The following is a 56,556-nucleotide window of genomic DNA, read 5'->3' as shown; positions in this document are numbered from 1 at the left end:
CCGTGGACGCCGCGGCCCTGTGCCTCAAGAGCGGCAACGCCGCCCTGCTCCGCGGCTCCTCCTCCGCCTACAACTCCAACACCGCGATCGTCGCGGTGCTGCGCGAGGCCCTGGAGGGCACCGGCGTGCCGACCGACGCCATCCAGATGGTCCCCGGCCGCACCCGGGAGTCCTCCACCGCGCTGATGCGGGCCCGCGGGCTCGTGGACGTGCTCATCCCGCGCGGCGGCGGCTCGCTCATCCAGGCCGTGGTGCGCGACTCCACGGTCCCCGTCATCGAGACCGGTGAGGGCCTGTGCCACGTGTACGTGGACGCCGACGCCGACCTCGACAAGGCGGTGGCCATCGCGGTCAACTCCAAGGCCCAGCGCTGCTCGGTGTGCAACTCCGCCGAGACCCTCCTGGTGCACCAGTCCGTGGCCGAGGACTTCCTGCCGCGCGTGCTCGCGTCCCTGGCCGAGGCCGGGGTGACCGTGCACGGCGACGAGCGCGTGCTCTCCGTCGCCGCGGCCCACCCGACCGGCGCCACCGTGGTCGAGGCCACCGAGGAGGACTGGGCCACCGAGTACCTGTCCATGGACCTGGCCGTGCGGGTGGTCCCTGACGTGGACGCCGCGATCGCGCACATCCGGCGGTACTCCACCCAGCACACCGAGGCGATCGTCACCGACTCGCTCAGCACCTCCCGGTACTTCGTCGCCCGGGTCGACTCGGCGGCGGTGATGGTGAACGCGTCCACGCGCTTCACGGACGGCGGCGAGTTCGGATTCGGCGCCGAGATCGGCATTTCCACCCAGAAACTGCACGCCAGGGGCCCGATGGGGCTCACCGAAATGACCTCGACCAAGTACGTGGTCACCGGGGACGGTCACCTGAAGTAGCCGGGGGGAACCGTCGGCACGCACCAGAATGGTCGCTCGAAGGTCCGGGCGACCATTCTGGTGCCCGCGCTGACCGTGCACATCCGCACCAGGCGCTATCCGCTGCCCCCGGAGTAACACACGTCACCAGGTGAGTTCTTCTGCTGGAAACCTGGGCAGAAGCGAATCTTCTCCTGCAAGTATTCCCAAAGCGCTTTGGGGTCGGTACTTTCACTGTGGTGTCCACAAGGCGCTCTTCCCGCACCCTCATCAGGAGCGTCGGACCCCACCGGTCACGACGAAAGGAATTCCCCCGCATGAAGTTCGGGAGCAAGATCGCCGCGTCCACCGCCACCGCGGCCCTGGCCATCGGCGGCGTCACCCTCATGGCAGCCCCCGCCCAGGCGGACCTGATCACTCTCTGCTCGGGTCACGGTGGCGCGGTCACCCTGCCCACTGACCTCAAGGTTCCGGCGGGTGCGAGCTGCTTCCTTGACGGCACCGTCATCCAGGGCAAGGTCACCGTCGAGGGCGACGCCAACCTGCACGTGCTCGGTGGTCAGATCGACGGCGGCGTGACCGTCTCCAACGGTGGCTACTTCGACGCCTCCGACACCAAGGTCGCCGGGGACGTCGTCAACACCGGCTCCTACGGCACCTACCTGGAGGAGGGCACCTCGGTCGCCGGTCTGAGCGCCGCGCCCGCCGAGGGCGCCGACAACGACGGCTTCGTCTTCGTGGTCGGTTCCTCCGCCTCCTCCGTCGACGCCAGCGTCGGCGAGATCTACGTCACCGACTCCCGTCTGGGTGGCGTGACGGCCGAGGGTGTGGAGTACGTGGACATCTTCGACAGCGTGGTGCGCGGTGACCTCTCCGTCACGGACGCGGCCTCCGGCGGCATCCTCGCCGACAGCGAGGTCATCGGAGACGCGACCTACAGCGGAGGCAACGGCCCGGTGGCGGTCGGTGCGGGCGCCGAGGAGGGCTTCGCCAGCTCGCTCAACTACATCGACGGCAACCTGACGGTCACCGGCGTCTCCGGTGGTGTGTACATCGACAACAACATCGTGGGTGGCGACCTGACCACCTCCGACAACAGCCCGACCGCCCAGGTCGGCGACAACAACCGCGTGCGCGGTGGCATCGTCACCCAGGAGGTCGCGCTGCGGGCGCTGGCCGCCGAGGTGACCGCCGAGTTCGAGGCGCACGAGGCGGACCTGGAGGAGACGGTCGAGGAGCTTCGCGCCCAGACCATCGAGGACGCCCTGGAGGCCGGTCCCGCCTTCTAGTCCGGTCCCGCCGCCACAGGCGGCGCAACACGGCACACCCGGAGGAGGGCCCACCCCCGCCCTCCGCCTCCAGCAGCGCCGACGGCCCCGTGCCGTCGGCGCTGTTCTCGTGGGGGCCAGCCCGCTTTCAAGGCCACTTCGATCCCATCTGTCCCACAAACACCACTGTTATGTCGTAGCAGTGACGATGGTCATGGCCCGGTGATACATTCCGGGGCATGGCTGACTCCGAACGGCGTGTCGTGGTCTCCGGTGGTTCCGGCGGAATCGGGCGGGCCATCGTGTTCGCCCTGGCGAGTGAGGGGGACGAGGTGGTCGCCCTCGGGCGGGACTCCGGGCGGCTGGCCGCCATGGAGCGCAGGGCCCGCGCACACGGCCTCAACGTCACCACCCGGATCTGCGACATCACCGACGAACAGGCGGTGGAGTCCCTGGCGGACGGCCTCGGAGAAGTGTCCGTGCTGGTCAACAACGCGGGCACCGCGCAGAGCGCACCGCTGCGGGGCACCAATCTCGACCTGTGGGACACCCACCTGCGCACCAACACCACCTCGGCCTTCCTGCTCACCCGGGCGCTCCTGCCAGGCATGCTCGCCCGCGACCGGGGGCGGATCGTCTTCATCGCCTCCACCGCCGCGCACACCGGATCCCGCTACACCGCCGCCTACACCGCCTCCAAACACGCGATGCTCGGCCTCGCCCGGGCCGTCGCCGCCGAGGTGGTGGGCACCGGCGTCACCAGCAACGCCGTGTGCCCGTCCTTCGTTCGCACCCCCATGACCGAGCGCTCCGTGGCCCGCATCGCCGAACGAACCGGGCGCGGGCTCGAACAGGCCGAGGCGGCTCTGGCCACGGCCAGCCCCCTGGGCCGACTCATCGAACCCGACGAGGTGGCCGCCGCCGTCGTCTACCTGGCCAGCCCCCTGGCCGGGGCGGTCAACGGCCAGTCACTGACCATCGACGGTGGGGGAACCCACCGATGAGCGCCTTCCGGGCGTCCGCGCCCCTGACCTAACACTGGCGGCACTTCGAACTCCACCGGGACTTCCGCTTGGCCTTCATCGGCCGTCGGGAGCCCGAGTGGAACGGGCACTGGTGGAACGGGAGCACGTGGAACCGGCGAGTCGGCCCCCGACCCTGCCCGCGCTGGTCAACCCGCCCGAACTCGGCCCCGCCTCCGGCTTCTCGCACGCGGTGGGCCCGCACCCGGGCGCGCCGTCCATCTGCCGGGCAGATCGCCTGCGGGCCGGACGGGACACCGGCGCCCGAACCCTGCCGGACCAGTTCGGGGTGGCCCTCGGCAATGTCGTCACCGCCCTCCGGGCCTACGGGGGGGGAGCCCCCGAACACCTCGTGAGCCTCACCATCCACACCACCGACGTCCCCGGATACCGGACAGCGACCCGCGACGTCGGCCGCGCCTACCGTGCCCACCTGGGCCCCACGACCCCGAGATGGCCCTACTGGGGGTGGCCCGAGTTGTTCGAGCCGGACGCCCTTGTCGAACTCGTCGGCGTCGCCGTGATCCCCGGGCCGGTCGCCTGGGAGCCATCGGTGCGACGAGGTGATGGGACGGACTCCTACGAGGTCGTGGGGTCGAGGGTCGCCGCGGCGCGGACGTGCTCCAGACCCGGTCCGCGCAGCAGGGCGTGCAGTTCGAAGAAGACCCGAGCCGCCCGGCTGCCCGCCCAGCGGTCGGGGAGCAGTTCCGGGGGCAGGCCCGGGTCGAGGAAGGGCATCCGCCGCCACGCGTCCACCGCCCGCAGGTGGTCGGCGAAGGCCGCCGCGCGCAGTCCCGGTTCCTGGTGCGCGCGGGCGCCCCGGCGGCGCCATGCTGTCGCCACGGGTTCGTGCTCGTCGAGGAACCCCTGGTACATCGCCTGGAGTGCGGGCAGGTCCCACCAGCGCGACACGGACGCGGTGAGATCGCGAAAGTCCAGGTAGGAGGCGTGGAACAGCTCCGCGTGCTCCTCCAGCCCGAGATCGCGCAGCGCGGTGCGGGCCTGTTCCGCCAGGTGGGCGGGGGCGATCCACACTCCGGAGGCGGTGGTGCCGAAGCCGAGCCGGGTGAGCTGCGCGCGCAGGGCGTGGCGGCGGCGCCGCTCGGACTCGGGCACCGAGAAGACCACGAGCACCCAGCCGTCCTGCACGCGGGCGACCCGGTGGCCGAAGATGCGCTGTTCGCCCTCGGCGAGGATGCGTCGCCCCTGGTCGGACAGACGGTACCCGGCCACCCCGCCCAGGCGTTCGGGTGTCAACAAGCCCCGGCGCTTGAGCCGCGACACCGCCGAGCGGACGGCTGGGCCGTCCACGTCGAGGCCGGCCATGAGCGCGATGAGGTCGGCCACCCCGATCCACCCGCCCACGTCACGGGCGTAGGAGCCGAAGAGGGAGACGATCAGGGACCGCGGCCGCCGCCGCTCGATGTCCGTCGAGGAACCCTCGGGGGTGTCCGGCAGGGGATCGGCGTCGGTCCCGGCTGTCCGGTCACTGTTGGGCGTCACGCGGACACGATAGCGGCCCTCGCCCACGTGCCCGGTCTGGTCCCCGCCTTAGCCGGTGGTTGGGCGCACTGTGGAAAACTCTCCATGCAGGTCTCTTGACGGTCGTCACCAATACTGCGCGCCGACGCCGGATCCCCGAAGCCACCTCGGGCCGCAGACCGCCCACGGGCCGGACCGGCGGACCACGCCCCCGGCTTGACCTGCTACGTTCCTCCGAGACACCGGCCACCCGGCACCGGAGGTGGCGCCCTCGGGCGCCTCTGAGCCGGAACGGGACTGGCCACGAGCAAGGGAGGACCACGGTGACGACGTCCTACGATGAGCATCCCAGCCAGATCGTCCACCGTTGGGACCCCGAGGGCGCCGAGGGCCCCGCGCCCGTGGCGGTCCTCCTGCACGGCGGCTGGTGGCGCGACCTGCACGACGCCCACCTCATGGACCCGATCGCCCGCGACCTCGCCGCCTCCGGGTGGGCCGTGTGGAACGTCGAGTACCGGCGCACCGGCGAGGACGGCGGCGGTTGGCCGCGGACCAGGGACGACGTCGCCCGCGCCCTCGATCTCCTCGCCGCCACCGCCGATCGCGACCCGGACCTGGACTCCTCACGCGTGGTCTCGATCGGCCACTCGGCCGGGGGACACCTTGCCCTGATGACGGCCGCGGACTCCCTGGTGACCTCAGTGGTCGCCATCGCCCCCATCACCGACCTGCGCCGCTGCGCGGAGGCCGAACTGGGGGAGGGAGCCGTCGCACCCTTCCTGGGCCCCGACCCCGCACCCGCCCTCTACACCGAGTCCTCCCCGCTGCACCAGTTGCCCTTCGGCCTTCCGCAGCTTGTGGTCCACGGGGACGTCGACCAGCGAGTACCGGTCCAGCACAGCCGCGACTACGTGGCGGCTGCCGAAGCGGCCGGGGACCCGGTCGACTACCGGGAGGTCCCCGGCATCGACCACTTCGCCGTCATCGACCCCGAACGCGCCGCCTGGCGCGAGGTGCGCGACACGCTCGCCAGCGGCTGGGGCTGACCGCGCCCCCACGGGGCCCCGGACACACCACGGGGGCGGTACCCGGCCGGACCGAGCACCGCCCCCGTAGGACGAGGTGAGGCTAGTTGCTGTTGCCGTTGCCGTTCTGGTCGCCGCCGCCCTCGGCGCCGCCGTTCTGGCCGCCCCGCCAGCGGTCGGCCACCGTGTCGAAGATCTGGCCACCGGCGCGCCCGGCGCCGCCCGCCACGTCCCGGATGGTCTTCACCAGCGGGTCGGAGGAACGGCTCCAGCCCTCGCGGTAGGAGTTGGCCGCGTTGCTCGCCTCCTCCGAGACGCTGGCGTCACGGTCGGTGGAGCGGCGCGCGTACTCACCGTCCAGGACCCGCTGGTAGTCGCCGCTCTCGATCCACCGGTGCAGCTCGGCCACCCGAACCACCGCGAACGGGTGGCTCTGCGGGATGGTGGTCATCAGCTTGAGGACGCTGTCCACGGCGTCGCCGCCGCCCTCGTACTCGCGGGCCTGCTCCATGAACGCGTCCGGGTTCATCTGGGACAGGTTCGAGCCGCCGGCCAGCTTCATCAGGGCGCGCTTGGCGGCCTCGGGATTCTGGCAGGCGAGCAGGCCGGCGCGGTCGCTGGAGAGCTCGGACTTGCGCTGCCACTCCCGCAGACCCGCCAGGATCGCCTGAATCGCGATCGCGCCCAGCGGAATCCACATGATCTTGGTGGAGAGCCACACCAACAGCAGGAGCATGGTGCGGTACACGGAGTGCCCGCTCAGCACGTGACCGACCTCGTGGCCGATGACGAACCGCTTCTCCTCGTCGTTGAAGAGGTCGAACAGACCGGTCGTCATGACGATGAACGGCTTCTTGCGGCCGATCGCCATGGCGTTGGGCTGGGGGTCCATCTTCACGTAGAGCTCGGGCACCTCGTCCAGGTCGAGGACGTAGGCGGCGTCGCGGAGGTAGTCGTGCAGCTCCGGGAACTGCGTGGGGCTGACCCGCACGGCACTGGAGAGGAACATCAGGCGGAGCGAGCGCTCGTTGACCCGACCGAACAGGGACTTGACGAGGGTGTCGAAGCCCGACAGCGATCGCAGCGCGACCAGGGCGCCACGGTCGGCGGGGTGCTCGTAGGCACGTGGGGAGATGTCTGTGAGCCGGACGCGTACGCGGTCTGGTGAGTTGGCCATAACGGCATGCTATGCGGCACGATGCCCGTTGGCCACGGTTCCGGGCCATCGAGATATGACTTGACTCCCCGGAGTTTCACGAACCCCACGGGAAGTACTGCGTCCCGGCCCTTGTTTCAGCTGATCCGGGAGTAACGCGCCCGGGAGAGGGCCGACACCCGCCAGGGTCGGCTAACCTCGGTTGGCCGAAACCGGCAAGACGGCAGCGCCACGGCGAAACGGAGCGCACAGTGACACACCAGGCCACCGGCGGCTCCCACGGAGGGAGCTCACCCGTGAGACGGGACGGCTCCGCGCCGACCCGTGTCGGAATCATGGGCGGAACCTTCGACCCCATCCACCACGGGCACCTCGTCGCCGCGAGTGAGGTCGCCCACCTCTTCGGACTCGACGAGGTGGTCTTCGTTCCCACCGGCCAACCCTGGCAGAAGGACCTCGACAAGGTCACCCCCTCCGAGGACCGCTACCTCATGACGGTCATCGCGACCGCCGAGAACCCCCAGTTCAGGGTCGACCGCGTCGAGATCGACCGTTCCGGTCCCACCTACACCCTCGACACCCTCCGCCAGATGCGCGCCGCCTACGGCCCAGACGTGGAGCTCTTCTTCATCACCGGGGCCGACGCTTTGGGCGCCATTCTGAGCTGGCACAACGTTGACGAACTCTTCGACCTCGCACATTTCGTAGGCTGTAACCGGCCGGGACACCACCTGAGTGACACCGGCCTGCCCGAGGGCAAGGTCTCCCTGGTGGAGGTCCCCGCGCTCGCCATCTCCTCCACCGAGTGCCGCGAACGCGTCCGCAAGGGCGAACCCATCTGGTACCTCGTACCCGACGGCATCGTCCGCTACATCCACAAGACCGGGCTCTACCTGGAGTCCTGACCGCGCCACGCGGACCCGCATCCCGACCAAGTAAGGCAGCAGGCACAACGTGACAGCCACCGACAGGGCCCTGGAACTCGTCAAGGTCGCCGCAGAGGCGGCCTCCGACAAGCTCGCCCAGGAGATCATCGCCTACGACGTGAGCGACCAGCTCGTCATCACCGAGGCCTTCGTCCTGTGCTCGGCGCCCAACGACCGCCAGGTCCGCGCCATCGTCGACGAGATCGAGGACCAGCTCCGCATCCACTCCGGCGCCAAGCCCCTGCGTCGCGAGGGCGAGCGCGACGGCCGCTGGGTCCTCCTGGACTACGCCGACATCGTCGTCCACATCCAGCACGAGGAGGAGCGCGGCTACTACGGCCTCGAACGCCTCTGGAAGGACTGCCCGGAGATCGAACTCCCCGAGACCGCCCGGGGCGCCGAGCGCACCCCCCTGGACGAGCCGTAACCTCCGCGGCCGTCCGGTCGCCGAACAAGAAGGACACAACACGTGACTGACGCGCCCCGTGTGCTGTTCTGGCGGCACGGACGCACCGCCTGGAACGTCGAGAAACGATTCCAGGGACAGACCGACATCGACCTCGACCCGGTCGGCCACGCCCAGGCCGAACGGGCCGGTCGGCTGCTCGCCACCCTGGCCCCCGACGTCATCGTCGCGTCCGACCTCAAAAGGGCCGCGGACACCGCCGGGTACCTCTCGCGGTCCTCGGGACTCCCGATGGAGTACGACAAGGGCCTCCGAGAACGCTTCGGCGGCTCCTGGGAGGGGCACACCGCCACCGAACTCGCCGAACGCTGGCCCGTCGAACACCCCCGCATGGACATCCCCGACGGCGAACACATCTCCGACGTCGGGGACCGCATGTACGCCGCCATCCACCGGGGGATCGACAGGACCCCGCCCGGCGGTCTCCTGGTCGTCGTCAGCCACGGGGCGGCCCTGCGGATCGGCATCACCCGCATGCTCGGCATCCCCGACGAACAACGGGAGATCCTCGGCCCGCTCAGCAACGCGTGCTGGTCCGTGCTCCAGACCCGGGCAGACACCTGGCGCCTCATGGAACACAACGCCGCCAGCCTCCCCGAGCCCGTGGTGCTCAGCGACGACGCCTGAACCCGTTTCGACGAACCGCCCATCTTCCGCTAAGGTTCAGGGAGTCGGAAGGGCACACGCCCCAACGACTCCCACAAGGGGCTATGGCGCAGTTGGTAGCGCGCCTCCATGGCATGGAGGAGGTCTGGGGTTCGAATCCCCATAGCTCCACGAGAAACGGGCTGCTGCTCGGGGGACTTCGTCCTCCTCGCCGCAGTCCGTTCCTGTTTTCGGGGGGACGACCCCCCGAGCCCCCCGGTTGTGCGCTCGCTGGGGCTCGCGCACCTCGCCGCCCCCGCTCGCGCGTGAACGCGCTCGCCTGGTCGTTTCGTCGTTTCTCTGGGGGGACGCCCCCGAGCCCCCGGTTGTGCGCTCGCTGGGGCTCGCGCATCTCGCTGCCCCCGCTCGCGCGTGAACGCGCTCGCCTGGTCGTTTCGTCGTTTCTTTGGGGGGACGACCCCCCGAGCCCTCCGGTGTGCGCTTGCTGGGGCTCGCGCGCCTCGCCGCTCCTGCTCGCGCGTGGCCGCGCTCACCGAGGCGCTCGTCCATGGCCGGTGTGATCGTCCGGCTTTCCGTTCGGCCCGCGCGTGGTTGGGCACACAGGCCTGTTGGTTGCCGTGCTCTGGTTGGGGCACGTGGACGGCTTCCGTTCGACCGTGCTTGGCCGACGCCTTTGCTCGGGCTCGCTGCGGCGTCTCGCACTGCCGTACGTGTGCGGTTCCTGTTCGGCGAGTGGGCTGGGCGTCGATCTGCTCGTGGTCCTGCTCATCGGTTGTCCTGTCTGTGGCTCGGGTACGGCCTTTGCTCACGCTGGTGCGTGTGTGCGGTTCCCCGTTCGGCGCGTGGGTTGGGCGTCAATCTGTTGGCCGCGCTCATTGAGGCGCCTGGCTTGCTCGCGTTCTCCGAGGCCCATGGTGGGTGCGGGTGATGGGTTTCCCCTTCGGCCCGCGCTGTCGCTTCCCTCTTGATTTCTCGCGAATGGACGTGCATTCTCTGGTCTACTCGTGAGTGGTCGTCGATCCGAGAAGAGGATGAATTCGTGGGCAGCTTTCAGCGTACGTCTCTCGTGGTTATTCTGTCCGGATTTCTCGCTTTCGCCGCTGTTGGTCCGGTTGCTGCTCGAATCCAGAATGTCGGTGGTGGAAAGTGGGACGAGGGAATGACGTCGTCCCACGTCTACTCGAACTACCTCCACGAGACCGTGTGCCACACCTCCACCGCCGTGGGCACCTACAGGTCCGTGGGCAAGGCGCCCGCGGGCCGGTGGTCGTACGCGAGCGCCCCGCGTGCGAAGAAGAACAACGCCACCTACTGGAACAACGAAGTCGGCACGTGCTGACCTGAGGGGCGTCGGGTCCCCGCCCCTTTGTCCCCCTACCCCTCGGAGTGTTCGGTGCTGCACCGAAGTGTCACCTTCACGCATTTCGTTCTCCTTCTGGTCGCGGCCTTTCTCGCCTTTGTCACGGTTCGCACCTATGAGGAAATGGCGATCACGGTTCCCTCCGGCGTGGTCTGGGTGAACAGCAACAGCGGAAACGCCGATCTCGCGCGGATCGTCGACACGGTCGAGGGGTTCGCGGAGGAGACCGGGGTCTCCGTCGCACTGCACACGCCCGACCTCCGCGATCCCGGCAACGCCCGCCACCTGTACCTGGCGGCGGGTGCGCCCGGGGCGCCCGCCGCGGACTGGCTGGAGGACGGTTACCCCTCCTTCGGGCACACGATGCGCACGGACGTCCGTCCCTTCGCCGACCTCGAACAACCCGATCCGCGCGGGTTCTACCTGGTCTTCGGGTCGGAGGCGGACACCCAGCGGTTCGAGGAGGAGCTCGCCGGGATCGGTCTCCGCGAGGTCTCCAGCGTCGGCGCGCAGGAACTGAACTGGACCGACCTCTACCGGTACGGCGGCGACCTCGACACCGCGTTGGTCATCCTCCTGCTGTTCGCCGTCACGGTCACGGCCTCAGGGGTCCTCCTCAACGCCCGTTCCTATGGTGTGCTGCGTCTTCAGGGACACTCCTACGCGGGCATCCTCGGGCGCGACCTGGCCCAGCTGGCCCGGTTCCACCTCGGGTTCGGCCTCAGCGCCGTCGCCCTGGTCCTTCTGGCCCTGTACCTCCACAACCGCTGGTCCCAGCTCGGCCTGTTCGCCGCGATCTCGGGACAGCTCCTTGCCCTGCTTGTCGGCGCGGCCCTGGTCGCCCATGCCTTCGCACTGGCCATGGTGCACGCCACCGACATCCTGGGCGCCCTCAAGGGGAGGCTGCCCGCCCGTCTCGCCGGTGCCGGGGCCTACCTCGTGCGGGTTCCGGCACTGGTCTTCGTGCTCGTGGTGATCGGGCACGTCGTTGTCTCCGCCCAGAACGTGCGCGCCCAGGAGCAGAGCCTCGACAGCTACGAGCAGGCGGGGCAGGCATCGCGGGTCACCCTGTCCGGAAGCGTCGACCTGACGGACGAGCGCGAGGACATGGAGGGTCTCGTCGCGGGCTGGCTCCGCCAGGCCGACACGGAGGGCCAGCTGGTCCTGACCGCGCGGGAGAGGGGCGAGAACCTCGTGCCGCCCGGCAGACCGCGCCCCGACTTCGACGTCCTGGTGGTCAACGACACCTACCTGGAGCAGCAGGTGGTGACCGCCGCCGACGGGCGACGCCTCGGCAGGGAACCCGGGGTGCGCCTCCTCATCCCCGAGGACCGGGCCAAGGAGGCCGGCGCCCTCCTGGAGGGGTTCGGCTCCTGGCTGCGGTTCGTCGGTGGGGAACCGGCCCAGGGGTTCCGGACCGCGACCATCGCGACCGGACAGCGGATCTTCACCTACGGCTCGGACCTGCCCGGGGACTTCCACAGCCGGTCCCACCTGGAGGACCCGGTGATCGTGGTCCTGCCCGACGGCGACGTCCTGGACGACCACACCTACGTCTCCTACGCGACCAGCGGGGGACTGGTCTTCCCCGATCCCGGTTTCGCCGAGGCGTCGATCGCGCGACCGCCCTTCTCGACCTACGTCAACGGCCTCCAGATGGTCGTCACCAGCGCGGCGGACATCCAGACCCAGCTCGTCCACGACCTGCGGCTCCAGACCTTCAACCTGTCGGCGGCCACGGTCGTGCTGCTGATGACCGCCGTCTCCGTCTGCGTCATCCACGTCCGCGCCCGGGCCCAGAAGATCTTCGCGCGCCACCTGGCCGGGTGGGGGTTCCTCGCCATCCACCGGAGGCTCCTCGTGATGGAGGGCGCCCTGGCCGCGCTGTTCGTCGGCTGGGCCCTCTGGCGCACCCGGTCCGAGCTCGCCTGGCACGCCGACCCGGCCAACCCGGTGACCGGCGAACCAGCGGCGGCCCTCGCACTCCAGCCCTTCCTCGCGGCGGCCATCGCCGTGTCCGGCCTCCTGCTCGTCACCGCCACCCTCGTGGGCTTCCACCGCCGCGTGGTGCGTGAGGGCGCCTCCCAGGCATGATCCGGCCGACCATCCCAAGGAGCACAGCGTGATCAACACACTCAACCTAGGCAAGGCCTTCGGGCGTCGCGTCCTGTGGGAGGGCGTGAACCTCGACATCCGTCCCGGCGAGACGCTCGCGCTGGTCGGGCCGTCCGGCAGCGGCAAGACCACGCTCCTCAACTGCCTCGGACTCCTGGAGGCCCCCGACTCCGGGGAGATCCTCTTCTACGGCCGGTCCGTCACCAGGTTGGGACCCGGGCGCCGACGGCGCTTCCGGAGGGACCACCTCGGCTACCTGTTCCAGAACTACGCCCTGATCGAGAACGCCACCGTGCGCCAGAACCTCGACGTGGTCCGCCGTGACCGGGCGCGGCAGGCGGAGGCGCTCGACCGTGTCGGTCTGGCCGGGCGGGACCGGGAGCCGGTGCACCACCTGTCCGGTGGTGAGCAGCAGCGCGTGGCGCTGGCCCGGCTCCTGGTCAAGCGGCCCCGCCTGGTCCTGGCCGACGAGCCCACCGGGGCCCTGGACCAGGACAACGGCGCCATGGTCATCGACACCCTGGCGGAGATGGCCGAGGAGGGTTGCTCGGTGGTGATCGCCACCCACGACTCCTCGGTACGGGACTCCTGCGACGCGGTGTTCGACGTGGGGGAGGCCTCCGAATGTCGCCCGGTCGCCGCCGAACCCGGCCGCTGACCCGCTCTTCGCCGCCACTCGCGGGTACGGGGCCCCGAGCCCGTACTCGCCACCGGAACGCCGATCACACGGACGGCGCCCCCGAGGCCAACTCCTCGTCGCGGTCCTCGGTCTCGGCGATGTGCAGGGCGGAGACCAGGTTCCGGTACAGGTCGTCCTGCTCCAGAAGCTGCCCGTGGGTCCCCTGCGCGCGGATGTTCCCGTCCTCCAGCAGCAGGATGCGGTCGGCGTGGATCACCGTGGACAGCCGGTGCGCGATGGTGACCACGGCCGCCCGGTCCGCGTGCCTGCGGACGCTGCGGGTGATGGCGGCCTCGGTGATCGCGTCCACCTGTGAGGTGGCCTCGTCGAGGAGCAGCACGTCCGGGGAGCCGAGCAGGGCCCGGGCCAGGGCGATGCGCTGGCGCTGGCCCCCGGAGACCGAGCTGGCGTCCAGCGGAGTGTCCAGGCCCTCCTCCAGGGCCGCGACCTTCTCGGCCAGCAGGACGTCGTCCAGGACCCGCCGGACGTCGTCCTCCGTCGCCTCCGGGTTGGTGAACAGCAGGTTCTCGCGAATGGTGCCGGGCACCACAGGGGTGTCCTGCTCGACGTAGGCGAAGTGACCGCGCACCTGCTGCGGGGACAGTTCGCGGTAGGGCGTGCCGTTGACCGTGATCCGGCCCTCCTCCGGTTCCAGGAACCGTAGAAGCAGCGACAGGACCGTGGTCTTTCCGGCTCCGGAGGGACCGACGATCGCGGTGTGCCCGCGTCTGGGAATGGCCATGTCGACCCCCTCCAACGCGGGGGTCGCCCCGGGCGCGTACCGGGCGGTGACCCCGCGCAGCTCCAACAGCGGCCCCCCGTGACCGTCGCCGGTCCCCGGAACGGAACCGCTCGGGCCCTCGGCGGTCGGTTCGAGCGGGATGGCCTCCACCTCGCGGATGCGCTTGGCGGCGGCGATCCCCGACTGGAGGGTGGTCACGCTCTGGGAGAGCTCCATGACCGGGTTCATCAGGGTGAAGGCGTAGAGCAGGAACGCGACCAGAGTGGAGACCGCGATCTCACCCGAGGCCACCCGCATCGCTCCCACACCGAGGATGGCGATGATTGCCAGCTGGACGCCGCCGAAGGCGATGGTCCAGGCGAGGGCCTCGCGCCGGACCGAGCGGATGCCGTGCCGGGTGGCGTCCTCGGCGTGTTCGAGGATCTGCGAGCCCAGACGCTCCTCGGCCCGGCTCACCTTCACCGTGCGGATCGCGCGCAGGGAGCCGTCGAGCACCCCGCCCATGAGCCCGAGGGAGTTCTGGGCTCTCTCCTGGGCCCTGGCGATGGCGGGCATCAGAGTGAGGAACAGGACCGTGACGACGACCACCGCGACGACGGTGACGCTCAGCAGGACCAGGTCGAGGACGCCCATCATGACCAGGGTCCCGATCATCAGGACACCGCCGTTGACCAGGCTGATGATGCTGCTGGAGGCGGCCTCCTTCAGCAGGACGGTGTCCGAGGTGGCCCTCGTGACGAGTTCGCCGGAGGAGCGCTTGGACATCGGGAACAGGGCTGCCCGGAAGTAGCGCCGGACGAGGGAGGTGCGGGCCTCCAGGACGACCTTCTCGGCGACGGTCCCGAGCACGATCCAGTGCCACAGGCCGGTGACGAGACCGACACAGAACAGGCTGAGCAGGATCGCGATGGGCATCGCGAGGCTGCCCGCGTCGGAGATGGTGTCCAGGACGAGCTTGACCACCATCGGGTTGGCCAGCTCCAGGGCCGAGCCGAACAGGGCGAGGACCAGGCCCAGCAGGAGCTTGCTCCGGTACGGGCGGACGAAGGACCAGAGCACCCTCAACTGGGCGAAGCGCGGCTCCTGCGTGGTTCTGTCCGAAGGGTCGGGTGGGGCATGTTCTACCGGTGGATGAGCAGTCATGGATGAAATTAGGTCATAGGTGCCCGATTATTGTCAACAGATTACCGACGCCCCTACTATGAGGGCATGGTGAAGAGCGCTCCCTCTGAGGAAGAGACCAGAACCCGCGCCCGAACCCGCCGGGCGATCCTCGACGCCGCCGTCGACGTGCTGGGCGAGAACCGAGCCGCGCCACTGTCCCAGGTGGCCACACGCGCCGGGGTGGCGCGGAGTACGCTCCAGCGCTACTTCCCCGAACGCGCCGACCTCGTGACCGCCCTCGTCGACTACACCGACGAACTGGCCAACGAGGCCACCGAACGCGCACGCACCACCGAGGGCACCGCCATCGAGGCCTTCTCGCGACTCGTGTCCGAGTACTTCGCGCTCCGCCAGACCGCCATGCTCTCCTTCGCCGGAGACGAGACCGTGCAGGCACAGGATGAGGAGGAGTGCGGGCCCAGCGACCTCGCCCTCTACGAGATCGTCGAGCGCGGGCACGAGGACGGCACCATCGACCCCCGGATCACGCCGCTGTGGGCACAGCAGCTCATGTGGTCCACCCTCTACGCGGGCTGGCTCCACGTGACCACGGCCAGGGTCCCCGCCTTCGAGGCACACAACATGTGCCTGATGTCACTGGTCAAGGCCGTCTCGCGGTGAAGGGCGGACTGACCGCTCGGGGCCGGTCGACCCTCACAAGTACAGACCGGTGCCCCGATCGGGCGCCTCGTTCGCGATCGCGTGGACGTCCCGCTCCCGCAGGATCACGTAACGCTCACCGTTCAACTCGACCTCACCCTGCTCCTCGGGATCGAAGAGCACACGGTCACCCGTCTTCACGTGACGCGCGCCCGTTCCGGCGCCGCGCACCTCACCCCAGGCCAACCGGGTCGCCAGCTTCACCGTGTCCGGGATGACCAGACCCGCGCTGCTGCGCCGCTCACTCTTGTCCGGGACCGTCTTCACCAACAGGCGGTCATGCAGCATCTGGATTTCAAGCTTTGATTCGGCCACGCCACCAGAGTATTCGGCCCGACCGAGACCAGCCCCCACGCCGGGGAACACCAGAAGGCCATCCAAGGTTTCATCCTGGTCCGACCCACCCTTGACTTCCTGTAGAGTTGAAGTGTGCCGAGCGGGGAAACCGCCCGGCCTACCAGGGGCTATGGCGCAGTTGGTAGCGCGCCTCCATGGCATGGAGGAGGTCTGGGGTTCGAATCCCCATAGCTCCACGAGAAACGGGCTGCTGCTCGGGGGACTTCGTCCTCCTCGCCGCAGTCCGTTCCTGTTTTCGGGGGGACGACCCCCCGAGCCCCCCGGTGTGCGCTCGCTGGAGCTCGCGCACCTCGCCGCCCCTGCTCGCGCGTGGCCGCGCTCACCGAGGCGGCTCGTCCACGGCTGATGTGATCGCCCGGATCCCCGTTCAACCCACGCTTCCTTCTGTTTCTGTGACGCGTCTGGTCTGTGGCCGCGTGGGTGCTTCCGCTCACCTCGCTCGTGCCTGGCTGGCGCTGGTGGATTCTGTCCGTCCATCCGGAGTCCGGCGCCGCCGTCCTCATGTGGCGTCTCGTCTGTGGCTGGATCGAGTGTTCGACCCCTGGTTGCATGGACGCACGTGCGTTCCGGGGGAGTTCGCGTTGAACAAGCTGTGGCTGTGGGGGCCTTCGATCAGGGCTCGGCGGTTGGTGAGGCGTCGCCGGAGGAGGCCTGGTACCCGGTGCACGAGCGGGACATCGCGGATGCGGCGGTGGCCTCGCTGGTGGGGGAGGGCCACGCCGGGATGGCGTACACGCTGAACGGGCCGGAGCTGGTGAGCCGCCGGGAACAGGTGGCCGCGATCGGGGAACCGGTGCGCTTCGAGGTGGTCGATCCCCTCACGGAGAGGGAGACCATCTGGCCAAGGGGGGATTCGCTGCGGAGAACGCCGACTTCCTGTGGGGGTTCGAGCACTACTCCGGAGGTGAGTCGGACCCGGAGGGCTCGGAGGTCCTCCAATCGGAGTCAGCGCCGACCCTGCGGGAGGCCGTCGGGCGGCCCGCGCGTGATCACGCGGCGGACTTCAGGTAGCCGCCCAGGCGAACAGGCAGCCGAGCCAGACCAGGCTGACGGTGATCGCGGCTCGCTGCACCAGGCCCACCCTGGGCGAGTCCTGCTCCCACAGGTGGCCAAACGCGCCGGCCGCCACAGCGGACGCCGCGGCGACGATCCCCGATCCCACCTTCCAGGCCGGGTCCGCGAGTTCGAGGACCGCGATGAGCGCGACCCCGGGCAGCAGCAGGAACACCACCGTGCCCGCCCAGTCGTGCGCCTGGTGCCGAGTGGAGTACTCCTGCGGGGTGGAGTCCGGGGTGCCGGGCGGGTAACCGCGCATCGGGTCCATGCGGAAGATTCCCGAGGCCACCAGGGCGAGTCCGAGCACTCCCGCGCCCAGGGCCAGCGCATAGCCGTCGGTGGCGGTGGGCAGGGTGGTGGCCCCGGCCGCGATCAGCAGACCGCAGAGGACGAAGTTGGTCGTCTGGATCCAGCCGCGCGGTCCGAGCGCGAGGGCGCTGACGGGTTGCCTGACCGGGTGGTACCCGGGTCGGGTGAGGCCGTCCAGCAGGAAGACGGCGACGAACAGCCAGGAGCCGACGGCTCCGGACCACAGGAGTGGGGTCATGGGGGGCTCCGAACGAGTTAGGCCGTATGGACGGATTTTAGTCCGGATGGACTGATCGGCACAAGGATGATGCAATGTATTGGTTGCAGTTTGGCTGGCTCATGTGCAATCCTGGGGTTGCACAAGGGGGGTTGGTATGGACAGGATCGAACGACAGGTGGACATCGACGCCACCGCGGAGCGGGTCTGGGGGCTCGTCTCGCGGCCGGGATGGTTCATCAACGACGGCCGGGTGGTCGACCACCGAATCGAGGAGGTCGAGGAGGGTGTGCACCTCGTGCACGACCCCACGCACGGGGTGTTCCGGGTGCGGACGGAGAAGCTCGATCCGCCACACCACGCCGTGTTCAGCTGGGTCGGCAGGGTGGACGACGATCAGTCCACGCAGGTGGAGATCCGGATTCGTGAGCGGCCGGGCGGTGTGACGCTGACGGTCGTGGAGAGCGGGTTCGAGGGGCTGGGTCTGGCCGAGGCCGAACCGCGCCGCCACGTCGCCGGACAGGTCGAGGGGTGGGAGATCGAGCTCGCCGCCGCACGCGGTCTGCTCGATCCGTTGACGGTCGAACGCACCGTGCACGTGGAGGCCAGCCCGGAGCGGCTCTGGGAGGTCCTGACGACGCCGGAGCACTTCGCGGCCTGGTACGCCTTCGACGGCGCCGATTTCGAACCCCGCGCGGGAGCACCGATGGAGCTGCGCTGGGCCGAGCACGGAACCTTCCGGGGCGGGGTCGTCGAGGTGGACGCGCCGCGCAGGTTCGCCTACCGGATCGCCATGGAGCCCGGGACCGATCCCGGGGCGGACGACAGCACCCTGGTGACCTTCGAGGTCAGGGCCTCGGGTACGGGGAGTCTGCTCACCGTCACCCAGGTGGGGTTCGACGCCCTGGCGGCGCGGTTCGGTGACGCGGCGGACAACGCCGCCGTGGAACTCGAGGGCTGGAACGGCGGACTCACCACCCTCACCGAGCACCTCTCCGCCACGCGGGGGAGATGAGGCCGTGGACACCGCACTGCCCCCGGTCTTCGCCGCCCTGGGGGACGACACCCGGTGGAGCATCCTGGTCCGGCTGGGCAGGGAGCCCGCCTCCGCCTCGGAGCTGGCCCGGGAGCTGCCCGTCTCCAGGCAGGCGATCGTGAAGCACCTGGAGGTCCTGCGCGCGGTCGGGCTGGTGCGCACGAGGCGCAGCGGGCGCTCGGTCCTTCACGAGGTGGAGGGCGCCCGCCTCGACGAGGTCGGACGGGACCTGCGCGGCATCGCCGCCGCCTGGGACCGCAGGTTGGAGGGGATCAGGTCGATCGCCGAGGATCGGGGCTGAACGGCTCTTCGGAGCTGGTTCGCTGACCGAGGAAGGAGAGGAGTTCGGGGTCGTCCGAGGTGACGCGGTCCACCTCGGTACCGCCGTCGCAGGTGAGCATCGACACGGTCACCGTGCCGCCGGTGCGTGCCACCACCCGCCACAGAGCGCCGTGCTCCTCCCAACGGAGCAGGGCGGCGACGTGCGGGTTCCCTTCGTCGCTCACCGGACTCTCCTCCCCCAGAGCGTCTTGGCACCGTCGTCCCAAGGTACCGGGAGTCCCGCCCGCCCTCACGGATGCCGGAAGGGAGGGGCCGCGCCCCTCCCCGGACCGGCGAGGGGCGCAGCGTCTATGAGGTGAGCGAGTAGAAGGTCAGCACCGCGGCGTGGTCCGTGGTCCACTCGTTGTCGGCGTGCTCCGGGGCCGGTGTGGGGTCCCCGACGACCAGGTCGTGAGACTCCCGGACCGTGAGGTCACCCGCGTGGTAGACGAAATCGATCCGGTCCTGCGGTTCCACGGGGCCGGTGGAGCCTTCGTGGAACGGGAAGAGCGGTGACCAGGTGAGACCCGGAGAGCTCACCGGGTCCGGGTTGGCCGCGCGGTAGGAGTCCGTGAACCCGGCCTCCGTCGGCAGAACCGAGGTCGGCCAGGGCACGTCCGCGTACCCGCAGTTCTTCTCCCTCAGCTCATCGGTCCAGTCCAGGTGCGAGGGCGCGTTGAAATCACCCACGAGCAGCACGGGTACCTCGTCGGCGGCGTCGACCTGGTCGGACATCGCGGCCAGGGTGTCGGTGATCTGCGGGGTGCGACCCGACTCCGCCTCACGCTCCAGGACCCGGTCCACGTCCATGCCGTCGAAGCAGAAGTCGTAGGGACCGTAGGGGGTGTATCCCAGGTGCACGTTCCACAGGTTGACCTGGGACTCCTCGCCGTCCAAGGCGATCCGCACGCCGCCGGAGGCGTTGACCTCGCCGTACTCCTCGACGATCGGGTACCGGCTGATCACCCCGAGGCTGCCCGACCCCTGCCAGTGGTGCCAGCCAAGGGCCTGCGCCAGTCGGGCCGCGTGCGTGCCCTGCGTCTCCTGGAGCCCGACGACGTCGGCGCCGCTCTCCAGCAGGAAGCGCACCTGCTTCTCGTGGTAGCCGTTGACCTGCGTGCCACCGTGCCAGGTGTTGAGACTCATGACGCCCAACTCGTCGACCAGCGGCTCGTTGTGGCGGCGCACGGGGATGGTGGCGTCCAGGCGCGCGGAGGAGCCGTCCTCGCCGGTGGCCTCCACCGTCACCGTCGCCGAGGAGCGGTCGGGGCGGGAGACACCCGGCTCACGTCGAGCCGAGGCGCGCGGGGTGCCTGAGAGGGTTCCGTCCGCGGCGACCTCGACCCAGGCGTCCCCGCTCACCTTCGTGAACTCGGCACCCGCACCCGAGACCAGTCCGCCCAAGTGCGCCTCGTAGGCCTGACCCTGGCGGGCGTTGTGCAGCGTGGCCTCCTCCACGGGGAAGGAGATCGGACCTCCGGCCGACAGCCGCACCTCGATCGGTTCTGCCAGCCACGCGTAGCCGTCACGTGCCAAAAGGAAGGCGGTGTAGGAGCCGGGTTCCAGGGAGTCGGCGGACAGCCGCACGGTCCCTTCGGACTCGGGCGCGTACTCCCAGACGAGGGAGGGAGCCACGTACTCCTCGTCCACGGGCCCGCCGCCGGACGAGCGGTAGAGCCCGATCCAGTTGGTGGCGTGCGGTTCGGAGGTGGAGTAGGCGAAGGTGAAGTCCTCGCCCTCGGTCAGGGACAGGGTGCCCTGAGGTGCGGCGGACACGGGGAACGCCCCCAGCGCCAAGAGGAGCGCTGTGAGCACCGTCGGGATCAGGAAACGGACACGCATCCGGGGGAAGCCTCTCATTCGGGGGATTTCCAGACTCAAGCCACCATCCGGTACCCCGGAAACGGGCATGTCCAACATGGGGGTGTCCCGGCTGAAGGCCCGGTGAACTCGGAACGGCGTCGAACACCCGCGGTGTGACTCGAAATATGTTCACGGCACCGCCGTACATCCGATAGAATCGGACCGTCGCCGCAAGGCACACGGGGCTATGGCGCAGTTGGTAGCGCGCCTCCATGGCATGGAGGAGGTCTGGGGTTCGAATCCCCATAGCTCCACGAGAAACGGGCTGCTGCTCGGGGGACTTCGTCCTCCTCGCCGCGGTCCGTTCCTGTTTTCGAGGGCTCGGGGGGAGCGACCCCCGAGCCCTTGTTGTGCGCCCTCTGGGGCGCCTACTCACTTCGCCGCCCCGCCGGGTCGTCGCGTCGCATCTTCGGGGGCGACCCCCTTGTCGCCCGGTGTGCGCTCGCGGGAGCTCACGCACCCGGCCGCCCCTGCTTCCGCGTGAAGGCGCTCGCCGGGTCGTTTCTTCGTTTCCGGGTCACCCTGCCTGTTGGGCGGGCCACCACCCGCGTGGCCGGGGACAGTGCGCGCTCCCGCCTTCCTAGACTGGGCGGATGGACCACGAATCCGCCGACGAGACCAGCCCCGTCAGCCAGGTGCTGGACAAGATCCGCGAGGAGGTCGCCGGGCTCACCGGTGGTCGGTTGGCGGACTACATCCCCGAACTGGCGGGTGTCGATCCCGGACTGTTCGGGATCGCCGCGGTCAGCGCGCACGGCCGCTCCTACTGCGTGGGGGAGTCCGAGCTCCCGTTCACCATCCAGTCGATCTCCAAGCCCTTCGTGTACGCGATCGCCGTGGAGCAGCTCGGGCTGGACACGGTGCACGAACACGTCGGCGCCGAACCCAGCGGTGAGCCCTTCAACGCGATCAGCCTCGACGAGCACGGTCGTCCCGAGAACCCCATGATCAACGCCGGGGCCATCGTGACCACCTCCCTTGTGGAGAGCGCGGAGCCCGACAGGCGCTTCGACCGCATCCGGTCGGTCCTGTCGTCCTTCGCCGGTCGCGAGCTGGAAGTGGACGAGGACGTGTTCCGCTCCGAGGCCGAGACCGGACACCGCAACCGTGCCCTCGGGTACCTGAGCCTGGCCGGAGGAGTGCTGGTGGGGCAGGTCGAGGACGCCGTCCAGGACTACTTCCGCCAGTGCTCCCTCAGCGTCACCGTGCGCGACCTGGCGGTCATGGCCGCCACGCTGGCGGTCGGCGGGGTCAACCCGGTGACGGAGGAGCGGGTGGTCTCCCAGCGCACCGCGCGGCACACCCTCTCGATCATGTCCAGCTGCGGCATGTACGACCACGCGGGGGAGTGGGGGCTACGGGTCGGCATCCCGGCCAAGAGCGGGGTGAGCGGCGGCATCCTCGCGGCCGCTCCGGGCGCGTTCGGTGTGGGGGTGTTCAGCCCGCCGCTGGACGACGCGGGCAACAGCGTGCGCGGGGTGGCCGCCCTGGAGCGGCTCTCCGACGACTACGACCTGCACATGCTCCAGACTCCCTCGGAACCGCCCTCCCCGATGCACAGCGTGACCAGGGACGGGAGCCGGCTCGACGTGCGGCTGCGGGGCGAGATCGACTTCCTCGCCGCGGAGCAGGTGGTCTCCCGGTTGGAGGAGGCGATCGACGACGCACGGGTGACCTCGGTGAGTGTGGCCCTGGAACGGGTGTCCGGGCTGAGCGACGCCGCAAGGTCGTTGCTGGCCGCCGAACTCTCCGAGCTGGCCGACGCCGGTGTCGAAGCCACGGTGAGCGACCCGAGGGGTGTGCGGCACGCCTGACGGCGGGCCGTCGCCCCCGCGTGCCCTTGACCCGGGGATACTGCGGGCGCATAATCAACATGTTGGTTGATTAACAGAAAGGTTGAATGCGCAGATGGCGGACGACCCGCTCAGCCTCACCTTCGCCGCACTGGCGGACCCGACCCGTCGGGCGATCCTCGCCCGGCTCGCGGAGGGCGAGGCCACCGTCAACACCCTGGCGGAACCGTTCGACATCAGCCTCCAGGCGGTCTCCCGGCACCTGAAGGTCCTGGAACGGGCCGGACTCATCACCCGGGGGCGGGAGGCCCAGCGGCGCCCCTGCCGTTTGGACTCAGCACCGTTGGAGCAGGTCAACGAGTGGGTGGACCGCTACCGGGACCACTGGGAGGGGCGCTTCGCCCGCCTGGACGAGGAACTACGCAGGCTGCAGAGCAGTACCGGAGGAGAACAGAGCCATGAGTGACCTCAGCATCGTCGCCGAGCCGGGCCGTCAGGACATCGTGATGACCCGCACCTTCGACGCACCCCGTGACGTCGTCTTCCGTGCCATGACCGACCCCGGACTGCTGCCGAAGTGGTGGGGCCTCAAGGACACCGAGACCGTCATCGACCGGTACGACTTCCGCTCCCAGGGGAACTGGCGGATCGTCGAGCGCGACACGGACGGGCAGGAGTACGCCTTCCACGGCGTCATCCACGACGTGAGCGCGCCCGGGAGCTTCACCCAGACCTTCGAGTTCGAGGGCATGCCCGGGCACGTCCTGATGGAGACCCACCGCCTGGAGGAGGCCGACGGAGGCACGCGTTACACCTCCACCGCCGTCTTCCAGAGCGTGGAGGACCGCGACGGCATGCTCGCCTCCGGCATGGAGACCGGCGCGGGAGAGTCCATGGACCAGCTGGAGGCGCTGGTCCGCACCCTGGTCTGACCCGGAGTCCGCCGCCCGGCCACCGGGCCGGGCCGCGAACCGTGCCTGTGGACGACGCCGAACCTGTCGTCACCGGCGGGTACTGTCGATCCGTGGCAGATCTCCCCGACGTTCCCACTCTGCTCGGCGCGGCCGTCAAGGCCCTGGGCGGCAGCAGCCGAGAGGGTCAGCAGACCATGGCAGGCGCCGTCGCCGAGGCGGTCGAAGAACGCGAACACCTGGTGGTCCAGGCCGGTACCGGCACCGGCAAGTCCCTGGCGTACCTGGTGCCAGCGATCAGACACGCGATGGCGACGAGGACCCCCGTGGTCGTCTCCACCGCGACCATCGCGCTCCAGAACCAGCTGATCGACCGCGACCTGCCGCGCCTGGCCCGAGCGCTGTCCCCGCTGCTGCACCGCGAACCCACGTTCGCGGTGCTCAAGGGGCGCCGCAACTATCTCTGCCGCAACCGCATGCAGACCGCCTCGGACGAGGAGGCCGAGGGCAGCGAGCTCTTCGACGCCCGTCAGCTCTCCTCACTGGGTCGCCAGGTCGCCCGAGTGCACGAGTGGGCGGAGGAGACCCTCACCGGGGACCGCGACGAACTCGTGCCAGGCGTGAGCGACCTGGCCTGGCGCCAGGTCTCCGTGGGCGGGAACGAGTGCATGGGCGCCCGCGTGTGCTCCTTCGGCCAGGAGTGCTTCGCCGAGTTCGCCCGCGAGGCCACCACCGGCGTGGACGTGGTGGTCACCAACCACGCCATGCTCTCCATCGACATGTCGCAGGGCTACCACATCCTGCCCGAGCACAACACGATCATGATCGACGAGGCGCACGAACTCGTCGACCGGGCCACCTCCGTGGCCACCGGAAGCCTCACCGAACGCAGCGTCACCACCGCCGCCAAGCGCGCCGCCCGCCTGGTCGAACCGGGCATCAGCGAACGGCTCAGCGAGTGCGCGGACGGGCTGGCCCTGATGTTCACCGAGGTGCCCGAGGGGCGCCTGGACCACATCGACGAGGGCCTCGCGGGGGCTGTGGCGGCGGCGCGTGACGCCTCCGCCGCCTGCGTCGCCGCGATCGGCCCCTCCCCGGGCGAGCTCGACCCGGACACCGCCTCCGACCGCCGTCTGGCCCTGGCCGCTCTCGCCGAGGTCCGTGAGGCGGCCGAACGGATCCTGGAGTCCTTCGAGCCGCCGCTGCGCGACCGCACCGAGATCGTCTGGCTCACCAAGGTCCCCGCGCGTCCGCCGACACTCAACGTCGCTCCGCTCGCCGTGGGCGGTCTGCTCCGGGAGAAGCTCTTCGGCGACCGCCCCGTGGTGCTCACCTCCGCCACCCTCACCCTGGGCGGCGACTTCGGCGCTCTGGCCCGGCAGTGGGGGCTGGGCCGAGAGGTCACCCAGGAGGCCGCCGAACGGGCCGCCCGCGAAGCAACCGCGGCCGAGTCCGCCCCGACCCCGGGCACCCCGGAGGTCGAGACGACGCAGGACGCCGACGAGGACGGTCCGCACCGGGCAGCCGGGGAGCCCCGTTGGCGCGGACTGGACGTGGGGTCGCCCTTCGACCACGGCCGCAGCGGCATTCTCTACGTCGCCCGACACCTGCCCAAACCGGGCCGGGACGGGCTCTCGGACGCCTACCTCGACGAGATCGCCGAGCTCATCGAGGCCTCCGACGGCCGCGCCCTCGGCCTGTTCTCCTCGATGCGCGCCGCGCAGCAGGCCGCCGACGAGCTGCGCGAGCGCCTGGACCAGCCCATCCTGTGCCAGGGCGAGGACTCCACCGGGCAGCTGGTCCGCCGCTTCTCCGAGGAGGAACGCTCCTGCCTGTTCGGAACCCTGTCCCTGTGGCAGGGCGTGGACGTGCCGGGGCCCTCGCTCCAACTGGTGATCGTCGACCGCATCCCCTTCCCTCGCCCCGACGACCCGCTGGCCTCGGCACGCCAGCGCTCCGTCTCCGCGCACGGGGGCAACGGTTTCCTGTCGGTGTCGGCCACCCACGCCGCGCTGCTGCTGGCACAGGGCACCGGTCGCCTCCTGCGCTCCACCGACGACCGGGGGGTGATCGCGGTCCTGGATCCAAGACTGGCCACCGCCGGGTACGGGGGTTTCCTGCGGGCCTCACTGCCGCCCTACTGGGGCACGGCCGACCCCGAGGTCGCCCGTTCGGCCCTGCGCCGTCTGGCCGAGAAGGCCGCGGCGGGACGGGACGAGTCCGCGGCCTGATCGCACCGACCTCGCCCGGCGCCGCCGTGGACGGTCCTGCGGCCGTAGGACCGGTGCGGGGGCCACATGACGGAGGCCGGGCCCCAGGGGTGCCCGGCCGCTGCCGTCGCCGAGATCGAGCCGGGGCCTCGTGCCCCGCGCCCGTTCGATGCCCGTGTTGTTCCGGCGTCGTGCCGGTTCAGCCGCGTGTGCGGTAGCCGAAGAGCCGGACCGCGTATCCGGGGGAGTCGTTCTCCGGCTCCTGGATCTGCCACCGGTCGTCGTGATCGCCCACCAGAAGCTCGTTCCACATCATGTCGATGAGCTTGAGCCGGGACACCACCGACGCCTCGGGGTCGAGCACGATCGAGTAGGCGTGGTCGGTGAGCCGCTGGGTCACCATGCCGACGGACTGGCCGTCCCAGATCGCCGGCACGGGGGCGTGACCGATCTCCACGCCGCACAGCCGGAGCTGCTCGACCTCCTCGTCGAGGGCCTCGGCGGCCAGTGCGCCGTCGAGCCGCAGGGCATCCTCCAGCTCGTCGCGTTCCTCGTCGGTTCGCAGGTAGGCGTGGTAGGTGCGGTAGCCGCATGGGCGGCACTTGCGCCAGACCACACAGCGGGCCAGCCCGTACGCGGACTGCGCCTCGCCGACACTCTGGTGGTCGCTCACCTCGCGAACCATGCCGCATTCGCAACACAAGGCAGTGAGATCCTGCTTCATCAGAGTCCCCCCTCCCAGGCGAGTATGCGACGGATGGAGGTCGTTAGGGAACCCGTTCGGCGAGGAAGTCGCGGCAAGGACTCGTCATCAATGCCCAAAATGACCGGGTGACGGGTTTCGGACGTGCTCAGAGGGGGTGTGGACGTGGCCGGTCTCACCTTGGGGAGGTATGCTCCGCCCGCACCGGTCGGGGATCAGTCGTCCATGGACAGGCCGCGCTTGTTCCGCTCGGTCCAGTCGCGCATGCGCTGGGGATAGCCCACGATCTGTACGTCGTACGCCGGCTTGGCCAGGTTGCTCGCCACCTTGCGGAGTACCTCGGGGGACCCGCAGCGCCGTCGGATCCACTCCCCGTCCGTGGCCACGGCGACCGCTGTGGCCCGTGTGGCGAAGGTTTCGGGCTCCACGAAGAACTCCACCCCCACCCGGCTCTTGGCGAACTCGATCAGCGCCTTGATGTCCGAATCCTCGGAGGCGCGGTCGAAACGGGCCTTTCCCTTGCGATTGGCCTTGCGGAGTCCGAACCGGTCTCGCCATCCCATCGGCGCTCATGTCTCCCTCGTGCCGCCTCAGCCAGCCGCTCGCTGGCCGTCTCCGAGTCTATCCGCCGTGATCCAGCCGCAGAGGGGCCAGAGCGCCCGAGCAGTAGCGGGTTTGCGCGTTCTCCAGACAGCTCTGTCACCACGCTGCTACGTTCTGTCGCACATGGCACAGGGGGGAGACACCATGACGATGTGGACATGGGTGGGGGAGACCGGACGCCAACTCCGCGCCGCCGGGCAGGACGAACTCGCCGAAGCCGTCACAGAGCTGCCCGTACTCAGCGAGGCGGGCGACGCGGTCAAGGTGGAGGCGCTGGCCAGGTCGGCGATGCGTACCGCCCGCCGCCTCGTCGCCGAGGCCGCGAAGTCCGACAACCCCGCACCCACGGCCGTTCCGGCCTCGGTCCCGGGGGTGTTCGGTCCACCGACCCTGTTCTTCCTGGCGCACTGGCCGCTCGCCGTGCGCGTGGGGGCGTTGGCGGAGGGGCGTCGCGCCCTGGACCAGGCCAAAGCCGTGGTCGAGGACGAGCCCGCGCCGAACCAGTACGGGCCGCTGCCGGTCTCCGCCCTGGAGACGCTGGTCCGCTGCCACGCCAACATCGACGCCAGGGGAACCACCGACCAGCGCCGCGAACTCCTCTCCGCCCGGCGCCTGTCCGGTTGGGAGGGCACCCCGGCCTGGCCCGGCTTCACCCTGGCCCGCGTCCACCTGCTCATCGACGAGGGGCAGGCCGACCGCGCCGAGGCGGAGCTGCGTCGCTACGACCACACCGCCACCGGTCCGGCCGTGCTCGGCGCTGAAGGTGTCTTCACCCTGGTCAGGGCTCTTCGTCACCAGGACAAGCACACCGACGCCCTGGACGCCCTGGACCGGATGGAGGCCGAGCTCGACCTGGGCGGCAGAGGCGGGGACGGTTCCGCTGTCAACCCGCGTCGCGCCGCGCTGCTGCGGATGATCCGCTTCGAGCGCGCCCGTCTGCTGTCCTGGCTGGCCCGCCTGGGGCTGTGCGACGCCCGCCAGGCCATCGGACTCCTGCCCACCGTGGAGGAGGCCGAGACCTACCCCAAGCTGCGTTCGGCGTGGGTGGAGGCGGTGGAGAACCTGGTCTGCCAGGGGAGTGTCCGCAACGACTGGCGCCTGGGCGTACGCGTGACCACCTGGTCCCGATACTTCGAGCGGGTCGGGGCGCCCCGACGTGGTGCCGAACTCGCCCTGTCCGCGTCCCGGTTGGCCAGCGGCCGCGGCGCGCGGTGGGTCGCCGAGTGCTCCGCGCAGCGGGCCGAACGCCTCATCCGGGAACTCGGCGGCGCCGAGGAGATCACCGGCGACCTGATGGAGGTGAGGTCGATGGTGCGGGGGATGGAGGCCATCCTTCCCCTGGCACCCTCCGGGGGCATCCTGGACTTCCTCCGCGCGCAGAAGGCCGAGGAGGTCAACCCCGAGCAGCAGGCGGAGCAGGTGAACGTGGCGCTCATGGAGCGGCCGCACGACTCCGCGCTGCTGAGCGCGCTGGGGCAGGTGGGCCGCACCCTGATGCTGTCCGACGTGGCCACCGAACCCCAGTGGCGCCACGTCCGCGAGCAGCCGGGCGACCAGCGCGCCGCCCTGTCACTGCTGGAGACGCTGCTGCACGACAACGACACCGCCGGGGTGCGCGACCTCGTCCGCACTCTGGCCGCGGGCGCGTTGGTCCCGGATCGCGGGTCGCTTCCGGAACAGTCGCTGGTGAGTGGCCGCCGGTCGGTTCCGGACCACCCGGGGGTCGGCGACCCGCGGCTGTTCCCGGACCACGCGGCGGTGCGGGAGGAGCGTGCGGCTCCGAGCCGCCCTCAGGCGGTCGAGGGCCCGTCGGTCCCGGAGTACCCGCCGGTGCGTGAACACCGGCCCGCTCCCGCGCACCCGCAGGTCGACGACCACCCGCAGGTTCCGGACCATCCACCCGCCCGGGAGCCCCAGGAGGCCGCGGGGGCGGTGAGGTACGGGGTCGGAGGCTGAGCCCTCCACCCCGGCGCCGATGTTGGTGCCGGGGTCAGCGGGGCAGGAGTGAGCGGCCGGCCGGGTAGGTCAGGGCCGCCGGGGGGAGCTGTGCGGGTCGACCGCTTGCCAGGACGGTGACTCGCCCCGGCCGGTCCGCGGAGGCGGCCTCCGACGTCCCCTCCTCGGCCTCGTCGGTCACACCCATCCTGCGCAGTGTCTGGGCGGCCACGGCGCGGTCCGCGGTGAACAGCTCGGCCCTGCCGGACAGCGCCTTGGAGATCTCCTCGCCCACCAGGTCGTAGTGCGTGCAGCCCAGCACCACACCCCTGACCTCCGGTGGCGTCAGGGAGGCCGCGTACGCGATCGCGTCACCGACCAGGGAGGGGTCGGCGGACTCCACGGCCTCCGCCAGGCCCTTGCAGGCGACCTGGGTCACGGCCACGTCCCGGGCGAAGGTCTCCACGAGCCGCTTCTGATAGGCGCTGCTGGTGGTGGCCTCGGTGGACCACACCGCGATGGGCGTGCCGGCGGCGGCCGCCGGTTTGATGGCCGGGACGGTCCCGATCACCGGAATGTCCGGCTCAAGCTCCGTGCGCAGCCGGTTCAGCCCGTGCACCGACGCCGTGTTGCACGGCACCACCACGGCGTCCAGGGAGCCCGCCGCATCCAGGGCGGCGCGGGCACCGGCCAGGGCCCGGTCGATCACCTGTTCCGGGCTCCGGGGGCCCCACGGCATGTGGTCCGGGTCCATGGACAGGACGAGGTCCGCGTCGGGCCGGGCGGCGTGCAGGGCGGCGGCCGTGGACAACATGCCGATACCGGAGTCAACGAGAGCGATGCGCATGGAACCGCATCCTATGTGGCCCCCGCCGTAACGCTCATATCACCGCAGGTAAGGGCGGAGTGGAGGGGGCCGATGCCGCCAGGGCGCCCTCCCCTGCCTTCGGCACCCCCTTCGTCCGTGCCCGAGAGTGGGTAAGACACGTACCGAAATGGGGTGGCCGTGGACCGATACCGCTAGGTAGAACTGAGGGGATCGGCCTGCCGCGGCATGCCACCACCGGTCCTGGCCGACCCAAGCTGTGCGCCGTCAACAGTCAGGGGAACCCGGTATGACTCCGAAACAGCCCGGTACGACCTCCAACTCCGGCCCCCGGTCCCAACGGGGGCCGTCGGCGGGTACGGGGCTGGCGGAACACATCGCCGCGGTCCAGCGGCTGCGGAGCGACTACCGGGCCCTTCCCGAGGGCGCCCCGGTGCGGCTGGCCAAACCGACCTCCAACCTGTTCCGGTTCCGCGAGGAGTCCTCCGCCCCCGCACTGGACGTCTCGGCCTTCTCCGGGGTCATCTCCATCGACCCCGTCGAGCGACTGGCCGACGTCGGCGGCATGACCACCTACGAGGAGCTGGTCGCCGCCACCCTTCCGCACGGCCTCATGCCCACGGTCGTGCCGCAGCTGCGCACCATCACCGTGGGCGGGGCCGTCACCGGACTCGGGATCGAGTCCTCCTCCTTCCGCAACGGGCTCCCGCACGAGTCGGTCCAGGAGATGGAGATCCTCACCGGCTCCGGGGAGGTCGTCACCGCCACCCGGGACAACGCGCACAGCGACCTGTTCCACGGCTTTCCCAACTCCTACGGCACGCTCGGGTACGCCCTGCGCCTGCGCGTGGAACTCGACCCCGTGTCCCCCTACGTGCACCTGCGCCACCTGCGGTTCCACGACTCCGCGGCGGCCATGGACGCCCTCGCCCGGATCTGCGCCGACGTGGCCCACGAGGGGTCGCCCGTGGACTTCGTGGACGGGGTGGTGTTCGGCCCCGACGAGCTGTACCTGACGTTGGCCCGCTTCACCGACCACGCCCCCTGGACCGGCGACTACACGGGCAACGACGTCTACTACCGCTCGATCCCGCGCTACGCCGACCCGGAGGACGGCTCCACGGGCCCCGGCGACTACCTCACCGTGCACGACTACCTGTGGCGCTGGGACACCGACTGGTTCTGGTGCTCCCGGGCCTTCGGCACCCAGAACCGGTTCGTGCGACCGTTCTGGCCGCGCTCCCTCAAGCGCTCCGACGTCTACCGCAGGCTGGTGGCCTGGGACCGGCGCACCGACTTCTCCCGGCTCCTGAACCACTACCGGGGCCGCCCGCAACAGGAACCCCTCATCCAGGACATCGAGGTCGGAGTGGAGCGCGGGGCGGAGTTCCTGGACTTCTACCACGCGGAGATCGGCATGACCCCCATGTGGTTGTGCCCGCTCCGGCTCCGCGAGCCCCGCCGCGCCGGGCTCGCCGACGACGAGCACGTCTGGCCGCTCTACCCCCTGGAGAACGACCGCCTCTACGTGAACTTCGGGTTCTGGGGTCTGGTCGACACCGAACCCGGCCAGCGCCGCGGCCACCACAACCGCAGGGTCGAGGAGGAGGTCACCCGGTTGGGCGGCCACAAGTCCCTGTACTCGGACTCCTTCTACTCGGAGGACGACTTCTGGGCGCTCTACAACGGCGCCGACTACGCGGGCCTCAAGGAGACCTACGACCCCCAGGGTCGGCTCCTTGACCTGTACGCCAAGTGCGTACGCAACGGCTGAGTCACCCATTCGCCGAGCAGTCGACAGCACCGCCGGGCGGCGACCTGTGGGCAGGGGCCGCGTACGGGAGGGAAAAAGGACATGAGCATGCGGCTTGCAGAGATCTTCGAGCGTGTCGTCGGACCCGACGCGCCCATCCGGTTCACCGCCTATGACGGCAGCTCCGCGGGGGACCCCGACAGTGAGGTCGCGGTGAACGTACGGACCCCGGTGGCCGTCAACTACCTGGCCCAGTCGCCCAACGCCCTGGGCCTGACCCGCGCCTACGTCTCCGGCCACCTGGAGCTGGAGGGCGACCTGTACACGGCGCTCAGACACATGGCGGACTTCACCTTCGCCGAGGGTGTCAACGTGTCCGCCCGCGACCTCCTCGCCATCGTGGGTTCGGTGGGCTGGGTCAAGTTCGTGAACCGGGTGGCGCCGCCGCCCCAGGAGATGCGTCAGGGAACCCTGCTGGGGCGGGGGATGCGGCACTCCAAGCAGCGCGACGCCGAGGTGATCCACCACCACTACGACGTCTCCAACGAGTTCTACGAGATGGTCCTCGGTCCGTCGATGACCTACACCTGCGCGGTCTTCGACGAGGAGGACGGTGCCCCGGATCGGGTGGGCTCCTTCGACGGCGCTCTGGAGAGCGCCCAGTTCCGCAAGTACGACCTGGTCTCGCGCAAGCTGGGCCTGGAGAAGGGCATGCGGTTGCTCGACGTGGGCTGCGGATGGGGTGGCATGGTGCGCCACGCCGCGCGTGAGCACGGGGTCAGGGCGGTCGGCGTGACCCTGTCCAAGGAACAGGCGGAGTGGGGTGCGAAGAGGATCGCCCAGGAGGGGCTGACCGGGCTCGCCGAGATCCGCCACATGGACTACCGGGACGTGCCGGACGGCAGCTTCGACCGGATCAGCTCCATCGGGCTGACCGAGCACATCGGGTCCCGGAACCTGGACGCCTACTTCGCCTCGCTCAACGCCAAGCTGGTGCCAGGGGGGCGACTGCTCAACCACTGCATCACCCGTCCCCGAAACAACCTCAAACCCATGAACACCAAGGGTGTCATCAACAGGTACGTCTTCCCCGACGGCGAGCTGGAGGGCCCCGCCCAGATCCAGACCGCCATGAACGACGCGGGCTTCGAGATACGCCACCAGGAGAACCTGCGCGAGCACTACGCCCTGACCCTGCGCCACTGGGGCGCCAACCTCGAACGCGACTGGGAGAAGGCCGTCGCCGAGGTCGGGGAGGGCACCGCGCGAGTGTGGCGGCTCTACATGGCCGGGTGTGTGCTGGGCTTCGAGCGGGACGTGGTGCAGCTCCACCAGATCCTGGGAGTGAAGCTGGACGGCACCGACGCTCACCTGCCGCTGCGCCCGGACTACTGACGCCCACGGACGGCCGCCCGATCGGCCGACCAGCACCGCGACGGACGCTTCGTCGCGGCCGTCTCAGCCGGGGGTGTTCGCGTTGCGCGGACACCCCCGCGCCCGGCCCCGGCCTGCGCAACGGAACGGCGCCGAGGCGGCATCATGGAGCCATCAGACCCAGCAGCTTGAAGGGACCCACCCCGTGTCCTCCGACGACAACGCGCCCCACAGCGACCCGACACCCGAGCACGACCTGCCGGACCACGTCAGGGAGACCGCGATCGCGCTGATCAGCGCCTACGTGGACCACAACCGCGAGGAACTGGACCGGGTCATCCCCCGGGCGGCGGACGACGTCGACGACGTCCAGTCCGAGCTCAGGGTGATCGCGGCCTTCCTCGGCCGCCGCGTCCAGGAGACCGGCGTGGTGTGGAAGCCCGCCGACTCGCGCGAGGCCGTGGCCCGCACGGTCGCGGAGATGCTGCCGCCGGAGCTGGAGTTCGCCGTATCCACCGCGTGGGAGGCCCACTCGATCGGCGAGGAGGAGACGGCCGAGCGCCTCGCCCAGGGCGATCGCATGGTGTTCGTGCACATGCTCGCCGCCTTCTGCGCCGCCATCGGACTGGCTGTCTACAAGCGCGCCGAACTCGTGTCGACCCTGCGCCAGGTGACCGGACTGGGCGACTGACCGCGCCCGTCGGGCCGCTCGCGATCGCCGTCCGGAACCGCCCGCCTAACAGGTCAGACACAAGTGGCAGTGGTTTACTTCACAAGTCGTCCTTCTTTACGTAGGTTTCCTACCAACCCTCACGGGACCCTCGAAAGGAACGGGAGGCGAGCCGATGGCCCGCAGACGAGCACACAAGTACGTCACCCTCCCCGCAGCCACACTGACCCTGGCGCTTGCGGCGACAGCGTGTGGCGGCGGTGGCGGCGGCGGCGGAGCCACCGACGCCCTCCAGGTGTGGATCATGGAGGGCACCAACCCGGACGCCAGCGCCTTCTTCGACGCGGTCAACGAGGCCTACACCGAACAGACCGGGGTCGACGTCCAGGTCGAGTTCGTGCCCTGGGCCGACGCCCAGAACAAGATCTCCACGGCCATCGCGGGTGGGACCGTGCCCGACGTCGTCGAACTGGGCACCACCTTCACCCCGGAGTTCGCCGACGCGGGCGCCCTGCACGACCTCTCCGGGTACATCGACGACCCCTCCCGGTTCCAGGAGGAGATGTACTCGATGGGCGTCATCGACGACGCCGCCTACGGGGTGCCCTGGTACGCGTCGATCCGCTCGATCATCTACCGCAAGGACATCTTCGAGGAGCACGGCCACGAGGAGCCGACCTCCTGGGAGGAACTGCGCGAGACCGCGACCGACCTCGCCGAGGCCGAGGACGGCATGATCGGCTTCCCGGTGCCCGGCCAGGCCCAGTACTCGGTCATGCCTTGGGTCTGGGGCGGCGGCGGTGAGGTCGCGGTCCAGGAGGACGACGGCACCTGGACCTCCACCATCAACTCCCCGGAGGGGCGCGCCGGGGTCGAGTTCTTCACCAACCTCTCCCTGGAGGACGGCCTGTCCACCACGGGCGCGGTCAACTGGAACGAGATCGACGTCATGGAGTCCCTCGCCGACGAGGACGCCATCATGGCCATCTCCAACAGCTCCAACCCGAAGGCCATCATCGAGTCCAACCCGGACCTCGAGGGCAAGCTCGGCGCGTTCGTGCTGCCCGGCCAGGAGGAGGGGTACACCGACTCCTTCGCCGGAGGCTCCCTGCTGTCGGTGTTCGAGGGCACCGGAAACGAGGAAGCCGGCTGGCAGTACGTCGACCTCCTCACCCAGGGCGAGTTCTTCGACCGCTGGGGCGAGGAGAGCGGCTTCTTCCCGGCGGGTGTCGCGGAGATCGAGGCCTACGCCGAATCCGGTGACCCGCTGGTCGAGCCGTTCGCCGTCCAGCTGCTGGAGGCGGGCAAGAGCACCCCGGCCGTCCCCGCCTGGTCGCAGGTCGAGGCCGAGGGGATCATCGTCGGCATGCAGCAGGACATCCTCAACGGTGAAGCGACCGTGGAGGAGGCCACCGACCGCGCCGCCGAGTCCATCGAGACCATCCTCAACGAGGGAAACTAGTTGCGACCCGCCACACCGGTCCGGCCGCCCAGGGGCGGCCGACGCGCGCCGCTCCTGGGAATGCGGGGGCGGCGCGCCCTCCTGCCCTGGGCGCTCCTGGTACCCCCGCTCGGGGTCATCGGCGTCCTGTTGCTGTTCCCCATCGGCCGGATCGTGTGGCTGTCCTTCCGGGACTTCAAGCTGCGCAACCTGGTCTCGGGGGAGTCGGACTTCGTCGGTCTGGGCAACTTCGTCACGCTGCTCACCGACCCGTACCTGTGGCGCGTCGTCCTGGTCAACACGGTCGTGTTCGCAGTGGTCGCCGTGGTCACGACGGTGGTCCTGGGCACGCTCGTCGCCCTGCTGCTGGCCAACCTGAAGCCCCTCACACGGGTCATCGTGGTCTCCTGTGTGATGGTGGCCTGGGCCATGCCCGCCGTCAGCGGCACCTACGTGTGGATCTGGATCTTCGACGTGGACCAGGGGGTCGTGGCGCAGGCACTGAAATCCCTGGGCCTGATCGAGCCCTCCGGATACAACTGGTTCGCCGACCGCTTCTGGTTCTACGCGATCGTGACGCTCAACATCGTGCACAGCGGCTTCCCGTTCGTCGCCGTCACGGTCCTGGCCGGACTGCTCACGGTCCCCAAGGAACTGCACGAGGCGGCCCGGATCGACGGAGCCGGTGCGTGGAAGCGCTTCTGGCACGTCACGTTCCCGACGCTGCGCCCGGTGTTCGCCGTGGTGACGGTGCTCTCCACCATCTGGGACTTCAAGGTGTTCGCGCAGATCTACCTGATGCCCGGCGGCGACGTCGGCGGCTCCCAGATGCTCAACCTGGGCGTGTGGGCGTACGTGCGCTCCTTCGGACAGAACGACTTCGGCATGGGCTCGGCCATCGCGGCCCTGCTCACGCTGCTCCTGCTGGGGATCACGGTCGTCTACCTGCGCGCGCTGTTCCGGGAGGACGAGATCAGATGACCCTCACCGCACGCCGTCAGCACCCCGCCCCCACGAGGAGGTCCGATGGACACGCACACCGCTGACACGCCCTCCGGCGAGTGGGAGGCGCGGGTACGGGCCTCCAGGCGCCGGGGCGGAGCGCTTCGCCTCTGGCGCGTGGTCGGCAAGGCCGCCGGGGTGAGCGTGCTGCTGTTCTTCACCCTGTTCCCCGTGTACTTCATGCTGATGAGCGCGTTCTCGGACAGCTCGACCTCCGGGACCGGGGCGCTGCTGCCCACCTCGTTCACGCTCGACAACTTCGTCTACGTCATGACCGAGGGCAACTTCGGCACCTTCCTGCGCAACTCGCTGACCGTCGCCGGAATCACCGTCGCCTTCGCGTGCGTGCTGTCGATGCTCGCGGCCGTGGCGGTGGCGCGCTTCCGCTTCCGGTTCCGTACCGCCGTGCTCGTGATGATCCTCATCGTGCAGATGGTGCCCCTGGAGGCGCTGGTCATCCCACTGTTCATCCAGGTGCGCGACCTCCAGATGCTCAACACGGTGATCGGACTGAGCATCGTCTACGTGGCGCTGTCACTGCCCCTGGCGGTCTGGATGATGCGCGGCTTCGTCGCGGCGGTCCCCAAGGAGGTCGAGGAGGCCGCCTACATCGACGGCGCCACCTGGCCCCAGATGTTCTGGAAGGTGCTGTTCCCCCTGGTGGCCCCCGGCCTGGTGGCCACGGCGATCTTCTCCTTCATCGTCGCCTGGAACGAGTTCGTGCTGGCGTTCACCTTCATGACGCAGAGCTCGAACTACACGGTGGCCGTGGGTCTGCGTCAGTTCTTCGGGCAGTACGCCAACGACTGGGGTCACGTCATGGCGGCCTCCACGATCATCACCATCCCGGTGATGGTGTTCTTCGTCCTCGTACAGCGCTGGATGGTCTCCGGGCTCGTCCAGGGAGCCGTCAAGGGGTAGCCGCGAGGTCGCGGACCTGGTCGTGGTCGGCCACAACCCCGGCGTGCACGGCCTGGCCGACGCGCTGGCCGGGGAGGCCGAGGGCGACCTGCTGCCCCGGATGAACCGGTCCGGGTTCCCGACCTCCTCGATCGCGGTGCTGACCTTCTCGGGTTCGTGGAGGAACGTGGAACACGGGGTGGGACGGTTGGTCGCCCACTGGACTCCGCACGCCTGACGGGGGCCTCTCGTCCCGTGGCCGAGAGGCGGTGGGGGAGACCGGACGCCCGGCCTCCCCCACCCCGACACTCACCCGGCGTCGCGCAGTTCGCGTTTGAGGATCTTGCCGGTGGAGGTCATCGGCAGCTCCGAGCGGAACTCGATCTGGCGCGGGTACTTGTACGCGGCCAGCCTCTCGCGGGCGAACGCGGTCAGGTCCTCGGCGGAGACCTCCGCGCCCTCCTTGAGGATCACGAACGCCTTGACCTCCTCGCCGTGCGACTCGTGCGGGACGCCCACGACCGCGGCGAGGCTGATCGCCGAGTGGGTCATCAGGACCTCCTCGACCTCACGGGGGTACACGTTGAAGCCGCCACGGATGATCATGTCCTTGGACCGGTCGATGATGAAGTAGAAGCCGTCGTCGTCACGGCGGGCGATGTCGCCTGTGCGGAACCAGCCGTCTCTGATGACCTCGGCGTTCACCTCGGGACGGTCGTGGTACCCCTTCATGACCAGGTGCCCGCGGACCGCGATCTCGCCGACCGGCTCCTTGTCGCCCTCCCTGACGACCTCGTTCCACTCGGGGTCGATCAGCTTCATCTCCACACCCCACACCGGGCGGCCGATGGAACCCGTCTTGGCGCCGGTGGCGGGGTTGTTGAAGGTGGCCACCGGGGAGGTCTCGGACAGGCCGTAGCCCTCCTTGATCCCCACCCCGAAGAGCTTGGTGAAGTCCTCGGCGAGCTGGCCGGGCAGGGCCGAACCACCGGAGACGGCGTCGACCACGTTGCGGGCGATGGCCTCCAGGTCGTACTTGCCGGGTTCCGCCTGCTGGGCGGCGTTGAGCAGACCCCAGTACATGGTGGGCACACCGGCGAACCCGGTGACGCCCTCCTTCTGCATGAGCTCCAGTGCCTGGTTCCCGTCGAAGCGGGGCATGAGGACCATGGTGCCGTGGCGGTACAGCGACGCGTTGAGCATCACCGTCTGCCCGAAGATGTGGAACAGGGGGAGGACGGTCAGGGACACGTCGCGGCCGTCGGGGTGCGCGTTGACGAGGTTGGAGGCGACCACCGCGTTCATCATCAGGTTGTTGTGGCTCAGCTCGGCGCCCTTGGGCTTGCCGGTGGTGCCGCTCGTGTAGATGATGACGGCCGTGTCGTCGGCCCCGGACTGCACGGTCTCGAAGGTGCCGGGCTGTCCGGCCAGGGCCGCCCAGATCGTCTCGACGCCCTCGATGGCGGACTCGGTGGCCCCCGCGGTGGCCGGCATGTCCACGAAGATCTCGCAGCCGTCCACCTGGCCGAACGCCTCGAGGGAACGCTGCCCGAGCGGGAGGTCGGGGGTTCCGGTGAAGGCGAAGAGCGCCTTGGCGCCCGAGTCCTCCAGGTGGTAGGCGATCTCGCGCGGGGTGAGCAGGACGTTCAGCGGGACGACCACGGCCCCCGCCTTGAGCGCGCCGAAGTACACGAACGGGAAGTACGGCAGGTTGGGGCTGGCCAGCGCGACACGGTCGCCCGGACGTACGCCCCTGGAGACCAGGAGGTTGGCCACCTGGTTGGCGATCATGTCGGTGATCGCGTAGTTGAGCCGGGTGTCACCGAAGACCAGGCACTCCTTCTCGGGCGCGGAACGGGCGCCGTCCTCAAGGAGCACGGACAGGTTGAACATGGGGGCCTCCCGCAGACATGTGAATCCGGACAGGTGAAACGAATGCCAGGTGTGACCTGGATCGCGTGTTCTGCGCCACTTTGACGGCAGAGTAACAAACCGGGCGGTCGGTGTGGAGGGGCGCAGGGTCCGGAAAACCACCGGTGCGCTGGTCACCCTCCGTGAGAATAGCCCTGTTCGGGGTCCCGTCCCGGACGGCGGTAAACCGGTCTTCGGCCGTGTACCGCAGCCGCTAACCTGAAGGCAACACACCCAGAACCGGCTAAGGAACACTCAGCGATGACAGCGGTAGACGGCGACCAGACGACGGGCGACACCTACGACGCCCGCGCCCTCCAGGACAAGTGGCAGGCGCGCTGGGCCGCCGAGCTTCCGTTCGAGGCCAACACGGACCCGGGGGACACCCGCCCCCGCTCGTACATCGTCGACATGTTCTCCTACCCCTCCGGTGACCTGCACATGGGCCACGCGGAGGCCTACGCCATCGGTGACGTGATCGGCCGCTACCGCTTCCAGCGGGGCGACAACGTCCTGCACCCGGTCGGCTGGGACTCCTTCGGCCTGCCCGCCGAGAACGCGGCCATCAAGAACAACGACCACCCCTACAAGTGGACGTACGCCAACATCGAGACCCAGGCCTCCTCGATGCGCCGCTACGGCCTGGCCCTGGACTGGTCGCACCGTCTGCACACGAGCGACCCCGAGTACTACAAGTGGAACCAGTGGCTGTTCACCCGCTTCTTCGAACGCGGGCTGGCCTACCGCAAGGACGGCCTGGTCAACTGGTGCCCCCAGGACCAGACCGTGCTCGCCAACGAGCAGGTCGTGCAGGGCAGGTGTGAGCGCTGCGGAGCCGACGTCGAGCGCCGCGCCCTCAACCAGTGGTACTTCAAGATCACCGACTACGCCCAGCGTCTGCTGGACGACATGGACCAGCTGGACGGCGGCCGCTGGCCGGACGAGATCCTGGCCATGCAGCGCAACTGGATCGGCCGCTCCACCGGCGCCGACGTGCGCTTCGAGATCGAGGGCCGCGACGAGCCGGTCACCGTCTACACGACCCGGCCCGACACCCTCTACGGCGCCACCTTCTTCGTGGTGGCAGCCGACGCCGACCTGGCCGCGGAGCTGTGCGCGCCCGAGCAGCGCGAGGCCTTCGAGGACTACCGTTCCGAGGTCGCCAAGCTCTCCGACATCGAACGCCAGACGACCGAGCGTCCCAAGACCGGCGTGTTCCTGGGCCGCTACGCCGTCAACCCGGTCAACGGCGAGCGCATGCCCGTCTGGGCCGCCGACTACGTACTGGCCGGCTACGGCCACGGCGCCGTCATGGCGGTGCCCGCCCACGACCAGCGCGACCTCGACTTCGCCCTCGCCTTCGACCTGCCCGTGCGGGTCGTGGTCGAGACCGGCGAGGCCGACCCCGCCGAGACCGGCGTCGCCGCCGCGGGCGAGGGCGTCCTGCGCGACTCCGGCCCCCTCGACGGCCTGACCAAGACCGACGCCATCGAGCGCATCATCGGCATCCTGAGCGAGCGCGGCACCGGCGACGCCACGGTCAACTTCCGCCTGCGCGACTGGCTGCTGTCCCGCCAGCGCTACTGGGGTACCCCGATCCCGATCGTCCACTGCCCCTCCTGCGGCGAGGTGGCCGTCCCCGACGAGCAGCTGCCGGTCACCCTGCCCGACCTCCAGGGCGCCGAGCTGGCCCCCAAGGGCATCTCTCCGCTGGCCGCCGCCAAGGAGTGGCTGCACGTGGACTGCCCGTCCTGCGGCGGTCCGGCCGAGCGCGACACCGACACCATGGACACCTTCGTGGACTCGTCCTGGTACTTCCTCCGCTACATCTCCTCGCACCTGGACACGGCCCCCTTCGACACCGACGAGGTGAACAAGTGGGGCCCCGTCGACCACTACATCGGCGGCAAGGAGCACGCGACGCTGCACCTGCTGTACGCGCGCTTCTTCACCAAGGTCCTGTACGACATGGGCATGGTCGGCTTCACCGAGCCCTTCCGCCGTCTGACCAACCAGGGCCAGGTCATCAACGAGGGCCGGGCGATGTCCAAGTCGCTGGGCAACGGCGTGGACCTGGGCAGGGAGATCGACGCCTACGGTGTGGACGCGGTCCGGCTGACCATGCTCTTCGCCTCCCCGCCCGAGGAGGACGTGGACTGGGCGGACGTGTCCGTGGTCGCCGCGCAGAAGTTCCTCAACCGCGCCTATCGGGTGATGAGTGAGGCCGGTGCGGGCAGCACTCCCGGAACGGACCTCTCCACAGGCGACACCGATCTGCGGCGCTTCACGCACCGCTCCATCGACCAGATCACCGCCCTGGTCGAGGACAAGCGCTTCAACGTCGCCATCGCCCGCTGCATGGAGCTGGTCTCGGCCGCCCGCAAGGCGATCGACTCCGGTCCCGGCGCCGCCGACCCGGCCGTCCGTGAGGCCGCTGAGTTCGTGGCCGTCGCCCTGTCCCTGTTCGCGCCCTACGTCGCGGAGGAGGGCTGGGAGAAGCTGGGCCACAGCGGCTCGGTGGCCGTCGGCAACTGGCCCGAGGCCGACCCGGCGCTGCTGGTCCAGGAGTCCGTCACCTGCGTGGTGCAGGTGCAGAGCAAGGTCCGCGACAAGCTGTCGGTGTCCCCCGACATCGACGCCGCCGAGCTGGAGCGCCTGGCCCTGGCCTCGGAGAAGGCCCAGAGCTTCATCGGTGACAAGACCGTGCGCAAGGTGATCGTCCGCGCGCCCAAGCTGGTGAACATCGTCGTCGGTTGATCCGTCGCACGGGGCGGTGGTCGCGCTGGCGACCACCGCCCTCTACCTTGGGCGTGACAACTGATTGGGAGGCGGTGGCCGGGTGGGCTCTGCGACGGGTTCCGGACCCAGACCCTGGGTGCGGGCGGCGATCGTGGTGACGGGCACGGTGGCGGTCTCCGCCGCCGCCGTCGGAGGCGGTCTCTGGTTCACGGGGAACGACCCGGACCAACCCCGGGGCGGTGACGCCCACACCACGGCGCCACCGTGCGGCGTGGTCCCGGAGGAGGCGATCACCGAGGCGCTGCCCGGTGCCGTCCTGGAAACGGACGACGGCGGCCCCCTCGCGGGCGGCGAGGGCACCGAGTGCGTGTGGACCACGGCCGGACTCGACGCCGAGGAGCAGGGTGTGCTGCGGGTGGACCTGTCCGCGCGCTTCACCGACGCCTCCGCCGAACCGGCCGTGACCGGCGACGAGTCCGCCTCCCGGGCCCAGACCGCGATGGCCCCGGCTCGCGGTCGTTCCGTGGTCCTGGGATCCGGCGCCGAGGCGGAGGTCTGGCGCGGCCAGGTCCCCGGTACCGCCGAACTCGCCTTCCACAGCGACAACCTGCTGGTCCGCGTCTCCTACAGCGCCATGGACGAGGACGACCCCGTGTCCTACGACCGCGCCAGCGAGACCGTCGTCGCCTTCGCCGAACAGCTGGGAGAGGCCCTGTGAGCACCCCCCACTCCGGGCCCCCGCCCGCCTTCGCGCAGTCGGAGGACCCCGGAGCCACCCCGCCGCAGAGCCGGGGACTGGCCGTCACCCTCCTCGTCGTCCTGATCCTGGCCGTGCTGGCGCTCGCCGCATGGCTCACCTGGTACCTGCTGCGCGACAGTGTGGAACTGGGCGAGTTCGAGGCCGCGCCCGAGTGCGGGATCGGTGAGACCGAGACCCTCGAGGAGTCGGTGCCCGGCTACGAGAGTGAGATCGAGGAGACCGTCGGCACCGGCCAGGACCCCTTCGGGGCGGGCTGGCAGTGCCGCTGGGCCACTCCCGAGGGAGCGGGCGCCTCCGTGCCGTCCGCCGCCACCCTCGTCCTGGTCGCCGCCCCGGTCGAGGGTGGCGTGGAGACCGCCGCCGAGACCCTGCGCTCCACCGCCGGGGAGAACGACACCCAGCCCGTGGAGGGCCTGGGGGACGAGGCGCTCACGTGGGTCGAGGACGGCGCCTTCGAAGTGGGATGCGTGGGTGTGCGGGTCTCCAACCTGTACGTGGAGTCCTGCTACACCGCCGCCACCGACTACGACGCGATCGGTTCCATGGACGGTGAGGCCGCCGCCGAGGAGGCCGAGCTCCTCGCCCGCGCCGTCGTCGACGAGCTGCCCGCACCCGCGGACGACTAGCGGATCGTTCCGGGTCGGCTACCAGAGACCGTCGAGGAACCCCTCCAGCGCCGGGGTGACGTCGGGGGAGAAGGCACGGTCCGCGTCGAGGGCGGCGGCCCCGGGGGAGTCGTCGTACTCGCGCAGGATGTGGTCGACCCCCGACAGGTCCACCCGCTCGGCGCCGTCCAGGCCGGTCATGAGCCGGTCGACCTCCTCCTCGTTCACCTGGGCGTCCTGGTCGCCCCACAGGACCAGCACCGGGGTGTCCCCGGGCAGGCCCTCGGCCAGTTCCACGGGGTCGAAGGAGTCGATCCAGGTCAGGTAGTCCGCGCTGTTCTCGTCGAACAACCCCGTGGCGTCGCTCTCGGGCAGCTCCCCGCCCGCGCGCACGGCGGCCCGGCCCGCCCGCAGGTCCGAGAGCATCTGCGCCGCGGTCACCTCGCCGACGCCGCCCTGGGCCTCGGCGGTGCGGATCTGCTCGGACACCTGGCGGTCGATGAGGTCCAGCATGCGGGTGCCCGGCGGAGCGGCCAGCACCAGCGCGGGTTCGGCGTCGAGGAGTTCGTGGGCGCGCAGCGCGTACAGGGCACCCTCACTGTGGCCCAGGATGACCGTGCGCTCGGGGTCCACCTCGGGCTGGGCGACCAGCTCCGTGTAGGCGGCGGCCATCTGCCGGTCGAAGACGAGGGGGTCGACCGGCTGGTCGAGGGCCTCCTCCTCGGCCTCGCTCATGTCCGCCGGGTCCGCGCTGCCGAACTTGTCGTAGCGCAGCGAAGCGGCACCCGCACCGCTCAGCACCCGGGCGAGGTTCAGGTTGGTGTTGGCCTCCGGGCGCGCGGCGCCGTTGCCGTCCCGGTCGGTGGGACCGCTGCCGGAGACGATGAGCACCCCCGGGACGGAGCCCTCACCGGCGCCGGAGGGAGCGGTGAAGGTGCCCGGCACCGTGAACCCGCCACCCTCGAAGGAGACCTCGCGCTCCTGCCCGGCCGCACCGGGCAGCGCGGGCCCGTCGCCGTCGCTGGGCGCGCAGGCGGAGACCAGCAGGGCCCCGGCGACCAGGGCCGAGGCCAGGGCGGCGCGGGGTCGGCTCGGGGAAGGGGACACGGGGGCGGAGGCAGGTGTCGACACACCCTCAGCGTATCGGCACGCCCACCACCCCCGGCTCGGGGACCTGGGCTCAGACCCGGCGCATGACCGTGACGACCTTGCCGAGGATGGTGGCCTCGTCTCCCTGGATGGGGTCGTAGGCGTCGTTGCGCGGCATCAGCCACACGTGCCCGTCCGGCTCCCGGCGCAGCACCTTGACGGTGGCCTCGTCGTCCAGCATCGCCGCGACGATGTCACCGTTCTCGGCGGTCTGCTGCTGACGGACCACCACCAGGTCACCATCGGTGATCGCGGCGTCGATCATGGAGTCACCGACCACCGTGAGCATGAACAGACGGCCCTCGCCGACCAGCTGGCGCGGCAGCGCCAGGACGTCCTCCACGGCCTCCTCGGCCAGGATCGGGCCACCGGCGGCGATCCGACCGACCAGCGGCACCGAGGCCGCCCGGGTGGAGTCGGCGGTGAGCTCCTCCTGGGTGAGGGTCTGGGAGGCCTCGCGGCCCGGGGTGCGCAGCTCCACGGCGCGCGGCCGGTTCTGGTCCCGGTGCAGGTAGCCCTTGCGCTGGAGCACCTTGAGCTGGTGCGCCACGCTGGAGGGGCTGGACAGGCCGACCGTGTCGCCGATCTCCCGGATGGACGGCGGGTACCCCCGTTCCCGGACGTAGCGCTGGATGCAGTTGAGGACACTCTGCTGACGTGCGGTGAGCTTGGGGGTGTCGGACCCGGACGGGCCCGGGTCGCCGACGGGCGAAAGAACGGTGGTGGGTCCGGAGCCGACGGCTCCGGGGTTCTCCTCCGGCACGGCCGGGCCTCCTCGGTGTTCGGTTCGGTCAGGGCCTGTGTGTGGCCGGATCGGCCACGCGGACCGGACGGCGAAGCCGGTGTGAAATCAAGGTCAACTTTAGTCGTTGCACACGGTGATATCAAACAAGCGTTCGAGAACGTGTGGACGAGGGCGCGTGGGGATTTCGCATTGTGTTTTCGCGCCCCGATTTCCGGGGGTCCGGACTTATGTGTGTACACGCGCGCCGTGGCCGTTGTCCGGGGAATGTGCGATCCGGTATGGGGTTCGTCTCGCCGTGCCCCGCCGCCACTCCGTGCTCGCGGGAGAGGGGGGAATTCGGTCGGCGCCGAGGTGTGGCGGGCGTCGAGCCGCGCGCCCGCGCCCCCTTATCCTTGGATTCGGCTCCCGGAGCCGCACATCCCCGTTTCCACCTCCTCGAACCCCGTTCCTCGGCCGCCCCTGTTCCAGGGTTTGGGGACACGCCGTCGGCAGGGTTGCGGGTGTCCGCCCCAGCGCCTAGGTTCGACCACAACATCTGGTGTTGACATGGGGGCTGTGGTCAATAAGTTGTGGTTAAGTAGACCTCCAGGGTTGTTGGTCGGGTACAGGAAAGCCAGGTGAACCGGGATGCACTGTCCGTTCTGCCGTCATCCGGACACCAGGGTGATCGACAGCAGGTCCACCGACGACGGCGCGGCCATCCGGCGCCGCAGGACCTGCCCCGTCTGTGAGCGACGCTTCACCACGCAGGAGACCGTCCTGCTGATGGTGGCCAAGCGGTCCGGGGTCACCGAACCCTTCAGCCGCACCAAGATCATCGCCGGGGTGCGCCGCGCCTGCCAGGGCCGCCCCGTCTCCGAGGACGCCCTCGCCAAACTCGGCCAGCGGGTCGAGGAGGAGATCCGCGGCCGGGGTGTGGCCGAGGTGCCCGCCCACGAGATCGGCCTTGCCATCCTGGGTCCCATGCGTGACCTGGACGAGGTCGCCTACCTGCACTTCGCGAGCGTCTACCGTGGGTTCGAGAGCCTCGCCGACTTCGAGGCCGAGATCGCGAGCCTGCGGGAGGACCGCGAGGGGGAGCCCGCGGTCGACACCACCGGGTAACCCCGGCGACCGCCGCATGGTGGGTGGAAAGCCCGGCCGAGACCGTGCCTTCCGCACCACCCCGAACACACATGAACGTCCGCGCGGTCACCGCCGGGTCCGCGCATGACCTTCGGGGGAGAGGTCGCCATGACGCGAAGGACGAACGGCACGACCAGGCGCCGGGGCAAGGGCCTGACGATCGGCCGGGTCAACACCACCGAGGGCGTCCATCCGTACGACACCCTCGAATGGGAACTCCGCGACGTCGTCATGACCAACTGGCGCGACGGCACCGTCAACTTCGAGCAGCACGGCGTCGAGTTCCCCGTCACCTGGTCGGTGAACGCCACCCAGATCGTGACGAGCAAGTACTTCCGGGGGGCCGTCGGCACTCCCGAGCGCGAGTCGAGCCTCAGACAGCTCATCGACCGCGTCGTCGGCGTCTACACCAGAACCGGCCGCGAACACGGCTACTTCGCCTCGGACCAGGACGCCGAGGTCTTCGACCACGAACTCAAGTACGCCCTGGCCCACCAGCTCTTCAGCTTCAACTCCCCGGTCTGGTTCAACGTCGGCACCACCTCCAGGGCCCAGGTCTCCGCGTGCTTCATCCTCTCCGTGGAGGACACCATGGAGTCGATCCTGGAGTGGTACAAGGAGGAGGGGCTCATCTTCAAGGGCGGCTCCGGCGCGGGGGTGAACCTGTCGCGCATCCGCTCCAGCAGGGAGCTGCTGTCCTCCGGGGGCTCCGCCTCGGGGCCGGTCTCCTTCATGCGCGGCGCCGACGCCTCCGCCGGGACCATCAAGTCCGGCGGCGCCACCCGCCGGGCGGCCAAGATGGTGGTGCTCGACGTGGACCACCCCGACATCGAGGAGTTCGTCGGGGCCAAGGCGCGCGAGGAGCTCAAGATCCGCGCGCTCCGGGACGCGGGCTTCGACGTCGACCTGGGCGGCGACGACATGTTCAGCGTCCAGTACCAGAACGCCAACAACTCCGTCCGCGTGTCCGACGCGTTCATGCGCGCGGTGGAGACCGGCTCCGGGTTCGGCCTGACCTCCCGCACCACGGGCGAGGTCATCGCCACCGTCGACGCCAAGGAGCTCTTCCACCGCATGGCCGCCGCCGCGTGGGAGTGCGCGGACCCGGGCATCCAGTACGACGGCACCATCCAGGACTGGCACACCAACCCCGAGACCGGCCGCATCAGCGCGAGCAATCCCTGCAGTGAGTACCTCAGTCTGGACGACTCGTCCTGCAACCTGGCCTCGATCAACCTGCTGAAGTTCCTACGCGAGGACGACACGTTCGACGTCGAGGGGTTCACCCGGCTCACCGAACTCGTGATCACCGCGATGGACATCTCCATCACCTTCGCGGACTTCCCCACGGAGAGGATCGGCGAGACGACACGGGCCTACCGGCAGCTGGGGATCGGGTACGCCAACCTCGGCGCGCTGCTGATGGCCACCGGCCACGCCTATGACTCCGAGGGCGGACGGGCCGTGGCCGCCGCCGTCACCTCGCTGATGACCGCGGCCGCCTACCGCCGAAGCGCCGAACTGGCCGGTGTGGTCGGCCCCTACGACGGATTCGAGCGCAACCAGAGCGCGCACGAACGCGTGATGCGCAAGCACGCGGCCGCCAACGACGACCTGCGCACCATCGGCGCACTGGAGGAGCCCGTCCACGCGGCCGCCACCAAGGAGTGGGAGCGGTGCCTGGAGGTCGGTGAACGCGACGGTTGGCGCAACGCCCAAGCCAGCCTTCTCGCGCCCACCGGGACGATCGGGTTCATGATGGACTGCGACACGACCGGGATCGAACCTGACTTCTCGCTGGTCAAGTACAAGAAGCTGGTCGGCGGCGGAGCCATGCGGATCGTGAACCAGGCGATCCCCCGGGCGCTGCGGAACCTGGGCTACCAGGACGAACAGATCGAGCCGATCGTCGACCACGTGGCCGAGCACGGGCACGTGGTGGACGCCCCCGGGCTCCGACGGGAGCACTACGAGGTGTTCGACTGTGCCATGGGGCGCCGGTACATCGAGCCCATGGGGCACGTGCGCATGATGGCCGCGACCCAGCCGTTCCTGTCCGGGGCGATCTCCAAGACGGTGAACGTGCCCGAGGGAGCCACGGTCGCCGACTTCGAGGGGATCTACTACGAGGGCTGGCGCCTGGGGCTCAAGGCCCTGGCGGTATACCGGGACAACTGCAAGGTGGGCCAGCCGTTGTCCGCCTCCGGTGCGGAGGCGGAGGACGTGTCGAAGCCGGTGCGGCGGCGGCTGCCCAAGAAGCGGCCGAGCGAGACCACCTCGTTCTCCGTGGGCGGCGCCGAGGGGTACATCACCGCGGGTTCCTACCCGGACAGCGGCCTCGGCGAGGTGTTCCTGAAGCTCGGCAAGCAGGGCTCCACTCTGGCGGGGGTGATGGACGCCTTCTCCATCGCGGTCTCCATCGCCCTCCAGTACGGGGTTCCGCTGGAGACCTACGTGGAGAAGTTCACCAACATGCGCTTCGACCCGGCGGGCATGACGGACGACCCCGACATCCGTATGGCGCAGTCGGTGGTGGACTACATCTTCCGCCGCCTGGCCCTGGACCACCTGCCCTACGAGGAGCGGACCGCGCTCGGAGTGCTGTCCGCCGCGGAGCGTGAGGCCCAGGTCCACGGGGAGGACCCGTCCCAGGCGGCCGTGCAGGTGGAGTCGTACGCGCAGTCCGCCGCCTCCGCCGAGGCCCCGGTGCGGGAGGAGCGCCCCGAACGGCTGGCTCCCGACGAGGGGTTCATGGCCGACGCCCCGCTGTGCACCACCTGCGGGACCAGGATGCGCCCCGCGGGCAGCTGCTTCGCCTGTGAGGGCTGTGGCGCCACCAGCGGCTGCAGCTGACGCTCGAGGGGGCGGGTTCCCGAGGGAGCCCGCCCCGGGTGGTCCACACCTTTGGTTGGCGGGGCGGGGATCGGGTACCCCTTCGGCACCCGGCGACGGCCAGTGGAAGGTGGTTCCCATGCTGATAGCCGCGATCCTGCGGGCGAAGGGCCCGGAGGTGGTGAGCGTCGCCCCCGAGGCGACCGTCGCCCGACTGCTCACCGAACTCGCCCGTCACAACGTCGGTGCCGTCGTGGTCGCCGAGAACGACACCCTCGTCGGGATCGTCTCCGAGCGCGACGTGGTCCGACACCTGGAGCGCCGGGGGCCGGAGCTGATGTCCGCCCCCGTCTCCGACATCATGACCTCCGACGTCGTCACCTGCACCCCCGACGACACCGTCGAGGAGGTCAGTGAACACATGACCGTGCGCCGGTTCCGGCACGTCCCCGTGACCGCGGAGGGACGCCTGGCCGGGATCGTCAGTATCGGCGACCTCGTCAAGAGCCGTCTACGGGGTCTGGAGGACGACCGGGCCCAGCTGGAGGCCTACATCCACGGCCGTTAGGCCTCGGAACGGTCGCCGGAGGCCACGGCCACGGCGGCGGTCGCGGCGGTCACCCCCAGGACGGCGGGCCACGAGCCGACCTTCTTCGCCAGCGGGTGCGACAGGCCGAAGGCGGCCACGTACACGCCGGTCAGCGCGATGGCGGTGCCCAGGCCGGAGTTTCGGCGGGTGGTCTCGAAGGCCGCCGCGCCGAATCCGGCCAGGACCGCGCCTCCCAGGGGCCGGTTTCCGGTGGCGCGCGCCACCGAGTAGCCGCCGATCAGACCGGCGGTGGTCAGGACGGCACTGGGTACTGCGAGCATGGAGAACTCCCTGTTCGGTGCGATTCGGTCAGGACGAGGCCGGGGCGGGGTTGTGGCTCCTTCCGCCCACCCGTCGCCCTCCACCACCCTCAACGGACGCCTGCGGCGCGGTGCTTGCCCTCTTCGTCGCCCTCCACCACCCTCAACGGACGCCTGCGGCGGCGCGGTGGCCTCGCGTCACCACCAGGCTGCCTCTCACCGCACCGACGAAGCTCGCACCGCCAACCCCGGGCGGGCCCCGCTGCGCGGCTCCGCGGAGCCTGCGTGGCGGTGCACGGCAGGGAAACGGCCGCTCGCATCGATGGCGGCTCCGCAGCCACCGGCGAGAGCATTCGAAAACCACCCTAGCCCCGCCCCCGGGGCCGCGCCATGTGGCACGCGTTGGGGGCCGCGGATCACCGTGCGGCTGATTCCGCGTCACGCTCGGGACACACCCATGGGTTTCGGCTGGCCCTCGTGCCAAGCTGGAGGCTGACCACTACCGGTTTGTCCTGAAACGAACCCGACCCGACCTGGAACCAGGTCGCGGTACGCGACGTCGAAGCCGATAGTTCCCGACGTTCCGTCACAAGGAAGTGCATGCCTATGTCGTTCGCGCAAACGGTGCGCGGCGCGGCCGACGCCGTCGCCCAAGGGGGCGACCCGCGCCAGGCCATGACCGACGCAGTCCAACAGGCCGCGGGCCAGATGACCGGGCAGGACTCCGGTCAGCGGTCCGGGCAGAGTACGGAGGGCGGTCTCGATCCCCGTGACTTCGTCGCGGCGAGGGAGCAGGGCGCCTCCGTCGACACCCGGATCGAGCAGAAGACCACCTCGCTGAGCAACGCTGGTGAGGCCCTCAACCGCAGCTACTACGAGCGCGGCCGGGGAGGTCCGGTCCATGTCATCTGCCCGATGGTCATCCCCCGGGGACGCACCTTCGTGACGATGCTCCCGGCCATCGCCCTGCTCGTCATCGGTGTCGTCGGGTTCTCGACCTCCGCCGCCACGGCCATGGTCAGCGGCGCCAACCCGCTGCTCAACCCCTTCTTCGGCGTCCACTACTGGCTCGTCACCATCGCCGTCACCGCCTTCATGTGGTGGCGCCAGGGCATGGTCATGGTGCCGGAGGGCTGCCAGGCCATCGTGACGCGCTTCGGCAAGATGGAGAACCTCTACCAGCCGGGCAGGGTCACCCTGTTCAACCCCTGGAAGCGCGTCTCCTACATCGTCAACACCACGCGCGAGTACCCGTTCAACGCCCCGATCCGCTCGGCCCCCACCAAGAGCGGCGTACAGGCCTCGGTCGACCTCTTCGTGCAGTTCAAGATCGAGAACGCCACCGACTTCGTCTACACGCTGGGTGGTGTCCCCGGCTTCCAGGAGAAGCTCAACAACGCCATCAGCGAGACCACCCGCAGCCTCATCTACGAGCAGGAGGCCTCGGCGATCTACGACATGGTCGGCGAGAGCACCCAGGCGCTCCTGGACTCCCTGAACCGCCAGTTCGGCGGCATCGTCGTCCTGACCAGCGCCAACATCACCCATGCCGAGCCCTCCAGCCAGGAGTACCGGATGGACCTGGCGGCGCCGGAGATGGTGCGCGTGGCCAAGGACGCGTACACGTTCGAGTACGAGCTCCAGCTGCGCAAGGAGCAGAACGAGGGCGACCTGAACAAGGAGCTCGCCACCCTCAACGAGACGCTCTCCGCGATCCAGGCCGACATCGCCCAGTACCAGGCGCAGATGGACACCGCCCTGGAGCGCGAGACCAACCGGGCCCGCGCCACCGCCCGGCAGCGCTTCGTGGAGGCCGAGTCCGAGGCCAACGCGAACGCCGCGCTCCTCCAGGCCCAGGCCCTGGACATCCGCGCGGTCAGCGCCGCAGAGGCCCCCGAGATCCTCAACTACCGGTTCCGGGAGAACCTCCTCGACAAGCTGGAGTCGGTCGCCGACAGCCTGCCGCAGGTGCTGCGGATCGGTTCGGGCGACGGAGCCAGCGTCGACTACCTGCGGATCGCGCAGGAGATCATCGGCCAGACCGACGCCGCCCTGTTCTCGGACGAGGACATGGCCGCGATCCGTGAGCGTCTGGGCGCGATCAACGCCCGTATCGCCGAGCGCCAGCAGGAGATCAGCGCGCTCGTCGAGGACGAGGCGGACGAGCGCCGCGGTCCCTCCGCGGAGGACCCGGGCGAGGACCTGGTGGAGGAGATCCGCCAGTCGGTGAGCGACGATTCCGTCGACGAGCGCATCTCCGAGGCCGCCCCGGAGCCGTCCGCCGGTCAGGCCCCGGTCGACTCCCCGCCGCCCTCCGGCGCCCCGTTCCAGAACCCGCAGGACCCGCCGGCGCCCCCGTGGTCGCAGGGCGGATCCGAGGGCCAGTACCCGGGAGGTCAGTAGATGAGTGAGTCCTTCAACCCCGGCGGCGGCTCCAACATCAAGGAGTCCCTGGCCTCGTGGGGCGACCTCGCCGGTCTGCTGCGCGGCGGCGACCAGGGCGCGATCGTTCCCGTGGTCATACCGCGCGACAACCGGGGCCTGCGCTGGACCATCCTGGTCTGGTTCGGCCTGTTCGCGATCAGCTCCGCCCTGATGATGTCGCTGAACGTCGCCTTCGGCAGCGGTGTGGCCGGTCTCGCCTACGGCGCCCTGGCCGTGCCGACCCTGTTCGTCGGCGTGCTCAGCGTGCTTGCGGCGGGACTGTGGTGGTGGCGCGGCTCGATCGTCGAGATCGAGGAGGGCACCACCGGCATCCTCACCAAGTACGGCGCCTTCGCCAAGAGCATCGGCCCGGGCCGCCACTACCTGTGGCACCCGTGGTCGCGCGTGGACTTCGTGGTGGACACCCGCACGGAGATCCCGTACACGGCCCCAGTGCTGGCCTGCCCCACGCGGGAGAACGTGCCGCTGAAGTCGATCGAGTTCTTCCTGAAGTTCCGGATCGAGGAGCCGTACCGGTTCGTCACCTCGATCGGCGCGAGCAACTTCGACCTGGTGCTGTCCAGCGCGGTGCAGGACGCCATCCGCCAGCGCAGCCGCATGGTCAACACCGAGTCCGCCTACGACCTGCGCGGCTCCAACGTCGAGGACATGCGCAGCCTGCTCAACACGCAGCTGCACAAGTACGGCGTGACCATCACGGGCTGCAACATCCCGGACGTGCAGCTGCCCAGCCAGTACCAGCAGCACCTGGCCACCCGGGAGCGGGTCGCCAAGGAGCTGGTGGCCTACGAGCAGGAGTGGGAGCTCACGCGCAAGCGCCGCATCGACACCCTGCTCATGGACATCGAGCGCTCCAAGAAGACCCGCGACGCCAAGATCGTCGAGGTCAACGCCTCCCTCAACAAGGCGCGCAAGGACGTGGCGCAGATGCTGGAGGAGCAGGAGACCGAGGCCCAGCGGGTGCGGTACGAGATCGAGACGCGCGGCCGGGCCGACCTGGTCGCCGCCGAGAACGAGGCCAAGGCGCAGCACCGTCTGGCCACGGCCTACCGGGACAACCGGGCGGTGCTGGAGTACGAGCTGGCCCGCCGCCGCCTGGACGTCGGCGCGGCGCTGGCCGAGCGGGCCCCGCGGCCGGTCGTCGTCCAGACCGAGGGCGGCTCCGGTGACGGCTCGGCGCTGTCCACGCTGATCACGGCCCAGTTGCTGCCGCAGGTGCTCAACAACGGTGGCGGGTCCTCCCGCTCCCTGGGCGCCTCCGCCGCGCAGGACGCCCTCGACGGCGTGCAGGGTTCGGTGGCCGCTGCCGCCGCCCGTCAGCAGCAGATGTCCGAGGAGTACCAGAGCCAGCAGGACACCGCCATGCGTCAGCAGTTCGAGCGCGGTGAGGGCTACGGAGGTGGTCAGGGAGGCCGTCGGGGACGCTGACCCCCGCCGGAGACGGCACGGAACGCGGCGGAACGTGAAGGGGCCCCGCCACCCTCCTGGAATCCAGGAAGGGTGGCGGGGCCCTCGCTTGTGTACTGGGGGAGTGCGGGCTCAGCTCGCCGGGGTCAGCGCCTGGTGGGAGGTCAGGCCCGCGTACCCGGCGATGTCGATTCCGTGCCGTGCGGCGATCTCCACGAGGTCCTCGACCTCCCCGGCCTGGGCGGTGGCCAGGTCGTCGTCGCCGACGGCGTGGGCGCGGCGCAGCGCGGTGAGGGAGTCGTGCAGACGCAGGTGAAGGGTGAGCGCGAACTCGCGCATGGGTCCTCTTCTCGGATAGCGAGACTGCCGTGGGGGAGAACCGTGAGGGTGTCTCCCGGGGGACGAACCCATGTCTACACGTCGAGGGTGAGAGTCAGGTTGGAGCGGGACAGCGCCGAGTAAAGAGGTGGTCGGGGGGCCGTCCGCTCCGGCGGACGGCCAGCCCCCTAGTGGTCCACCCAGACGTACCAGTCACCGGAGACGTGCTCGTAGATCCGTGAGCCCTGGCCGGGGACGAAGACCCCCACCGGGATCTCCTCGGTGCTGTGAGCCAGTCCTGCGGGGTTGAGGAGCCCGGCCTTCTCCACCTCGTAGTGGGTGACGTCGCCGGTCACCGACACGCTCCGCAGCGCGTACAGGCCGGTCCACTCCCCGTTGCGGGGGATGGTCGTGGGGTCGGCCACCTCGTCGCGCAGTTCGAGGAGCTGTTCGGAGGAGGCCTGCACACGAGTCTGGAGCGGGACGTCGGCGACGGCCAGGCTCAGCGCCACGAACGCGATGAGCGGGGCGGAGATCCAGCGCAGCCAGTAGTGGCGGATCATCGGTCGGGCGACCGCGAGCGCGATCCCCAGACGGAGCGCGCCCATACCGGCCAGGAGGAGGCCGCCGCCGAGTCCGACGACGAAGGTGGGCAGGTGCCCGGCGGGCATGCTGTCCTCGAAGAGCAGGACGAGTCCGACCACCGCGCACGCGGGGATGTAGAGGCGACCGGGCGGACGGGAGGCCCAGCTGATCAGTCGCTGGCCCAGCGTCGGCTTCTCGGCGATCTCGATCAGCTTGGCCACGGACCCATCAGGGTTCGGGCCCGAAGCTGAGGCGGACATGGCGATCCTTCCATCGAATCCGGGTCACGGCGACGCGGGCCCGATGGGCGGCCGAGGGGCTCGAACGGGCCGCGTCACAGTCGATTCGGCCTACGCGGTGCGGCCTGTTCCACAGGATAGAGCAGTGGCGGCGCGTGTTCGGGGCGACGGGGCGAAAAGGCGGAGGCTTTCCCGCGCGCGATGGACGGGGTTCGGCGTCGGACCTGGTGGGAGACCCGGGAGCGGGGTGAGAGGACCAGGTGGTCCCACGACCACCGTCCACCGCCGACCGCCATGAGTACGCACACCGCCGTGACCAGCGCCGTCGCTCCCCAGGAGCCGAACGGGGAGGGGTCAGCGGCCGTCGCCGCGAAAGTCCCGGCGACGGCGGCCAGGGCCAGGAGCGGGCCGGTCAGCCATGTGAGCAGACCCACGGCGAAGGCCACCGCGAGGGCGACGAGCACCGCGGGGAGTACGGGAGCGACCAACGAGGCGGCGGGTGTCCCGGCTCCGGAGAGGCGTTCGGCGACCACGTCCTCCCCACCGCGCAGGGCCAGGCCGTACTCCGCGAACACCCAGCCCACACCCACGCGGGTGCCGGCCGCGATGACGTCGTAGAGGCGGCCGCGCAGGAACGGTGGTGCGGTCCGGCGCTTCGGAGCTGGGCGGGCAGGGAGGCGCGGTGGGGGTTCGGGCCGTGTTCTCGGCCTGGTCTGCTGCATATCCATTCCTCCCGGGCGGCCCGGCACGGCGGTTCCAACAAGCGGAAACTACCGAAAGTCACGGCCCATGACTGCTTGTCACTCTCGGTGAGTCGCACAAAACCCACGGGATTGGCGGTCCCCTGCCGCTGGGAGCCCTGGCCCCGCTCCTGAGCGGCCTGCCCGTCGCCGTGTTCCCGGGCCGCGTTCGCGGATGAACCACGCCGTCGACCCCGAACCCCCTTGGGCGGGCCGCCGCTCTTGGGCTGGCCCCGCCCCCCAGAAGACCGGGTTCGCCCTCGGCAGCGCGCTCCCGGCGCTCGTCGGACGGCCCGCCTTCCTGACGTTCTCCCGCGCCCACCACCGCCGCCCGCCCTGGTGGATCTCCCCGCGCCCGTTCCGTTCCTCGGCCGAACCGGCCCGGAAGGTCACCCACCCGCTCTAGGGTTGTGGCGTGCCGACGACGACTCCCCAGAAGAACAGCTCCTCCCCCCAGAGCGAACCGATCCCCGCTCCCACCTTCGAGGTCGAGGACGAACTCCGAGCCTCGGGTGCGCGAGTCGTGGCCGGTGTCGACGAGGTGGGCCGAGGTGCCTGGGCCGGGCCCCTCCTGGTCTGCGCCGCTGTCCCCGGAGAGGGCCAGCCCCCGGCCGGACTCACCGACTCCAAACGCCTGACCCCGAAGCGGCGCCGTGAGCTCGCCGCCCAGATCGAACCCTGGGTCGCCGACCACGCCTTCGGGTGGTCCGAGGCGACCGAGATCGACGAGGTCGGCATGACCGAGGCCCTGCACCGGGCCGCCCGCCGCGCCCTGGAGGCACTGGAACCCCGCCCCGACGCGGTGATCCTGGACGGCCGCCACGACTTCATCGGTCGACCCTGGCGCGTGCGCACCCAGGTCAAGGGCGACCTCACCTGCGTGAGCGTGGCCGCCGCCGCCATCCTGGCCAAGGTGCGGCGCGACGCCCTCATGGCCGAGCTCGCCGAGGAACACCCCGGCTACGGCTTCGAAAGGGCGGCGGGCTACCCCTCGCCCGTGCACCGCGCGAACCTCGCCGAGCACGGACCCACTCCGCAGCACCGCATGAGCTGGTCCTACCTCGACGACCTGCCCCGATGGAGCCACCTGCGCCGGGTCCGCGCCGCTCCCGGAGGCCAGATCCCGCTGCTCTGATCCGTGCCGGGGCGGCCCGCGACACGCCGCCCCGCACTGGACATCCGGCCCCACTTGGGGCAAGGCTGTTCCCTGGGCCGTGCCCGCTGAGCACGGCCCAGGCAAGACGACCCGGCTCACGACCGGATCGCGGGTGTCGGCCCCTCCGACCCGGCCCGCCC

At 70.2% G+C, this 56,556-nt stretch carries 53 protein-coding genes and 3 tRNA genes (1 of these 56 only partly in view); 38 read left to right on the top strand and 18 right to left on the bottom strand.

The genetic code is table 11. From position 1 onward, the window contains the following. From ADX84_RS01050 to ADX84_RS01040, 3 genes are all read left to right on the top strand, one after another. Positions 1–881, top strand: partial view of a glutamate-5-semialdehyde dehydrogenase gene (locus ADX84_RS01050; protein WP_049565888.1) — the 3' portion only. The gene continues 394 nt to the left of window position 1, outside the view; the window shows 881 of its 1,275 coding nt (coding positions 395–1,275); its start codon lies off the left edge, out of view; the stop codon is at positions 879–881. A gap of 296 nt (positions 882–1,177) precedes the next feature. Next, positions 1,178–2,149 (top strand): hypothetical protein, encoded by a 972-nt coding sequence (locus ADX84_RS01045; RefSeq protein ID WP_049565886.1) that lies wholly within the window; start codon positions 1,178–1,180, stop codon positions 2,147–2,149. A gap of 218 nt (positions 2,150–2,367) precedes the next feature. Beyond that, positions 2,368–3,132 carry an SDR family NAD(P)-dependent oxidoreductase gene (locus ADX84_RS01040; RefSeq protein ID WP_049565883.1) on the top strand — a complete coding sequence of 255 codons (765 nt, stop codon included), beginning with the start codon at positions 2,368–2,370 and terminating at the stop codon, positions 3,130–3,132. 597 nt (positions 3,133–3,729) lie between these two features. Here the strand turns inward: ADX84_RS01040 and ADX84_RS01035 are convergent. Beyond that, positions 3,730–4,653 (bottom strand): PaaX family transcriptional regulator C-terminal domain-containing protein, encoded by a 924-nt coding sequence (locus ADX84_RS01035; protein ID WP_082206234.1) that lies wholly within the window; start codon positions 4,651–4,653, stop codon positions 3,730–3,732. Between the two features lie 302 nt (positions 4,654–4,955). On the opposite strand from ADX84_RS01035, the gene ADX84_RS01030 reads away from it, so the two are divergent. Beyond that, entirely contained in the window at positions 4,956–5,678 is a 723-nt protein-coding gene (locus ADX84_RS01030) for a S9 family peptidase (protein WP_049565880.1), read from the top strand. An 82-nt stretch (positions 5,679–5,760) separates the two neighbouring features. On the opposite strand, the gene ADX84_RS01025 is transcribed toward ADX84_RS01030, so the two are convergent. Further along, positions 5,761–6,834 (bottom strand): M48 family metallopeptidase, encoded by a 1,074-nt coding sequence (locus ADX84_RS01025; protein WP_049565876.1) that lies wholly within the window; start codon positions 6,832–6,834, stop codon positions 5,761–5,763. Between the two features lie 275 nt (positions 6,835–7,109). On the opposite strand from ADX84_RS01025, the gene nadD reads away from it, so the two are divergent. The 7 genes from nadD (at position 7,110) to ADX84_RS00990 (ending at position 12,944) form a co-directional block, all read left to right on the top strand. Continuing rightward, on the top strand, positions 7,110–7,718 hold the full coding sequence (gene nadD / locus ADX84_RS01020) for a nicotinate-nucleotide adenylyltransferase (protein WP_304413744.1): 609 nt from the start codon (positions 7,110–7,112) through the stop codon (positions 7,716–7,718). Between the two features lie 49 nt (positions 7,719–7,767). Further along, complete coding sequence (gene rsfS, locus ADX84_RS01015; RefSeq protein WP_049565872.1) at positions 7,768–8,166, top strand: ribosome silencing factor; 399 nt, start codon at positions 7,768–7,770, stop codon at positions 8,164–8,166. Between the two features lie 42 nt (positions 8,167–8,208). Then, positions 8,209–8,832, top strand: coding sequence for a histidine phosphatase family protein (locus ADX84_RS01010; protein ID WP_049565869.1), 624 nt, complete (start codon positions 8,209–8,211; stop codon positions 8,830–8,832). A 77-nt stretch (positions 8,833–8,909) separates the two neighbouring features. Beyond that, positions 8,910–8,982, top strand: a tRNA-Ala gene (locus tag ADX84_RS01005). Between the two features lie 868 nt (positions 8,983–9,850). Continuing rightward, a complete protein-coding gene (locus ADX84_RS01000) occupies positions 9,851–10,150 on the top strand; it encodes a lactococcin 972 family bacteriocin (RefSeq protein ID WP_049565866.1) in 300 nt (99 codons plus the stop codon). Positions 10,151–10,294: 144 nt separating this feature from the next. After that, a complete protein-coding gene (locus ADX84_RS00995) occupies positions 10,295–12,265 on the top strand; it encodes a bacteriocin-associated integral membrane family protein (RefSeq protein WP_049565864.1) in 1,971 nt (656 codons plus the stop codon). Positions 12,266–12,293: 28 nt separating this feature from the next. Next, on the top strand, positions 12,294–12,944 hold the full coding sequence (locus ADX84_RS00990; protein WP_049565861.1) for an ABC transporter ATP-binding protein: 651 nt from the start codon (positions 12,294–12,296) through the stop codon (positions 12,942–12,944). Positions 12,945–13,008: 64 nt separating this feature from the next. On the opposite strand, the gene ADX84_RS00985 is transcribed toward ADX84_RS00990, so the two are convergent. After that, the gene (locus ADX84_RS00985) at positions 13,009–14,766 is read right to left on the bottom strand and encodes an ABC transporter ATP-binding protein (RefSeq protein ID WP_049565858.1); all 1,758 of its coding nucleotides are present in this window, start codon (positions 14,764–14,766) and stop codon (positions 13,009–13,011) included. 150 nt (positions 14,767–14,916) lie between these two features. Here ADX84_RS00985 and ADX84_RS00980 point away from each other — a divergent pair, with 150 nt between their 5' ends. Beyond that, positions 14,917–15,492: a TetR/AcrR family transcriptional regulator gene (locus tag ADX84_RS00980; protein WP_049565856.1), complete on the top strand. Its 576-nt coding sequence runs from the start codon at positions 14,917–14,919 to the stop codon at positions 15,490–15,492. Positions 15,493–15,525: 33 nt separating this feature from the next. Here ADX84_RS00980 and ADX84_RS00975 read toward each other — a convergent pair whose 3' ends face one another. Next, positions 15,526–15,819 carry a co-chaperone GroES gene (locus ADX84_RS00975; protein ID WP_017545236.1) on the bottom strand — a complete coding sequence of 98 codons (294 nt, stop codon included), beginning with the start codon at positions 15,817–15,819 and terminating at the stop codon, positions 15,526–15,528. 172 nt (positions 15,820–15,991) lie between these two features. Here ADX84_RS00975 and ADX84_RS00970 point away from each other — a divergent pair. After that, positions 15,992–16,064 (top strand) — tRNA-Ala (locus ADX84_RS00970). Between the two features lie 436 nt (positions 16,065–16,500). Here the strand turns inward: ADX84_RS00970 and ADX84_RS25880 are convergent. Next, on the bottom strand, positions 16,501–16,710 hold the full coding sequence (locus ADX84_RS25880) for a hypothetical protein (RefSeq protein ID WP_156207994.1): 210 nt from the start codon (positions 16,708–16,710) through the stop codon (positions 16,501–16,503). A gap of 181 nt (positions 16,711–16,891) precedes the next feature. Beyond that, complete coding sequence (locus tag ADX84_RS00960) at positions 16,892–17,491, bottom strand: DUF998 domain-containing protein (RefSeq protein ID WP_049565852.1); 600 nt, start codon at positions 17,489–17,491, stop codon at positions 16,892–16,894. A gap of 136 nt (positions 17,492–17,627) precedes the next feature. On the opposite strand from ADX84_RS00960, the gene ADX84_RS00955 reads away from it, so the two are divergent. Further along, positions 17,628–18,485: an SRPBCC domain-containing protein gene (locus tag ADX84_RS00955; RefSeq protein ID WP_049565848.1), complete on the top strand. Its 858-nt coding sequence runs from the start codon at positions 17,628–17,630 to the stop codon at positions 18,483–18,485. Between the two features lie 4 nt (positions 18,486–18,489). Then, positions 18,490–18,807 (top strand): metalloregulator ArsR/SmtB family transcription factor, encoded by a 318-nt coding sequence (locus ADX84_RS00950; protein WP_049565845.1) that lies wholly within the window; start codon positions 18,490–18,492, stop codon positions 18,805–18,807. On the opposite strand, the gene ADX84_RS00945 is transcribed toward ADX84_RS00950, so the two are convergent. Together ADX84_RS00945 and ADX84_RS00940 are read right to left on the bottom strand one after the other, a co-directional pair. Further along, positions 18,779–19,012 carry a hypothetical protein gene (locus ADX84_RS00945; protein ID WP_049565842.1) on the bottom strand — a complete coding sequence of 78 codons (234 nt, stop codon included), beginning with the start codon at positions 19,010–19,012 and terminating at the stop codon, positions 18,779–18,781. The two genes, ADX84_RS00950 and ADX84_RS00945, sit on opposite strands and share 29 nt — an antisense overlap. 124 nt (positions 19,013–19,136) lie before the next feature. Next, on the bottom strand, positions 19,137–20,669 hold the full coding sequence (locus ADX84_RS00940; protein WP_049565839.1) for an endonuclease/exonuclease/phosphatase family protein: 1,533 nt from the start codon (positions 20,667–20,669) through the stop codon (positions 19,137–19,139). A 202-nt stretch (positions 20,670–20,871) separates the two neighbouring features. Here ADX84_RS00940 and ADX84_RS00935 point away from each other — a divergent pair. The 5 genes from ADX84_RS00935 to ADX84_RS00915 all read left to right on the top strand — a co-directional run bounded on the left by ADX84_RS00935 (position 20,872) and on the right by ADX84_RS00915 (position 25,625). Beyond that, positions 20,872–20,944: transfer RNA gene (locus ADX84_RS00935), tRNA-Ala, on the top strand. A gap of 339 nt (positions 20,945–21,283) precedes the next feature. Next, positions 21,284–22,504 carry a glutaminase A gene (gene glsA / locus ADX84_RS00930; protein WP_049565836.1) on the top strand — a complete coding sequence of 407 codons (1,221 nt, stop codon included), beginning with the start codon at positions 21,284–21,286 and terminating at the stop codon, positions 22,502–22,504. 94 nt (positions 22,505–22,598) lie between these two features. Beyond that, on the top strand, positions 22,599–22,949 hold the full coding sequence (locus ADX84_RS00925; RefSeq protein ID WP_049565834.1) for a helix-turn-helix transcriptional regulator: 351 nt from the start codon (positions 22,599–22,601) through the stop codon (positions 22,947–22,949). Further along, positions 22,942–23,415: an SRPBCC family protein gene (locus ADX84_RS00920; protein ID WP_049565831.1), complete on the top strand. Its 474-nt coding sequence runs from the start codon at positions 22,942–22,944 to the stop codon at positions 23,413–23,415. Before ADX84_RS00925 ends, ADX84_RS00920 begins: the two co-directional genes overlap by 8 nt. Positions 23,416–23,507: 92 nt before the next feature. Continuing rightward, entirely contained in the window at positions 23,508–25,625 is a 2,118-nt protein-coding gene (locus tag ADX84_RS00915) for an ATP-dependent DNA helicase (protein ID WP_049566049.1), read from the top strand. 178 nt (positions 25,626–25,803) lie between these two features. On the opposite strand, the gene ADX84_RS00910 is transcribed toward ADX84_RS00915, so the two are convergent. Further along, positions 25,804–26,328 (bottom strand): DUF6315 family protein, encoded by a 525-nt coding sequence (locus tag ADX84_RS00910; RefSeq protein WP_049565828.1) that lies wholly within the window; start codon positions 26,326–26,328, stop codon positions 25,804–25,806. Positions 26,329–26,522: 194 nt separating this feature from the next. Beyond that, on the bottom strand, positions 26,523–26,870 hold the full coding sequence (locus ADX84_RS00905) for a hypothetical protein (RefSeq protein WP_017545249.1): 348 nt from the start codon (positions 26,868–26,870) through the stop codon (positions 26,523–26,525). Between the two features lie 184 nt (positions 26,871–27,054). On the opposite strand from ADX84_RS00905, the gene ADX84_RS00900 reads away from it, so the two are divergent. Beyond that, positions 27,055–28,866, top strand: a complete 1,812-nt coding sequence (locus ADX84_RS00900) for a hypothetical protein (RefSeq protein WP_049565823.1) — start codon at positions 27,055–27,057, stop codon at positions 28,864–28,866. 34 nt (positions 28,867–28,900) lie between these two features. On the opposite strand, the gene ADX84_RS00895 is transcribed toward ADX84_RS00900, so the two are convergent. Then, complete coding sequence (locus ADX84_RS00895) at positions 28,901–29,692, bottom strand: glutamate racemase (protein WP_049565820.1); 792 nt, start codon at positions 29,690–29,692, stop codon at positions 28,901–28,903. Positions 29,693–29,960: 268 nt separating this feature from the next. Between ADX84_RS00895 and ADX84_RS00890 the strand changes: the two genes are divergently transcribed. The 7 genes from ADX84_RS00890 to ADX84_RS00860 all read left to right on the top strand — a co-directional run bounded on the left by ADX84_RS00890 (position 29,961) and on the right by ADX84_RS00860 (position 37,049). Next, positions 29,961–31,445 (top strand): FAD-binding oxidoreductase, encoded by a 1,485-nt coding sequence (locus tag ADX84_RS00890; protein WP_049565816.1) that lies wholly within the window; start codon positions 29,961–29,963, stop codon positions 31,443–31,445. 87 nt (positions 31,446–31,532) lie between these two features. Next, the gene (locus ADX84_RS00885) at positions 31,533–32,819 is read left to right on the top strand and encodes a cyclopropane-fatty-acyl-phospholipid synthase family protein (protein WP_049566046.1); all 1,287 of its coding nucleotides are present in this window, start codon (positions 31,533–31,535) and stop codon (positions 32,817–32,819) included. A gap of 184 nt (positions 32,820–33,003) precedes the next feature. Then, positions 33,004–33,489, top strand: coding sequence for a hypothetical protein (locus tag ADX84_RS00880; protein WP_049565813.1), 486 nt, complete (start codon positions 33,004–33,006; stop codon positions 33,487–33,489). Between the two features lie 154 nt (positions 33,490–33,643). After that, positions 33,644–34,930 (top strand): sugar ABC transporter substrate-binding protein, encoded by a 1,287-nt coding sequence (locus ADX84_RS00875; RefSeq protein ID WP_049565808.1) that lies wholly within the window; start codon positions 33,644–33,646, stop codon positions 34,928–34,930. Positions 34,931–34,990: 60 nt separating this feature from the next. After that, entirely contained in the window at positions 34,991–35,890 is a 900-nt protein-coding gene (locus ADX84_RS00870; RefSeq protein ID WP_049565803.1) for a carbohydrate ABC transporter permease, read from the top strand. A 45-nt stretch (positions 35,891–35,935) separates the two neighbouring features. Next, positions 35,936–36,832 carry a carbohydrate ABC transporter permease gene (locus tag ADX84_RS00865; RefSeq protein ID WP_049565799.1) on the top strand — a complete coding sequence of 299 codons (897 nt, stop codon included), beginning with the start codon at positions 35,936–35,938 and terminating at the stop codon, positions 36,830–36,832. A 22-nt stretch (positions 36,833–36,854) separates the two neighbouring features. Next, positions 36,855–37,049, top strand: coding sequence for a hypothetical protein (locus ADX84_RS00860; protein ID WP_234003809.1), 195 nt, complete (start codon positions 36,855–36,857; stop codon positions 37,047–37,049). Between the two features lie 71 nt (positions 37,050–37,120). On the opposite strand, the gene ADX84_RS00855 is transcribed toward ADX84_RS00860, so the two are convergent. After that, complete coding sequence (locus ADX84_RS00855) at positions 37,121–38,704, bottom strand: long-chain fatty acid--CoA ligase (protein ID WP_049565796.1); 1,584 nt, start codon at positions 38,702–38,704, stop codon at positions 37,121–37,123. Positions 38,705–38,983: 279 nt separating this feature from the next. Between ADX84_RS00855 and leuS the strand changes: the two genes are divergently transcribed. From leuS to ADX84_RS00840, 3 genes are all read left to right on the top strand, one after another. Continuing rightward, a complete protein-coding gene (leuS, locus tag ADX84_RS00850; protein WP_049565794.1) occupies positions 38,984–41,479 on the top strand; it encodes a leucine--tRNA ligase in 2,496 nt (831 codons plus the stop codon). An 82-nt stretch (positions 41,480–41,561) separates the two neighbouring features. Then, on the top strand, positions 41,562–42,179 hold the full coding sequence (locus ADX84_RS00845) for a hypothetical protein (RefSeq protein ID WP_369801035.1): 618 nt from the start codon (positions 41,562–41,564) through the stop codon (positions 42,177–42,179). Continuing rightward, positions 42,176–42,847 carry a hypothetical protein gene (locus tag ADX84_RS00840; RefSeq protein ID WP_082206227.1) on the top strand — a complete coding sequence of 224 codons (672 nt, stop codon included), beginning with the start codon at positions 42,176–42,178 and terminating at the stop codon, positions 42,845–42,847. The genes ADX84_RS00845 and ADX84_RS00840 overlap by 4 nt, the downstream gene beginning before the upstream one ends. An 18-nt stretch (positions 42,848–42,865) precedes the next feature. Here ADX84_RS00840 and ADX84_RS00835 read toward each other — a convergent pair whose 3' ends face one another. After that, entirely contained in the window at positions 42,866–43,957 is a 1,092-nt protein-coding gene (locus tag ADX84_RS00835) for an alpha/beta fold hydrolase (RefSeq protein WP_049565788.1), read from the bottom strand. A 49-nt stretch (positions 43,958–44,006) separates the two neighbouring features. Then, positions 44,007–44,738, bottom strand: coding sequence for a transcriptional repressor LexA (gene lexA, locus ADX84_RS00830; protein ID WP_049565786.1), 732 nt, complete (start codon positions 44,736–44,738; stop codon positions 44,007–44,009). Positions 44,739–45,347: 609 nt separating this feature from the next. On the opposite strand from lexA, the gene nrdR reads away from it, so the two are divergent. The 3 genes from nrdR to ADX84_RS00815 all read left to right on the top strand — a co-directional run bounded on the left by nrdR (position 45,348) and on the right by ADX84_RS00815 (position 49,245). Beyond that, positions 45,348–45,824, top strand: a complete 477-nt coding sequence (gene nrdR / locus ADX84_RS00825) for a transcriptional regulator NrdR (RefSeq protein ID WP_049565783.1) — start codon at positions 45,348–45,350, stop codon at positions 45,822–45,824. A 129-nt stretch (positions 45,825–45,953) separates the two neighbouring features. Continuing rightward, positions 45,954–48,698, top strand: a complete 2,745-nt coding sequence (locus ADX84_RS00820; RefSeq protein WP_049566038.1) for a vitamin B12-dependent ribonucleotide reductase — start codon at positions 45,954–45,956, stop codon at positions 48,696–48,698. A 118-nt stretch (positions 48,699–48,816) separates the two neighbouring features. Beyond that, positions 48,817–49,245 (top strand): CBS domain-containing protein, encoded by a 429-nt coding sequence (locus tag ADX84_RS00815; protein WP_049565779.1) that lies wholly within the window; start codon positions 48,817–48,819, stop codon positions 49,243–49,245. Here the strand turns inward: ADX84_RS00815 and ADX84_RS00810 are convergent. Continuing rightward, complete coding sequence (locus tag ADX84_RS00810) at positions 49,242–49,547, bottom strand: hypothetical protein (RefSeq protein ID WP_049565776.1); 306 nt, start codon at positions 49,545–49,547, stop codon at positions 49,242–49,244. The two genes, ADX84_RS00815 and ADX84_RS00810, sit on opposite strands and share 4 nt — an antisense overlap. Positions 49,548–50,132: 585 nt before the next feature. Between ADX84_RS00810 and ADX84_RS00805 the strand changes: the two genes are divergently transcribed. Both ADX84_RS00805 and ADX84_RS00800 read left to right on the top strand, forming a co-directional pair. Further along, a complete protein-coding gene (locus ADX84_RS00805; RefSeq protein WP_049565774.1) occupies positions 50,133–51,929 on the top strand; it encodes an SPFH domain-containing protein in 1,797 nt (598 codons plus the stop codon). Next, positions 51,930–53,399 carry an SPFH domain-containing protein gene (locus ADX84_RS00800; RefSeq protein ID WP_049565771.1) on the top strand — a complete coding sequence of 490 codons (1,470 nt, stop codon included), beginning with the start codon at positions 51,930–51,932 and terminating at the stop codon, positions 53,397–53,399. 111 nt (positions 53,400–53,510) lie between these two features. On the opposite strand, the gene ADX84_RS00795 is transcribed toward ADX84_RS00800, so the two are convergent. The 3 genes from ADX84_RS00795 to ADX84_RS00785 all read right to left on the bottom strand — a co-directional run bounded on the left by ADX84_RS00795 (position 53,511) and on the right by ADX84_RS00785 (position 55,242). After that, positions 53,511–53,717 (bottom strand): hypothetical protein, encoded by a 207-nt coding sequence (locus tag ADX84_RS00795; protein ID WP_049565769.1) that lies wholly within the window; start codon positions 53,715–53,717, stop codon positions 53,511–53,513. Between the two features lie 167 nt (positions 53,718–53,884). After that, positions 53,885–54,541: a hypothetical protein gene (locus ADX84_RS00790; RefSeq protein ID WP_049565766.1), complete on the bottom strand. Its 657-nt coding sequence runs from the start codon at positions 54,539–54,541 to the stop codon at positions 53,885–53,887. Positions 54,542–54,615: 74 nt separating this feature from the next. Next, the gene (locus tag ADX84_RS00785; RefSeq protein WP_049565763.1) at positions 54,616–55,242 is read right to left on the bottom strand and encodes a DoxX family protein; all 627 of its coding nucleotides are present in this window, start codon (positions 55,240–55,242) and stop codon (positions 54,616–54,618) included. A gap of 193 nt (positions 55,243–55,435) precedes the next feature. On the opposite strand from ADX84_RS00785, the gene ADX84_RS00780 reads away from it, so the two are divergent. Continuing rightward, positions 55,436–55,666, top strand: coding sequence for a hypothetical protein (locus ADX84_RS00780; protein ID WP_049565761.1), 231 nt, complete (start codon positions 55,436–55,438; stop codon positions 55,664–55,666). A gap of 9 nt (positions 55,667–55,675) precedes the next feature. Continuing rightward, a complete protein-coding gene (locus ADX84_RS00775; RefSeq protein ID WP_049565758.1) occupies positions 55,676–56,395 on the top strand; it encodes a ribonuclease HII in 720 nt (239 codons plus the stop codon). Positions 56,396–56,556 lie beyond the last annotated feature (161 nt).

The sequence above is a fragment of the Nocardiopsis sp. SBT366 genome (genome assembly GCF_001083815.1).
In the GTDB taxonomy this organism is placed as follows: Bacteria; Actinomycetota; Actinomycetes; order Streptosporangiales; family Streptosporangiaceae; genus Nocardiopsis; species Nocardiopsis prasina.
The sequence above is the reverse complement of the archived record's forward strand: the minus strand, read 5'-3'. Positions and strand labels throughout refer to the sequence as shown.

What these genes read in the sequence shown, in the direction of transcription:
- ADX84_RS01045 (WP_049565886.1), top strand. Translation starts at nt 1,178, where the DNA reads ATGAAGTTCGGGAGCAAGATCGCCGCGTCCACCGCCACCGCGGCCCTG.
- ADX84_RS01040 (WP_049565883.1), top strand. Translation starts at nt 2,368, where the DNA reads ATGGCTGACTCCGAACGGCGTGTCGTGGTCTCCGGTGGTTCCGGCGGA.
- ADX84_RS01025 (WP_049565876.1), bottom strand. Translation starts at nt 6,834, where the DNA reads ATGGCCAACTCACCAGACCGCGTACGCGTCCGGCTCACAGACATCTCC.
- ADX84_RS00995 (WP_049565864.1), top strand. Translation starts at nt 10,295, where the DNA reads ATGGCGATCACGGTTCCCTCCGGCGTGGTCTGGGTGAACAGCAACAGC.
- ADX84_RS00980 (WP_049565856.1), top strand. Translation starts at nt 14,917, where the DNA reads ATGGTGAAGAGCGCTCCCTCTGAGGAAGAGACCAGAACCCGCGCCCGA.
- ADX84_RS00975 (WP_017545236.1), bottom strand. Translation starts at nt 15,819, where the DNA reads ATGCTGCATGACCGCCTGTTGGTGAAGACGGTCCCGGACAAGAGTGAG.
- ADX84_RS00960 (WP_049565852.1), bottom strand. Translation starts at nt 17,491, where the DNA reads ATGACCCCACTCCTGTGGTCCGGAGCCGTCGGCTCCTGGCTGTTCGTC.
- ADX84_RS00955 (WP_049565848.1), top strand. Translation starts at nt 17,628, where the DNA reads ATGGACAGGATCGAACGACAGGTGGACATCGACGCCACCGCGGAGCGG.
- ADX84_RS00940 (WP_049565839.1), bottom strand. Translation starts at nt 20,669, where the DNA reads ATGCGTGTCCGTTTCCTGATCCCGACGGTGCTCACAGCGCTCCTCTTG.
- glsA (WP_049565836.1), top strand. Translation starts at nt 21,284, where the DNA reads ATGGACCACGAATCCGCCGACGAGACCAGCCCCGTCAGCCAGGTGCTG.
- ADX84_RS00925 (WP_049565834.1), top strand. Translation starts at nt 22,599, where the DNA reads ATGGCGGACGACCCGCTCAGCCTCACCTTCGCCGCACTGGCGGACCCG.
- ADX84_RS00920 (WP_049565831.1), top strand. Translation starts at nt 22,942, where the DNA reads ATGAGTGACCTCAGCATCGTCGCCGAGCCGGGCCGTCAGGACATCGTG.
- ADX84_RS00910 (WP_049565828.1), bottom strand. Translation starts at nt 26,328, where the DNA reads ATGAAGCAGGATCTCACTGCCTTGTGTTGCGAATGCGGCATGGTTCGC.
- ADX84_RS00905 (WP_017545249.1), bottom strand. Translation starts at nt 26,870, where the DNA reads ATGGGATGGCGAGACCGGTTCGGACTCCGCAAGGCCAATCGCAAGGGA.
- ADX84_RS00900 (WP_049565823.1), top strand. Translation starts at nt 27,055, where the DNA reads ATGACGATGTGGACATGGGTGGGGGAGACCGGACGCCAACTCCGCGCC.
- ADX84_RS00895 (WP_049565820.1), bottom strand. Translation starts at nt 29,692, where the DNA reads ATGCGCATCGCTCTCGTTGACTCCGGTATCGGCATGTTGTCCACGGCC.
- ADX84_RS00890 (WP_049565816.1), top strand. Translation starts at nt 29,961, where the DNA reads ATGACTCCGAAACAGCCCGGTACGACCTCCAACTCCGGCCCCCGGTCC.
- ADX84_RS00885 (WP_049566046.1), top strand. Translation starts at nt 31,533, where the DNA reads ATGCGGCTTGCAGAGATCTTCGAGCGTGTCGTCGGACCCGACGCGCCC.
- ADX84_RS00875 (WP_049565808.1), top strand. Translation starts at nt 33,644, where the DNA reads ATGGCCCGCAGACGAGCACACAAGTACGTCACCCTCCCCGCAGCCACA.
- ADX84_RS00870 (WP_049565803.1), top strand. Translation starts at nt 34,991, where the DNA reads ATGCGGGGGCGGCGCGCCCTCCTGCCCTGGGCGCTCCTGGTACCCCCG.
- ADX84_RS00865 (WP_049565799.1), top strand. Translation starts at nt 35,936, where the DNA reads ATGGACACGCACACCGCTGACACGCCCTCCGGCGAGTGGGAGGCGCGG.
- ADX84_RS00855 (WP_049565796.1), bottom strand. Translation starts at nt 38,704, where the DNA reads ATGTTCAACCTGTCCGTGCTCCTTGAGGACGGCGCCCGTTCCGCGCCC.
- leuS (WP_049565794.1), top strand. Translation starts at nt 38,984, where the DNA reads ATGACAGCGGTAGACGGCGACCAGACGACGGGCGACACCTACGACGCC.
- nrdR (WP_049565783.1), top strand. Translation starts at nt 45,348, where the DNA reads ATGCACTGTCCGTTCTGCCGTCATCCGGACACCAGGGTGATCGACAGC.
- ADX84_RS00820 (WP_049566038.1), top strand. Translation starts at nt 45,954, where the DNA reads ATGACGCGAAGGACGAACGGCACGACCAGGCGCCGGGGCAAGGGCCTG.
- ADX84_RS00815 (WP_049565779.1), top strand. Translation starts at nt 48,817, where the DNA reads ATGCTGATAGCCGCGATCCTGCGGGCGAAGGGCCCGGAGGTGGTGAGC.
- ADX84_RS00810 (WP_049565776.1), bottom strand. Translation starts at nt 49,547, where the DNA reads ATGCTCGCAGTACCCAGTGCCGTCCTGACCACCGCCGGTCTGATCGGC.
- ADX84_RS00805 (WP_049565774.1), top strand. Translation starts at nt 50,133, where the DNA reads ATGTCGTTCGCGCAAACGGTGCGCGGCGCGGCCGACGCCGTCGCCCAA.
- ADX84_RS00800 (WP_049565771.1), top strand. Translation starts at nt 51,930, where the DNA reads ATGAGTGAGTCCTTCAACCCCGGCGGCGGCTCCAACATCAAGGAGTCC.
- ADX84_RS00795 (WP_049565769.1), bottom strand. Translation starts at nt 53,717, where the DNA reads ATGCGCGAGTTCGCGCTCACCCTTCACCTGCGTCTGCACGACTCCCTC.
- ADX84_RS00790 (WP_049565766.1), bottom strand. Translation starts at nt 54,541, where the DNA reads ATGTCCGCCTCAGCTTCGGGCCCGAACCCTGATGGGTCCGTGGCCAAG.
- ADX84_RS00785 (WP_049565763.1), bottom strand. Translation starts at nt 55,242, where the DNA reads ATGCAGCAGACCAGGCCGAGAACACGGCCCGAACCCCCACCGCGCCTC.
- ADX84_RS00780 (WP_049565761.1), top strand. Translation starts at nt 55,436, where the DNA reads ATGAACCACGCCGTCGACCCCGAACCCCCTTGGGCGGGCCGCCGCTCT.